The 57,671-nt window shown below is 38.4% G+C and carries 49 protein-coding genes and 1 riboswitch; of the genes, 41 read left to right on the top strand and 8 right to left on the bottom strand.

The window, feature by feature from the left end; all coding sequences use genetic code 11:
- The first annotated feature begins 75 nt into the window (after positions 1-75).
- The gene (locus tag J416_RS02245; protein WP_003463860.1) at positions 76-2,127 is read left to right on the top strand and encodes a heavy metal translocating P-type ATPase; all 2,052 of its coding nucleotides are present in this window, start codon (positions 76-78) and stop codon (positions 2,125-2,127) included.
- A 171-nt stretch (positions 2,128-2,298) separates the two neighbouring features.
- On the opposite strand, the gene J416_RS02240 is transcribed toward J416_RS02245, so the two are convergent.
- Positions 2,299-2,667, bottom strand: coding sequence for an STAS/SEC14 domain-containing protein (locus tag J416_RS02240; RefSeq protein WP_003463858.1), 369 nt, complete (start codon positions 2,665-2,667; stop codon positions 2,299-2,301).
- 110 nt (positions 2,668-2,777) lie between these two features.
- Positions 2,778-2,863, bottom strand: a riboswitch (cyclic di-GMP riboswitch).
- Positions 2,864-3,126: 263 nt separating this feature from the next.
- On the opposite strand from J416_RS02240, the gene J416_RS02235 reads away from it, so the two are divergent.
- The 7 genes from J416_RS02235 (at position 3,127) to J416_RS02205 (ending at position 8,938) form a co-directional block, all read left to right on the top strand.
- A complete protein-coding gene (locus J416_RS02235) occupies positions 3,127-4,017 on the top strand; it encodes an ABC transporter ATP-binding protein (RefSeq protein ID WP_240407238.1) in 891 nt (296 codons plus the stop codon).
- Positions 4,018-4,033: 16 nt separating this feature from the next.
- Complete coding sequence (locus J416_RS02230; RefSeq protein WP_003463854.1) at positions 4,034-4,780, top strand: ABC transporter permease; 747 nt, start codon at positions 4,034-4,036, stop codon at positions 4,778-4,780.
- Between the two features lie 18 nt (positions 4,781-4,798).
- The gene (locus J416_RS02225; RefSeq protein ID WP_003463852.1) at positions 4,799-5,260 is read left to right on the top strand and encodes a LytTR family DNA-binding domain-containing protein; all 462 of its coding nucleotides are present in this window, start codon (positions 4,799-4,801) and stop codon (positions 5,258-5,260) included.
- The gene (locus tag J416_RS02220; protein ID WP_003463849.1) at positions 5,250-5,660 is read left to right on the top strand and encodes a DUF3021 domain-containing protein; all 411 of its coding nucleotides are present in this window, start codon (positions 5,250-5,252) and stop codon (positions 5,658-5,660) included. Before J416_RS02225 ends, J416_RS02220 begins: the two co-directional genes overlap by 11 nt.
- A gap of 108 nt (positions 5,661-5,768) precedes the next feature.
- Positions 5,769-6,401 (top strand): spore coat protein, encoded by a 633-nt coding sequence (locus J416_RS02215; protein ID WP_003463846.1) that lies wholly within the window; start codon positions 5,769-5,771, stop codon positions 6,399-6,401.
- A 195-nt stretch (positions 6,402-6,596) separates the two neighbouring features.
- Complete coding sequence (locus J416_RS02210; protein WP_003463835.1) at positions 6,597-7,370, top strand: DUF2935 domain-containing protein; 774 nt, start codon at positions 6,597-6,599, stop codon at positions 7,368-7,370.
- A 125-nt stretch (positions 7,371-7,495) separates the two neighbouring features.
- Entirely contained in the window at positions 7,496-8,938 is a 1,443-nt protein-coding gene (locus J416_RS02205) for a pyridoxal phosphate-dependent decarboxylase family protein (protein WP_003463832.1), read from the top strand.
- A gap of 179 nt (positions 8,939-9,117) precedes the next feature.
- On the opposite strand, the gene J416_RS02200 is transcribed toward J416_RS02205, so the two are convergent.
- Both J416_RS02200 and J416_RS02195 read right to left on the bottom strand, forming a co-directional pair.
- Positions 9,118-9,534: a VOC family protein gene (locus J416_RS02200; RefSeq protein WP_003463830.1), complete on the bottom strand. Its 417-nt coding sequence runs from the start codon at positions 9,532-9,534 to the stop codon at positions 9,118-9,120.
- Between the two features lie 37 nt (positions 9,535-9,571).
- Positions 9,572-10,522 carry a sodium:calcium antiporter gene (locus J416_RS02195; protein ID WP_003463828.1) on the bottom strand — a complete coding sequence of 317 codons (951 nt, stop codon included), beginning with the start codon at positions 10,520-10,522 and terminating at the stop codon, positions 9,572-9,574.
- A gap of 168 nt (positions 10,523-10,690) precedes the next feature.
- On the opposite strand from J416_RS02195, the gene J416_RS02190 reads away from it, so the two are divergent.
- The 6 genes from J416_RS02190 (at position 10,691) to J416_RS02165 (ending at position 20,107) form a co-directional block, all read left to right on the top strand.
- Positions 10,691-12,712, top strand: a complete 2,022-nt coding sequence (locus tag J416_RS02190; protein ID WP_003463826.1) for a methyl-accepting chemotaxis protein — start codon at positions 10,691-10,693, stop codon at positions 12,710-12,712.
- 94 nt (positions 12,713-12,806) lie between these two features.
- Entirely contained in the window at positions 12,807-13,808 is a 1,002-nt protein-coding gene (locus J416_RS02185) for a sugar-binding protein (RefSeq protein ID WP_003463824.1), read from the top strand.
- Positions 13,805-15,253 (top strand): sensor histidine kinase, encoded by a 1,449-nt coding sequence (locus tag J416_RS02180; RefSeq protein WP_156809479.1) that lies wholly within the window; start codon positions 13,805-13,807, stop codon positions 15,251-15,253. Before J416_RS02185 ends, J416_RS02180 begins: the two co-directional genes overlap by 4 nt.
- Positions 15,228-16,784, top strand: coding sequence for a response regulator (locus J416_RS02175; protein WP_003463801.1), 1,557 nt, complete (start codon positions 15,228-15,230; stop codon positions 16,782-16,784). The genes J416_RS02180 and J416_RS02175 overlap by 26 nt, the downstream gene beginning before the upstream one ends.
- A 235-nt stretch (positions 16,785-17,019) precedes the next feature.
- Positions 17,020-18,420, top strand: coding sequence for a sugar porter family MFS transporter (locus J416_RS02170; RefSeq protein WP_003463798.1), 1,401 nt, complete (start codon positions 17,020-17,022; stop codon positions 18,418-18,420).
- A gap of 169 nt (positions 18,421-18,589) precedes the next feature.
- Positions 18,590-20,107, top strand: a complete 1,518-nt coding sequence (locus J416_RS02165; RefSeq protein WP_003463796.1) for an AbgT family transporter — start codon at positions 18,590-18,592, stop codon at positions 20,105-20,107.
- Positions 20,108-20,181: 74 nt separating this feature from the next.
- Here J416_RS02165 and J416_RS02160 read toward each other — a convergent pair whose 3' ends face one another.
- Together J416_RS02160 and J416_RS02155 are read right to left on the bottom strand one after the other, a co-directional pair.
- On the bottom strand, positions 20,182-21,129 hold the full coding sequence (locus tag J416_RS02160; protein ID WP_003463792.1) for a hypothetical protein: 948 nt from the start codon (positions 21,127-21,129) through the stop codon (positions 20,182-20,184).
- 102 nt (positions 21,130-21,231) lie between these two features.
- Complete coding sequence (locus tag J416_RS02155; protein ID WP_003463789.1) at positions 21,232-21,756, bottom strand: hypothetical protein; 525 nt, start codon at positions 21,754-21,756, stop codon at positions 21,232-21,234.
- A gap of 208 nt (positions 21,757-21,964) precedes the next feature.
- Between J416_RS02155 and J416_RS02150 the strand changes: the two genes are divergently transcribed.
- Both J416_RS02150 and J416_RS16380 read left to right on the top strand, forming a co-directional pair.
- Positions 21,965-23,137, top strand: coding sequence for a TraB/GumN family protein (locus J416_RS02150; RefSeq protein ID WP_003463786.1), 1,173 nt, complete (start codon positions 21,965-21,967; stop codon positions 23,135-23,137).
- Positions 23,138-23,349: 212 nt separating this feature from the next.
- Positions 23,350-23,484: a hypothetical protein gene (locus J416_RS16380; RefSeq protein ID WP_276116399.1), complete on the top strand. Its 135-nt coding sequence runs from the start codon at positions 23,350-23,352 to the stop codon at positions 23,482-23,484.
- A gap of 90 nt (positions 23,485-23,574) precedes the next feature.
- Here J416_RS16380 and J416_RS02145 read toward each other — a convergent pair whose 3' ends face one another.
- Positions 23,575-24,462 carry a TIGR01777 family oxidoreductase gene (locus J416_RS02145; protein WP_040512639.1) on the bottom strand — a complete coding sequence of 296 codons (888 nt, stop codon included), beginning with the start codon at positions 24,460-24,462 and terminating at the stop codon, positions 23,575-23,577.
- 177 nt (positions 24,463-24,639) lie between these two features.
- On the opposite strand from J416_RS02145, the gene J416_RS02140 reads away from it, so the two are divergent.
- The 23 genes from J416_RS02140 (at position 24,640) to J416_RS02030 (ending at position 50,780) form a co-directional block, all read left to right on the top strand.
- The gene (locus tag J416_RS02140) at positions 24,640-26,100 is read left to right on the top strand and encodes a nicotinate phosphoribosyltransferase (RefSeq protein ID WP_040512663.1); all 1,461 of its coding nucleotides are present in this window, start codon (positions 24,640-24,642) and stop codon (positions 26,098-26,100) included.
- 22 nt (positions 26,101-26,122) lie between these two features.
- Positions 26,123-26,953, top strand: coding sequence for an ammonia-dependent NAD(+) synthetase (gene nadE, locus J416_RS02135; protein ID WP_003463779.1), 831 nt, complete (start codon positions 26,123-26,125; stop codon positions 26,951-26,953).
- Positions 26,954-27,050: 97 nt separating this feature from the next.
- Positions 27,051-28,034: a ring-cleaving dioxygenase gene (locus J416_RS02130; protein ID WP_003463778.1), complete on the top strand. Its 984-nt coding sequence runs from the start codon at positions 27,051-27,053 to the stop codon at positions 28,032-28,034.
- 729 nt (positions 28,035-28,763) lie between these two features.
- Positions 28,764-29,858, top strand: a complete 1,095-nt coding sequence (locus tag J416_RS02125) for a phosphate/phosphite/phosphonate ABC transporter substrate-binding protein (protein ID WP_003463776.1) — start codon at positions 28,764-28,766, stop codon at positions 29,856-29,858.
- 158 nt (positions 29,859-30,016) lie between these two features.
- The gene (gene phnC / locus J416_RS02120; protein WP_003463774.1) at positions 30,017-30,802 is read left to right on the top strand and encodes a phosphonate ABC transporter ATP-binding protein; all 786 of its coding nucleotides are present in this window, start codon (positions 30,017-30,019) and stop codon (positions 30,800-30,802) included.
- Positions 30,792-31,607: a phosphonate ABC transporter, permease protein PhnE gene (gene phnE / locus J416_RS02115; protein WP_003463773.1), complete on the top strand. Its 816-nt coding sequence runs from the start codon at positions 30,792-30,794 to the stop codon at positions 31,605-31,607. The genes phnC and phnE (J416_RS02115) overlap by 11 nt, the downstream gene beginning before the upstream one ends.
- A 15-nt stretch (positions 31,608-31,622) precedes the next feature.
- Positions 31,623-32,429, top strand: a complete 807-nt coding sequence (gene phnE / locus J416_RS02110) for a phosphonate ABC transporter, permease protein PhnE (RefSeq protein ID WP_003463772.1) — start codon at positions 31,623-31,625, stop codon at positions 32,427-32,429.
- A 199-nt stretch (positions 32,430-32,628) separates the two neighbouring features.
- Positions 32,629-32,937: a PTS sugar transporter subunit IIB gene (locus J416_RS02105; RefSeq protein WP_003463771.1), complete on the top strand. Its 309-nt coding sequence runs from the start codon at positions 32,629-32,631 to the stop codon at positions 32,935-32,937.
- A 21-nt stretch (positions 32,938-32,958) separates the two neighbouring features.
- Positions 32,959-34,236, top strand: coding sequence for a PTS cellobiose transporter subunit IIC (gene celB, locus J416_RS02100; RefSeq protein WP_003463770.1), 1,278 nt, complete (start codon positions 32,959-32,961; stop codon positions 34,234-34,236).
- 58 nt (positions 34,237-34,294) lie between these two features.
- A complete protein-coding gene (locus J416_RS02095; RefSeq protein WP_040512633.1) occupies positions 34,295-34,600 on the top strand; it encodes a PTS sugar transporter subunit IIA in 306 nt (101 codons plus the stop codon).
- Positions 34,601-34,612: 12 nt separating this feature from the next.
- Positions 34,613-36,001: a glycoside hydrolase family 1 protein gene (locus J416_RS02090; protein WP_003463765.1), complete on the top strand. Its 1,389-nt coding sequence runs from the start codon at positions 34,613-34,615 to the stop codon at positions 35,999-36,001.
- A 45-nt stretch (positions 36,002-36,046) separates the two neighbouring features.
- The gene (locus tag J416_RS02085; RefSeq protein WP_003463763.1) at positions 36,047-37,969 is read left to right on the top strand and encodes a BglG family transcription antiterminator; all 1,923 of its coding nucleotides are present in this window, start codon (positions 36,047-36,049) and stop codon (positions 37,967-37,969) included.
- Positions 37,970-38,053: 84 nt separating this feature from the next.
- On the top strand, positions 38,054-38,902 hold the full coding sequence (locus J416_RS02080) for a putative RNA methyltransferase (protein ID WP_003463760.1): 849 nt from the start codon (positions 38,054-38,056) through the stop codon (positions 38,900-38,902).
- 183 nt (positions 38,903-39,085) lie between these two features.
- Entirely contained in the window at positions 39,086-40,081 is a 996-nt protein-coding gene (locus tag J416_RS02075; protein ID WP_003463758.1) for a substrate-binding domain-containing protein, read from the top strand.
- 25 nt (positions 40,082-40,106) lie between these two features.
- The gene (locus J416_RS02070) at positions 40,107-41,933 is read left to right on the top strand and encodes a cache domain-containing sensor histidine kinase (protein WP_003463755.1); all 1,827 of its coding nucleotides are present in this window, start codon (positions 40,107-40,109) and stop codon (positions 41,931-41,933) included.
- Positions 41,908-43,110: a response regulator transcription factor gene (locus J416_RS02065; protein WP_003463752.1), complete on the top strand. Its 1,203-nt coding sequence runs from the start codon at positions 41,908-41,910 to the stop codon at positions 43,108-43,110. Before J416_RS02070 ends, J416_RS02065 begins: the two co-directional genes overlap by 26 nt.
- Before the next feature lie 150 nt (positions 43,111-43,260).
- Complete coding sequence (gene chvE, locus J416_RS02060) at positions 43,261-44,364, top strand: multiple monosaccharide ABC transporter substrate-binding protein (protein ID WP_003463749.1); 1,104 nt, start codon at positions 43,261-43,263, stop codon at positions 44,362-44,364.
- Between the two features lie 84 nt (positions 44,365-44,448).
- Positions 44,449-45,981 carry a multiple monosaccharide ABC transporter ATP-binding protein gene (gene mmsA, locus J416_RS02055; protein ID WP_003463746.1) on the top strand — a complete coding sequence of 511 codons (1,533 nt, stop codon included), beginning with the start codon at positions 44,449-44,451 and terminating at the stop codon, positions 45,979-45,981.
- Between the two features lies 1 nt (position 45,982).
- Positions 45,983-47,143 (top strand): multiple monosaccharide ABC transporter permease, encoded by a 1,161-nt coding sequence (gene mmsB / locus J416_RS02050; protein WP_003463745.1) that lies wholly within the window; start codon positions 45,983-45,985, stop codon positions 47,141-47,143.
- 482 nt (positions 47,144-47,625) lie between these two features.
- A complete protein-coding gene (locus tag J416_RS02045) occupies positions 47,626-48,621 on the top strand; it encodes an acrylyl-CoA reductase family protein (protein ID WP_003463742.1) in 996 nt (331 codons plus the stop codon).
- A gap of 151 nt (positions 48,622-48,772) precedes the next feature.
- The gene (locus J416_RS02040; protein ID WP_003463740.1) at positions 48,773-49,255 is read left to right on the top strand and encodes a DUF2798 domain-containing protein; all 483 of its coding nucleotides are present in this window, start codon (positions 48,773-48,775) and stop codon (positions 49,253-49,255) included.
- 191 nt (positions 49,256-49,446) lie between these two features.
- Positions 49,447-50,022, top strand: a complete 576-nt coding sequence (locus J416_RS02035) for an RNA polymerase sigma factor (RefSeq protein WP_003463739.1) — start codon at positions 49,447-49,449, stop codon at positions 50,020-50,022.
- Positions 50,019-50,780 carry a DUF4367 domain-containing protein gene (locus J416_RS02030; RefSeq protein ID WP_003463738.1) on the top strand — a complete coding sequence of 254 codons (762 nt, stop codon included), beginning with the start codon at positions 50,019-50,021 and terminating at the stop codon, positions 50,778-50,780. Before J416_RS02035 ends, J416_RS02030 begins: the two co-directional genes overlap by 4 nt.
- A 149-nt stretch (positions 50,781-50,929) precedes the next feature.
- Here the strand turns inward: J416_RS02030 and J416_RS02025 are convergent, their stop codons facing one another.
- Positions 50,930-51,391, bottom strand: coding sequence for a hypothetical protein (locus tag J416_RS02025; RefSeq protein ID WP_003463735.1), 462 nt, complete (start codon positions 51,389-51,391; stop codon positions 50,930-50,932).
- Between the two features lie 189 nt (positions 51,392-51,580).
- Here J416_RS02025 and J416_RS02020 point away from each other — a divergent pair, with 189 nt between their 5' ends.
- Positions 51,581-52,411 (top strand): helix-turn-helix domain-containing protein, encoded by an 831-nt coding sequence (locus J416_RS02020; protein ID WP_003463734.1) that lies wholly within the window; start codon positions 51,581-51,583, stop codon positions 52,409-52,411.
- 135 nt (positions 52,412-52,546) lie between these two features.
- Positions 52,547-56,239 carry a pectate lyase gene (gene pelA / locus J416_RS15255; RefSeq protein ID WP_003463733.1) on the top strand — a complete coding sequence of 1,231 codons (3,693 nt, stop codon included), beginning with the start codon at positions 52,547-52,549 and terminating at the stop codon, positions 56,237-56,239.
- Positions 56,240-56,418: 179 nt separating this feature from the next.
- Here the strand turns inward: pelA and J416_RS02005 are convergent, their stop codons facing one another.
- Positions 56,419-57,543, bottom strand: a complete 1,125-nt coding sequence (locus J416_RS02005; RefSeq protein ID WP_003463732.1) for an MBL fold metallo-hydrolase — start codon at positions 57,541-57,543, stop codon at positions 56,419-56,421.
- Between the last annotated feature and the right edge of the window lie 128 nt (positions 57,544-57,671).

Raw genomic sequence — 57,671 nt, 5'->3', positions numbered from 1 at the left:
TATGAAATTTTTTTCGAGGGAACGATATCAATATAACTAACAAATCAAAAGGTATAATACGTAAGGAGTGATATCGTGACAAAACATCATCATAAACATGAAAGTCATGAAGAGCATAACAACAACCATCACAGTCATGGAGACAATCATCATAATGATCATGAAACGCACGATCATCACGATCATCATGATCACGGGAGTATGGTCGATGATTTTAAGAAACGGTTTTATATTTCTTTAATTGTTACGATTCCGATTTTAATTTTATCACCGATGATTCAAGATTTTATCGGTGTGAATTGGGAGTTTGCTTATGATCAATATATTTTATTTGGACTGGCTACGTTTATCTTCTTCTATGGTGGCTGGCCATTCATTACAGGTGGATTAAGTGAATTAAAAAGTAAAAATCCTGGTATGATGACACTCATCGGACTGGCGATTTTTGTAGCGTATGGATACAGCTCAGTAACCGTATTCGGTGTGGAAGGAAAAGGTTTTTTCTGGGAACTAGCTACCTTGATTGATATTATGCTGTTAGGTCATTGGATTGAAATGCGTTCGGTGATGGGGGCGTCCAATGCGCTCGAAGAACTTGTAAAACTGATGCCACGTGAAGCACATAAACTAGATGAACAAGATGAAGTCGTGGATGTCGCGATAGCTGATTTACAGCATCATGATCAAGTCATTGTTAAACCAGGTGAGAAAATCCCTGTCGATGGCACCATTTTAGATGGTGAATCAACGATCGATGAATCGATGCTCACTGGAGAATCTGTACCAGTTAAAAAGAAAAAAGGTGAGGAAGTCATCGGAGGATCGATTAATAATGAAGGGTCATTAACTATCCAGGTTGAGAAAACGGGTGACGATTCATACTTGTCGCAAGTCATCACACTCGTGCGAGAAGCTCAAGAATCGAAATCGAAAACACAAGATATAACCAATAAAGCAGCCAAATGGTTGTTTTATCTAGCGCTAGCCTCAGGGTTGGTGACTTTATTGATTTGGCTTATGGTAGGTTCCTCTTTTGAGGTAGCGTTAGAACGAATGGTGACGGTCATGGTTATCACTTGTCCTCATGCGTTAGGATTAGCTGCGCCACTTGTTATCGCCGTATCTACATCGATATCTGCAAAACAAGGATTACTGATTCGAAATCGGGCTAACTTCGAAGGGGCAAGAAATTTACATGCGGTTGTTTTTGATAAAACAGGTACCTTAACAAAAGGGGAATTTGGTGTCACTAATATTATCCCAAGTAATGGATATGATGAGGAAGATGTGTTAAGTTGGGCTGCTAGTCTCGAACAGAATTCAGAGCATCCCCTTGCAATCGGTATTTTACAATTAGCTTCAGAAAAAGGACTAGAGCTCAAAAAAATATCGGATTTTGAATCCATTACAGGTAAAGGCATCGAAGGAAAAATTGAAGGGAAAAAGGTCAATGTTGTAAGTCCAGGATATGTCGATGCGAATCATTATGAATACGATCAGCAACAGTTTCGTCAGTTATCAGAGGAAGGAAAAACGGTCGTATTTGTATTACTGGATGATGACCTTATTGGCATGGTAGCGTTAGCCGATATGGTACGAGAAACCGCAAAAGAGGCGATCTCTTCCCTCAAAGAAAAGGGGATTCATTCCGTAATGTTAACAGGTGATAATAAACAGGTGGCAGATTGGGTCGCTAAACAATTAGGAATTGACGAAGTATATGCTGAAGTTTTACCTGATCAAAAGGCAGATCAAGTGAAAGAGATTAAAGAGAAGAAATGGAAAGTCGCGATGACAGGTGATGGAATTAATGATGCACCTGCCTTAGCTACTGCTGATTTAGGTATTGCAATTGGCGCTGGAACCGACGTCGCGGTGGAATCCGCAGATGTGGTCTTAGTGAAAAGCAACCCAAAAGATGCTGTTTCTTTAATTGAATTATCTAAAAAAACGTATCGTAAAATGATCCAAAATCTATGGTGGGCAGCTGGATATAACATTGTCGCGATACCATTAGCGGCAGGTGTGTTAGCGCCAATAGGCATTGTATTAAGTCCAGCAATAGGAGCAGTCTTAATGAGTTTAAGTACGATTATAGTTGCCATTAATGCGAAATTGTTAAAATGATGAAAAGGTATATCCTGAATTTTTTAATTGTAATTCCTTTTATACCCCCCTATCGTAAAAACAAAAGGGGGGGGATTCAATAACCCTTAAATTACTGGAAACTCTCAAGAAAGCTAATCAAGTGAACTCTGTCAGCAAAATGTGCAATAATTGCCTTTGAAGCTAATTAAGTTAATTGTTTTGTAGAAAGGCAAGTGCTTCATCGTAGTTATCAAAATGATGCTCATTTTGATGATTTGAAGTTTTAGCAGTTCTTTTAAGTTGCATTTTAGTCGTTGCTTTATCAGCAATAACGGCTGCTTGATTCATCCCCTTCTCCAAAATCCATTTCTGCTGTTCGACGATTTCCGCTTGTGTTTCTTTTGAAAATGCCATTAAATTTTCTAATTCTACTAAGAGGTTAAAAGATGAGGTATTTAATTGATGAATAAGCTGTTCCAATTTTTCATTTGCTTGATGAACTTCTTCCTTTTTGACATTTCCGGACCACTTTAGTCCCACAATCTTTTTCTTCTTATCAATGATTGTTGCTTCCCACATATTGTATTCTCCTTTTCATCTATGGTGTTAATATTCAAAATATACCTCTTGTCATAAAAAAAAGTAGTCTCGCCGAAAAATGACAGACTACTCCCTTGTGGTCACACTTCTTCGGCGGCTCGGCGATCATAGTAAACGTACCCTTAGACCCGTAGCTTTGCGTCCTTACTTTTCAGCAAGTTTGCCCTTTCGGTTTAAGCTTTTTCAATTGTTTAAATATATAGTACTATATCTTATGTTAATTGTGAAGTATAAATAGGAAAAAGGTCATTATTTTTGTTAATGAATGCTGAGTTGAGAATCATTCCCAAACAATGGTAAGCAGGGGGAATGGTTCTAACCAATCATGCTCATATACAATAAATATATCATCTCATACGTAATTATTTACTTGTTGTACATCACCCAATACTAAGCAAATCTAATGTATGTCATAATCAAGATAGAAAAGAAGGGTAGGTGGTTAGATTGTTTAGAGTAAAAAATATTAAGAAATACTACGGCAATCAACAAGTACTAGGTGATGTATCTTTTCATGTCTCTGAAGGTATTTGTTATGGGTTAGTTGGTCCGAATGGGGCTGGTAAATCGACATTGATGAAAATAATTGCTTCGATCATTCATGAATATCATGGTGAGATTCAGTTTTCACCGAGTCATATGACTATTGGATATGTTCCGCAAGAAATTGCACTAGAAGAAACAGTTACAGCGCGCGATAATTTATTATTTTTTGGCAAGCTCTATGGACTTCGTGGTCAAGCGTTAAGGAATCGAATGAATGAAGTATTATCTGAAATCGGGCTCACCGATCGTGGAAAAGAAAAAGTAAAAACTTTCTCGGGTGGGATGAAACGTCGGCTCAATATTGGGTGTGCCATTATGCATCAGCCAGATCTCATCATTATGGATGAACCCACTGTAGGTATTGATCCGCAGTCACGACACTACATTTTTCAAATGATTGAGAGATTCAAACAAGAGAATCATACGATTATTTATGCGAGTCATTACATGGAAGAAATTGAGCAATTATGTGATGAAACAGCTTTTATGGATCGAGGAAAGGTTGTTGAAAATGATCGAATTGATCACTTATTGGAAAAACATGCTGTGCCATCTATTTTTGTGAAAGGGCGAAATTGTTTACCGGAACACATGGCTCAAGATCATGCCATCAGTGAAACAGATGGTGGGTATCTGATCACTACAAATCAACCGCTCGATATGATGAAAAAAGTGATTGAAGCTGGGAATGAAAATGACCGTGAAATTGAACGATTAGAACTTGTGAAACCGAGGTTAGCAGATATTTTCTTCTCATTAACGGGTAGTAAATTAAGAGATTAAAAAAGGAGGTTCGCTAATGAATGCAGTGATTCATATGGAGGTAAAGAAGAATCTTCAAGATCGGGGATTGTTATTTTGGGCACTACTATTGCCGATCATTTTTACTGTTTTATTTATATCGATATTTACCGCTGGAACAGGAGGGGAAGAGAAACGACAAGTGATTTTGTCGATTGTACCAGGTTATACTGTGATGTTTCTATTTTTTATTATGATATCGATGACAGAATCCTTTATTAAAGATCGAAATACAGGGATCGTCAGTAGGATAGCGAGCACACCATTATCACCGTATGCTTATTTATTAGGAAAATGGGTGCCCTATATGTATATTGTGTTTATTCAAATTGTTGTGTTGTTATCGTTTGGAAAACTGATCTATGATGTCCCATTAAAACAACCATTATGGTTATTGTTAATCAGTCTGTTTTTGACATTTACCGTGACTGGACTCGGTTTAGCTCTAAGTGTGATTGTAAAAACAAATAATATGGGGATTGCTTTCACACAAGTGATTGCATTAGGTGGTGCGATGTTAGGCGGACTTTGGGTACCGGTTGATGTGATGCCAGAGACGCTACAAACAATCAGCCATTTGTTGCCACAGTATTGGGCTCATCAAGCCTTACAAGAAGCGATGGGAGGAACAATGGAAGCAATGGGGCTTTTACAACCGTTATTGATTCTGTTTTGTTTTGGCTTAGGAGGCTTTATAATAGCACTTATAAGCTATCCGCGCTTCTTACAACGTGCAAAAGGTTAGTCACTAGGGGGATTCATGATGAAGTTGACGATTGATATTGATGATAAGTATTCAGAACCGTCTATCACGATTCAGTCGAATGAATGGTCTGAGGAATTAGAAGAAATTGCCGCGATGATTAAAGGAAAAAAGAAAAAGCGGTTGTTCGGTGTTGAAAAGGAGCAAACTGTACTTTTGGAACCACATGAGATTGATTATATTTACGCCGAACAACGCAAAGTGTATGCGTGTATCGGAAACCGTGATATTGAAATTCGGCGTAAGCTTTATGAGGTTGAAGAGATGTTAGCGTCATATGGCTTTATGCGTTTTTCGAAGTCGGTCATCGGTAATTTGAACCATATTGCGCGTTTTGAATTGTCATTTAACGGCAATCTCTGCGCCTATTTTCATTCAGGGAATAAGGAATATATTACACGAAAATTTGTCGTACCGATCAAAGACCAATTGCAGATGGGAGGAGATTCCGATGATCGTTGAAGCTATCAAACGATGTATGTTAGGTATCGCATATAGTGGACTCATTACATTTAGTATTATTACCATTCTACATTTTACGGAAACGGAGACCTCTGTGTCACAAATTTGGTCGCATATGTTGTATTCCCTTCTTCTTGGTATCTATTTTGGATTGGCGTCCTTTATTTTTGGTGATAATGACTGGAGTATTTTGAAGCAGACGGTCACACATTTTGTCCTGTCGATTAGCTTTTACTACATGATTGCATTATCAGCTGGTTGGGTATCCTTAACGTTTTCTTCCGTGTTTTGGACCAGTATCATGTTTGTTCTGATTTATGTGGTCTTTTGGTTCGGACACTATTTGTATTATAAACGATTGGAGAAAATTATGAACGCACATCTTTCAGAAAAAGATTAACTGTTTAAGTGCCGACTTTTATTAGGAAGTCGGTACTTTTTTATACATAAATCGAGCCAGAAAGGAAAATATATACGTGAATGTTAATAATGACAGGAGGTTATCATTGTGCAAAACCAAAATCAAAATCAAATGCAAGGTGGTACACAAATGCCGCAAAACATGGCTAATCAGTCAACCAGTTATAATCATGGTGCGCATGAAATGCTCGATGCACATGAATTAATTGGTGATTTAATTGGTGCGTTGGAGCAGTATCAACTTTACGATCAGCATATTCAAGATCAAGAATTGAAAGATATTCTTCAACGACAGTCATCATTTATGACACAAATGTATAATACTCTTATTGACGCGTTTCAAACAGGGCAAGATCCAAAAGTTCCGACACAACAGTATAAAATGCAACAAAGCAACGAAGTAACCTATGGCATGCAACCGGGGCAACCGAAAAAGCCAAAACAATCTGTAAATGAGTTATCTGACGAATGTTTTTCTTCATTTATGTTAGGACAGATGAAAGCACTTGCCTCAACGCTAACAATGGCCGGAACGGAAGTGAATAATCCAGTATTACGTCGAATTATTGGAGACAGTGTGCCAAACGTTATCGAGATGGGGTATGAGTTGTTCCTATATCAAAATAAACATGGCTATTACCAAGTACCACAGCTGAACCAACAGGATATGAACACAATGTTGCAAGGTTATGCGAAAGCCCCTCAACAACGCATGCATTAAGTCAACCAATTGTACACATATAGCCTCACTCCCCCAAGCGTTGATACGAAATCACGTTTTGGGGGTTTTTGTTTGATCGAATCGCTGATAGTTGAAACCTCATCATGGGTGATGCTTGTGAATCTTACGATAATATTCCTGTGTCCCACTGAATACAATAAACCGAAGAATTGTATAAAGGGGGATGCTACGATTTTGCAAGCGAATTATGTAGATAGTGCTGTTTTTGAACATCAATTTTGGCTGCAGATACTTGGTGATCACGCACGTTTCATTCATGATTCTCTTTATCCATCAGCTAAGAATGATATCGAGACGGCAAAACACTTTATTTCACAGTATGATCAGTTTTTGAATCAAGTTAAAGATATGACCGAATCCCATGCGATTTCTTTTTCGAAAAAGATAGAAAAGGTCACACAACAATTTCGACAGTTTAAATTATCATTAATTAAACGTCATATTACGGGGCAGATGCCGATTCATTTGAGTCCGACATTCGTAAATCATATGGTCAATGAGTTAGAAGAATACTTACGAATTATTGACTATTTGAAAGAAGGAGAAATTCCACCTATTTTTCATGAATTACATCATCATCTTGTATGGCTGGTAGATGCCTCTGGTCATGCTGGTGCGATTAACGATCGGTTAGATGGTGTGGAGAAACGACTAAAAAAGAAAAGCCGTGAATTCACGAAACACTTTGACCAGTTTTATTTAAAAGCCATCGAATTGACGGGTTATTTACGAACCAATGTGACATCGTTCCCGGCATTGAACAAATTTAATAACGATATAGAGATTGAATTGGGTTTATTTAAGACCTTTTTAAATGAATTAGAGGAAATGGAGTTAACGGCCGAAGTATTAGGGACATTTTCGGCATCGATGGCAGATCATATGGCGCGAGAAGAACAATATTATTTGATGAAATTGGCTGAATCCAAACGTGCTGCAGAAACGTAATTTTGTAAGGATGGGGATGTCCCTATCCTTTTCATATTCTCATACATTTGTGAAGAAGGAATTTTATACATAGAAGTAGAAATAGTCACTAAAGCAATTCAATTATAACTATGGAGTGTAGAGAAATGGATGATTTACGTTGGCCTAAGGAAGCATTCATACATCCAGAAGGTGAAAATAAAGAAGAAGTCCGACAATTAGCTGAATCTATTATGGATAAAGTTCTTGATTATGCTAGCTCTGTCACGGAATATCCTCCATTGCCTAAGGAAAGTGATTTTGAAATACCATCAATTTCGGGAGAAGGTGTATCAAATCGAGAACTGATTCATCAGATTCAAGAGTTGATAGATTGTTCAATGAATCCGAATCATCCTCGATATATTGGACATATGGATTCCATTCCGACTTTTGTTTCCTGCCTTGGGGAATTGGTTAGTACATTTCTGAATAACAATATGCTGAGTCTCGAAATGTCGCCGTTCTTGTCGCGTTTGGAAGTGCATGTTCTTGAAGTGATTGGGCAAATGTTTGGATATAACGAACAGGCAGGTGGCGTGATGGTAAGCGGTGGCACCTTGGCAAATTTAGAGGCACTGGCTGTTGCTCGTAATCAAGCATTTTCAGTAATGGAAAATGGTCTAACCGAGATTAAAGGAAAACCGGTTATTTTTGCATCTGACGTTTGTCATGCGTCGATTCAAAAAGCTTGTATGCTTTTAGGACTGGGTACATCAGCGGTCATCTCTGTTAAAACCAATGACCACTCAAAATTAGACGTTCATGATTTAGAGCTTCAAATTGAGCGAGCATATGATCAAGGAAAACGTCCATTTGCAATTGTAGCAACAGCAGGAACGACAGTGACAGGTAATATTGATCCGATTTTCGATATTTCTCAATTGGCGGATAAGTATCAATTGTGGCTTCATGTAGATGCAGCGTATGGAGGTGCGCTTGTTTTTTCTGATCTCGAAAGACATCGCTTGAAAGGTATTGCACAGGCTGATTCAATTACATTTAATCCTCAAAAATGGATGTATATCGCGAAAACGTGCGCAATGGTTTTGTTTAAAGATCGACAAGTATTGGAAGGTGACTTTCGTATATCAGCTCCTTATATGAATGAGGTGGCATTTACAAACCTTGGTGAAATTAATGTGCAAGGAACGCGGCATGCTGATATCGTGAAGTTATGGTTATCATTACAATATATTGGGTTAAATGGTTATCAACAACTCATTGATCAAGGTTATCGGTTCACAAAGATATTTACCGAAGAAGTACGCAAACGTTCTTTTTTGGTGCTTCAGGCTGAGCCAGAAACGAATATTTGTTGTTTTCGAGGAGAACCAGCTTATTTGCCCAAGGAAAAATGGGATGATTGGAATCGAGAATTGCAACAACAACTGTTAGATGCCTCGCATACCTTTGTATCACTTCCGTTGTATCGTGGAGAGAGATGGTTAAGGGCAGTGTTACTTAACCCTTTTACGTCTAGAAGCCAAATACAAGACATATTTAAACAGGTAGATATATTTTATGATCACTATTTAGAAAGTAAATAAAATAGTGTGTTTTCGTGTTTTTTAAGTATATTTAGTCTCGTTTGGATATATTTGGATTGAAGTCTGTAATTCTAGCCTGAAGAAAAGATATCTGGCCTGAGTGGTATAATTCTCGCTTGATTCAAATGATTCTGGCGTGAGTGTAAGAATTCTGGCTTGAGGGCCAGAATTCTTATCGTTTACAGTGATGGATAATCACAATATTCAATGATGGTACCTTCGGTGTCAGCAGGATTTAAATAAATGAGTCGTCTACCGTGCTTATTGGTTCGTAAGGTATCTTTCATGACACGAATGCCTTCTGCTTGTAACTCCTTTAATGCTTGATCCAAATCGTCTACGTGATAAGCAATATGGTGGACGCCTTTTCCTTTTTGTTTGATAAATCGGGCAATGGGAGATGTTGTATTATTAGTTGGCAACAAGAGTTCTGTTCGCGTGCCATTAATATCAATGATTGCAATTTCACTTTCGACACCCGTTGCTTCACTTCGATACCGGTCAATCAACGTTCCACCTAATATATTTGTATAAAAATCGATGCTACCGTCTAAATCACGTACGGCTACACCAATGTGGTCGAGTTCCTTATTCATAAATATTCCCTCCGTAAGATCCATTTTCAGTCTTTACTTAAAACATGACGTAAGATGCGATAAAATACAAGATAATTGTGGCCGCAGACGGCAGAGCATACGTAATCATCCGTTTGACTGATGGACGTAATAATATATAAATGGTTAGAGCCATCATAGCCAGTCCTAGTAATGCGGTTGTTAGGTTCGACGTACTAGAAGCATTGAGAATCGATGCTTCGCGGTAGAATATATCAGTGACGACGAGAAGTTGTAGGTTGAAAATATTGCTACCTAAAATCGAACCGATCGCTAAAGAATACTTCATCATTTGAAAAGCAGCAAGAACAGTTACTAACTCTGGTAAAGAGGTCGATGCAGCGATTAAAAAGCTACCGACAAAGCTTGCGTTCATTCCTGTTTGTTGTGCAATCATATCACCCGTAATCGTTAGCACGCTACCTGCTATAAAAACGGTGAGAGCTGCTAAAGTAAAACGAAAGATTCCTTGTTTTAACGATAGTGAAGATGTCTGTTCGACTTCCTCCTCTTCGCCATCTAGCTTTTTCATGACTATTAAATAAATGAAAATCAGCAAATACATCTCGCCACCAACTGATAGAAAGCTGGGTGAGTGATCCCATAATATCGCAACAACGAGTAAGCCAGTCATTGCAAATCCCGTATTGGCAATCGGTAAATGGGAGCTTACCTCAATTTGATTGAAGACTTTTCTTTGCCGATAAATAAAGTCAAACGCCATTAAAATTAAAATGTTGAATACATTACTTCCGAGCATATTACCAACAGCGATGTCTGGGTTATCAATATAGACCGCTGTTAGACTAGTCGTTAACTCGGGTAGGCTTGTTGCGCCACCGATCAGAAATGTTCCCACCATTGCTCCATTCCAAGTTGATTTTTGGTTAATCACATCACCGTATTTATTTAATTGGATCGCAGCAAAAATGACGATAATGGCCGCGGTCAGAAAAATAGCAAATACCATTATGGTTTGTCCCCCTATGATCACAACTATATCTAGTTTACTAGAATTATATATTTTTGGCACCTAGAAAGCGTGAAACTTTTGTAAATGATTAAAGATTCGGAAAATTATGTCGATACATAGGTGTGTAGTTATAGTATAAAAGAATCATCAAGAGGGTGTGATCAAGTGAAATTTCAATGGAATCCGAAAAAATGGTGGCAGGTCATTAAACAACAGAAAGGGCTATTACGAACAAAATTAATGGTTGCTTTTTTAGCCATATTAATTATTCCAAGTACCATAATAGGTTATTTTTCCTATGTAACCGCTAAAGATGAAGTCCATAATCAAATTTCAAATGGGGCGAAATCGAGTCTTACTCTTGTTGAAAGTAATACAGAACAATTTATTAATATGGCTACAAAGAATTTAAATGTATTAACAGATAGTCTTAGCATGTATTCAATACCAGATGATGAAGTGGATATCACATCATTAATGGATTATTATGTGACGAGTAATGAGGACATTTTATCAACAACCGTTGCATTGCAAGATGGTACATATGTAGGAACACCGACAAACGATGAAGAAACATTTGATCCTACTGAGGCTAATTGGTATACAAATGCGACTGAAACTGATGGGGACGTAGCTATCTCTAATGTAGTTCAGAGTCATTCGACAAACAAGTGGGCAGTTCGTTTATCTAAGCCATTACCGAACCAACAAGGTGTTGTACAATTGACGGTTAATTTAGCACCGCTAGCACAAGCTGTACAAACCACTCAATTAGGTGATACAGGTACTATGGCGATATTAGATAATAATGGAAACATCGTAACGGGTACGGGTTTTATATTTGATAGTGGAGAGATTCAGCAAGGGGATAACTTTGCGATAGCGAGTGGTGAACCAACTGAAGATGGAGAGGTTAGGGTAAGTGAAGTTCAAATCACCATGCCAACAGAACTTTATGAAACGACAGAGTCAACGACTGGGTGGACGATCACCGGTTTAATCGCACTAGATGACTATAACGTAGCAGCTGCACCAATATTAAAAATCGTATTAATTGTACTTGCAATCTCAGCAGTACTCGGTGTTCTATTACTTATTGCCACGTTACGGACGGTCTTAGTGCCAATAAGAGAACTAGGTGAAAGTGTTCGAAATGTTCGTGATGGTCATTTGAATGAACAAGTCGAAGTGAAACGTCATGATGAAGTAGGGCAATTAGCAGAAGACTTTAATGAAATGACCGGTTCATTACGCACAGTTGTAAAAGAAGTAAAAGAGAGTTCGTCGGTATTAACGAGCACATCAAAATCGATTAAAGAAAGCACGGATGAGACGACAAAATCGGTTGAGGAAGTCGTCAATACGATCCAAGAAACTGCTGAAACCGCCTCAAGCGGAGCAGAAGCAACAGAGAAAACATCTGAAGCAGTAAATGAAATGGCAACAGGTATGCAGTCGATTACGGATTCGGTTCAAGTGATTGCAGATACAGTGAACCAGGCCGAACAAAATGTGGGTCATGGCAGTCAGACAGTGACCAATGTAAGAGAACAGATGAATCAAATTCAAGGTGCCGTACAAGAGTCTTCAGACATGATTCAACAGTTATCTGACCTTTCAAATGAAGCAATCAAAATGAATAGCGCGATTGGCGATATTGCAGAACAAACCAATTTGTTAAGCTTAAATGCATCCATTGAAGCAGCGCGTTCCGGTGAATACGGCAAAGGTTTCGCAGTTGTCGCAAATGAGATTCTCAAGCTATCTGACCAGTCAAAAGAAGTAGCAGACGGGATTAATGAGACGATCAAGAAGATGATTCATATTGTGGACAAGACAACCGAAACGATGCAAGGTAATGTGCATCACCAGTTAAGTCAAGGTATGAAAATTAGTGAAGAGGCTGACGAGGCTTTTGAAAGTATTGAGAACTCAACAACACAAATTGTTGAGCAAGTTCAGGAAATCTCCAGTATTAGTGAACAGATTTCAGCAGGTACAAAACAAGTCACTGATAACGTAAACGAATTAGAGAAAGTGACGAAATTAGCTGCAGATAGTGCACATACAACATCTGCTTCTGCTGAAGAACAGATGGCAGCAATGGAGGAAATAAATTCTGTTACACAACAATTATCTGATATGGCGAATAATTTAGAAGATCTTGTTAAGAAATTTTCGTTATAAAGTTATATAGAACATCTATGAGCGGCGATCCTTACTAAGTTAAGGGTCGTCGTTTTTTATGGAATATGCTATGATTTAGGCAAAGGAGGTACTTATGCGTACGAGTCGTTTAATATATATCGGATTAATTATTGGTTTATTGGTAGCCGTAGGTTTTTCGGTTTACTTTTATCAACAAGTACAACATTATGATGCACAAATCGAAACAGCGAATGCCTCCTCGGATGAGCTTCCGAAATATCACTTTGCTTTGATTGGTGAGGAAATGGATCATGATTATTGGCGCTTAGTGGGACAGGGAGCGAAAGCAATGGAGGATCATCATAACGTGTTTATTGAATATGAAGGACCGAGGCGTTCGAATCCAGACGAACAGTTAAAGTTACTTGATATGGCGATTCAATCACAAGTAGATGGTATTATTGTGCAAGCTTTAAATGATCAATTTGAGCCGCTAATTAATCAGGCGGTCAATAACGGGATTCCTGTCATTACGATTGATACAGATGCGCCAGATAGTCTTCGTTCAACATATATAGGAACAGATAATTATAAAGCCGGACAACTAGCAGGACAAGCATTACTAGAGGACACAAGTGGTGAAGTGAACGTAGGCATTGTGACAGGCAGTTTTAGTAATACGCATCATCAATTGCGCGTGGAAGGTTTTCGAAGTGTGGTTGATCAAGCAGATAACGTTGAAGTCGTTACGATTGAGGAATCCAATATTACTCGGGTTGTTGCTGAAGAGAAAGCACATAAAATGTTACAGGAATATCCTGATATCAATGCCTTGTACGGCACTAGTGCACTGGACGGGATCGGAATGGTCCGAGCGGCAGAGTCGTTGAATCAATTACAAGACTTATACATGGCTACGTTCGATACATTACCTGAAAATATCGCGTTATTAGAACAAGGAAAAGTCGATGTGCTTATCGGACAAAAACCGTATGAAATGGGAGAGCGAAGTGTGGAATTGATGTTAGAACTAATGAAGGGTCATATGATTCAAGATGTTTATCATACGGAGGCATCCGTTGTTCGGCAAAATAATGTCAATGCCATCAAGGATCAATTGGGTGACTTGCCATGATGAAAATACGTACGAAATTGCTATTGTATTTTGCGGCGGTTATTGTGTTAGTTGTACTTATGTTTTTTGTTAGGGAACAAAGTGTTCAACGATTAATGGATTTACGTGATGAAAGTACCGACTATAATTTTTTATTAAATGAAATTACTGATGTAACAGATCAAACGTATCAGTCATTACAGATTTATGTTCATGAGCCGATCGAAGAAAATGTCACCTACTATAGAGAGGATAAACAAGAACTAAAGGAACTACAACAACGGTTTGAAGAACGTACACAAATGACAATCGACAGAAAGAATTATATCCATTTACTATCAAGTTTTCTCGAATTAGCCGATCAAACAGTCGAAGGGGTGAAACAGGATCACATTGAACAATATTCACGTCATTTAAGTGAAGCAAACGATACAGCAACGTATATTCATGAAAAGACGTTAGAGTTAATCAATCAAGACTTAACCGCTTATCAAAAACTGATTTCACTCGAAGATCAGAAAGTCAAGCATACGAAAAATATGAGTACAACCATTTTTATTTCAATTATGCTAGCAAGTATTTTATTTGCTTTATGGTTCTCAAATAGTATCACAAGACCGATTGATCGATTGACTCACGCGGCGAAAGAGTTGTCAGCAGGTAACTATTCGGGAGAAGATGTTGAGACTTCGCAACGAAATGAGTTGTGGATATTAACCCATACATTTAATGAAATGAAGCACAGCATTAGACAGTCGGTGAAGGAAGTGAAGGAAAAAGCGCGACTATCACAATTAGTAAAAGAAATGGAATTAAGAAGCTTACAAAACCAGATTAATCCCCACTTCCTTTTTAATACATTGAATACAATCTCAAAAACGGCTTATATTGAGGATGCTGAACGAACAAGTCATTTGATTTCATCCGTATCAAGGCTCTTACGCTATAATATTGGCAGTCTTGATCGAGAAACCTATATCAAAGATGAAGTAGATATTGTGAATGAATACTTTTTTATCCAGCAAACACGTTTTGGCGATCGTGTGACATTTCATCAGCAAGTGGACGAGGATTGTTTATATACCCCGATTCCTTGTCTCACGTTACAACCGATTGTAGAAAATGCCTTCATGCACGGGATCGAGGAAATGTCTGAGGGCGCTGAAATCACCCTTAACATTACACAAGATCAAAGAAATGTATGGATTGAAATCAGAGATAATGGCGTAGGAATGGAGCAAGACACGTTGAACCGACTAATGAATGAGCGTAGTGATGGGACGTCGGAAGCAACCGAACGAAAAGGTCATTCAACGGGTATTGGTATTCGAAATGTCATCGATCGACTGGAGTTATTCGATAAACAAAGCAATGTCACCATTCAATCAACGGTCGGCCAAGGAACGACTGTGCTGATTCGTCTTAGAAAGGAGCGGGATCATGGTGAAAGTGATGTTGGTAGATGATGAAGCCATTGAACGTGAAGGGCTTCGGATGATCCTTCGTAAGAATCGTTCGGACTTTGAAGTCGTAGCAGAAGCGAAGAATGGGAAAGAAGCGGTGGACTATGCACTTTCTGAGCATCCTGATCTCGTTTTTATGGATATTAAAATGCCAGAATTTGATGGGCTCGTAGCGATTGAAAAGATCATCGAACAACAACCTAATACGAAGTTTGTCATGGTCTCTGCTTTTGATATGTTTGGGTATGCAAAGCGTGCCATGAAATTTGGTGTGAAAGAATATTTATTGAAACCAAGTAAAGTATCAGAAGTATTGGAAGCCTATGATCGCTTGGTAAAGGAAATTGAAGAAGAACGTCAAGAAGCAAACGATCGCATGCAACTTCATCAACGTATAGAACGAGCCAGTTCCATTATTGAAGCTGAGTTCATCGTGTCATTGATGATGGATCATGTTTTAGAGATTGGTGCAGATGATTGGAATGAATGGTTAGAAATTGATAAGACAGAAGGGTTTGCGGCTGTATTCTCATTTGTCACCGATCAACGAAATCCGAGTCGTGAAGAAAAGAGTAAGTGGTACCAAATCGTTAAGCAACAGTTGAAGGCGCAATCTGCTTCATGCTTTATTGGACCATTAACAGGATTTCAAGTACCGGTCTTTGTAGCCAGTTCATCTGATAAGTCACAGCGGGATGCTTTTGCAAGAAACGTAATTCCTGTCATTCAGAAGTCTCTTGATCAGTGTCAGATCAAAGTTGGTATGGGGGGATTAGTCTTGGACATTGATGAGTTCTCTCGTTCTTATGAAGAAGCGATTGATGCGTTAGAACTCGTTCGATACAAAACGAACGCCTCGTACCTTTCTTATACAGAAGAATTAAAAGAGAAGCGTAATGAATTGCTCCCTTTTGAAACAGAAAAAGTTCTCATCGATGCCATTAAGCAAGGTGATAGACAACGAGGGTTACAAGCGTTTGAGGATTATTTTCACTGGATTTCTCAACGTGCGAATTACCAAATACATTGGATTCAACAGGCAATGGAAGATTTTTTTATCGTACTCACAAGAGTTATGAAACAATTGGGATTCGAAGAAGACCTCCAGTTTCGTTTGGATCATTTTGAAACGACAACGCAAATGAAAGAAGCGGCGAAGTCACATGTCTTATATGTGATTGATCAAATCAACGAGTGGCGCGTAAGTGGTATAGAAGGTATGCTGATACAGGCAAAAGATTTCATTGATCAATATTATCATACACAAATTACACTAGAGGAAGTTGCGACAGACGTAGGGATTAGCACATATTATTTTAGTAAGTTGTTTAAAGAATATTTTCACGTAAGTTTTGTTGAATATTTAACCAATAAGCGACTCGAACAAGCGAAGGATTTATTATTAGATCAACGTTTACCATTAAAAGAAATTGCGCTGACCGTTGGCTATAAAGACCCCAACTATTTCAGTCGAGTGTTTAAAAAAGAAATGGGACTTTCCCCTAGTCAATACCGATATAAACACCAGACATAAAAAACCAACGATCGTGTGCGGTCGTTGGTTTTTTTGATAGGAACAAAAATGTCCAGTGTTTTGCAAAAAAATGAAGACGATTACAATTTGATAACGTGCGATACATGTTACATTAAAATCACTTCGCATAACCGATCACTTTCTTTACTTGAAATTATGAAAGCGGATAAAGAAAGCGGTTGTATGATTGTCACGATCTACAAACAAAAAAGGTTGAATATAGGGAGGACTTATCATGAAAAAAAAGCATTCTTTTTGGTATGTGATTTTAATTGCAGCATCAGCTGGTATGGCTGGTTTATTGTACGGTTTTGACACAGCTGTTATCTCTGGTGCAATCGGTTACTTACAAGAAGTATATAACTTAAGCCCAGCTATGGAAGGATGGGTGATCTCTTGTGTGATGATTGGCGGTGTCACAGGCGTAGCTCTATCAGGATTTCTTAGCGATAGATATGGTCGTAAAAAATTATTAATGGTTTCCGCTATTTTCTTTATTATTTCTGCGTTAGCATCAGCACTTGCAATAAACGTAACGATGCTAGTGTTCGCTCGTATCTTAGGCGGTTTAGGTATCGGTTTTGCATCCGCTTTATCAGTTACCTACATTAGTGAGTGTGCACCACCAGAAATTCGTGGACGTTTAGGTTCACTTTATCAACTATTCACTATCTTCGGTATTTGTGCAACTTTTTATATCAACTATGGTGTGGCTAATAGTGGGACGCATGAATGGGGACTAGAATTGGGTTGGCGTTGGATGCTCGGTTACGGAACAATACCAGGAATCATTTTTATGGTGTTACTATTCTTTATTCCAGAGAGCCCACGATTTTTAATTCAAAAAGGAAGAGACAAAGAAGCCTATCAAACATTAAAGCGTATTAATGGTGAAGAAATAGCTAAAAAAGAAGAGCAAGAGATTAAAGCATCGATTGAAGTTGAAAAAAGTACGTCCGCAAAAGAACTAATCAAACCAGGGTTGCGTATGGCAATGGGTGTAGGTATTTTTCTAGCACTATTCAACCAAGTGATTGGTATGAATGCGGTGACATATTACGGACCAGACATTTTCCGAAGCGTTGGTTTTGAAAATAATACTGAATTCTTGGCAACGAGTATTATCGGAAGCGTACAAGTTTTGTTCACGATTTTAGCGATTATGTTAATTGATAAATTGGGTCGTAAGAAATTGATGGCGATTGGATCAAGTTTGATGGCTGTATTTATGCTGCTTATTGGAAGCGTGTTCTATTTTGACCCAGCTAATGCAGGTGTGTTATTAATTATTTTAATTGCCGGTTTTACCGCTTCATTCTGTGTATCGATGGGGCCGATTCCGTGGATTATGATTCCAGAGATTTTCCCAAATCATATTCGCGCAAAAGCAGTCGGTATTGCCACCATCTTCCTGTGGGGAGCCAACTGGGCGATAGGACAATTCACACCGATGTTGATTAACAATATGGGTAGTGCCTTTACATTCTGGATGTTCGCTGCCATCAATGTCATTTGCTTTATCTTTGTGATGACCATTGTACCAGAAACAAAAAATAAAACATTAGAAGAAATCGGTGAACTGTGGAAATCAAAGAAAACGAAGAAGAAAAAAGTCAAAGAAGAAATGGTATCTTAAGTTCATGAAGGTATGGCTGTCTCAAGATGGGACAGCCTCTTTTTTTTATGAAATATTCGTGATGTGATATCACATAGCCTAGCGGGTTGGATGCACATTGCTTTACTGACTCTCTATTTTTTGATAGATTCTAAATCTGATTAAAATGATAGGAATAGGAGGGTGTAAAGTGGCAGCAACAAATAAAAGGAATCGGTCGCAAAAGTTTTTGTTCCGTATATTAGACGGTATTGAGTGGTTGGGGAATAAGTTGCCATCGCCTTTATTGTTATTTGCTATATTAGCGATTATTGTCATAGGATTATCAGGCATATTTTCCGGTGTTTCGGTAACGAATCCAACTTCTGATGAAACTGTCGAAGTAACGAATCTATTTAGTGCCGAAGGGATTCAATATATTTTTGAAAATGCAGTCGGTAATTTTATTGGTTTTGCTCCATTGGGCGCAGTTTTGGTGACGATGTTAGGTATTGGTCTCGCTGAACAAACGGGACTTGTACATGCCTTTCTAAAAGCAACTGTTTTTGCCTTTCCGAAACGGTTGATTACAGCAGCATTAGTATTTGCAGGGGTAATGTCGAGTCTGGCTATAAACGCGGGCTATGTCGTATTACCGCCATTAGGCGCCGTATTATTCTTGGGGTTAGGCCGGCATCCAATTGCAGGATTAGCGGCAGCGTTTGCTGGTGTATCCGGTGGCTTTGGTGCAAACTTATTTCTTACATCGACCGACGCGATTTTAAAAGAGCTAACGGCAGAAGCAGCTCAAACCATTGATCCTGCCTATGCAGACTCTATTGCAGTGTCGATGAATTGGTATTTTGCCGCAGTTTCTGTTGTTCTGATTACATTCATTGGTACTTGGGTAACGCATAAAATTATCGAACCGAGATTAGGGAAGTATGAAGGGGAAGCAACAGCAGACGGAGTCGAACAGTTAACGCATCATGAGAAAAAAGGAATGCAAAAAGCTGGTATCGGTTTTCTTATCACACTGGCTGTTATGGCTTATTTATCTTTTGGTCCTTTGCGTGGAGATGGCGCGTATCTTGAATCGCCATTTTTCAATTCATTGGTATTTGTAATTTTCGTGCTGTTCTTTGTTCCTGGTCTTGTGTACGGTATTTCGACGAAAGCGATCACCAATGACAAGGATTTAACGAAATTACTCGGTAATACCATGGCAAGCATGAGCGGGTATATTGCGCTAGCATTTACAGCTGGCCAGTTTATTGCCTATTTCCGTGAAACAAATATGGGCACAATTATCGCGTTCAAGGGTGCTGAATTTCTACAAAACACAGGTTTCGACGGCTTTGGCCTGATTCTTGTTTTTATTGCTTTAACGATGTTGATTAATTTCTTCATCGGTAGTTCATCAGCGAAATGGACCATATTGGCGCCTGTGTTAGTGCCGATTATGATGAATTTAGAATATTCTCCAGAATTTACAACCCTTGTGTATCGGATTTCTGATTCGGTGACAAATATGGTCACACCCTTGCTGTTGTATTTTCCAGTCATCGTTGCTTTTGCGCAACGGTATGAGAAAAAACTGGGAATTGGAACATTGATATCGATCATGATTCCTTATTCTGCAGCTTTTACGATTGGCTGGATCATTTTGCTTTTCTTATGGATGGTATTTGGTTTACCAGTAGGCCCAGGTGCCGGTATTCATTACTAATAATATATACATCTAAAAGAGACAGGTTTTCTTCGCTTCCGAAGTCACCTGTCTTCTTTATATATGGATCGCTTTCAGTTTTCTTCAGTGTTCTCACTGTCTGAATCGGATGGCGGTGTTTGCTCTCCCTCGCCTTGATCTTCAGGATGAGATTCCGGGTTGGCTGGTTGTTCTTGACTTGGAGGTTCCTTATGTTGCGATTGGTTTGCTTTCAATGTGTTCATTTCTTGTTTCATTCCTTGTATTTGTTGTTCGATGTCATTCATTTTCTTTTCCATCTCTGCTGTCATTTCTTGTTTAAGTTTTGCTATTCCTTGATTAACAGCTTGTGTGATCATTGCTTTCATTTCACTTTGAATTTTTGGATCTTTCATAAGTAATAGCATCGCATCAGCCATTTTTGAGCGCATGTCAGGGGACTGTGCAATGGCTTGAAATAATTCAATATTTTGTTCCATTAACTTTACTTTAAGATCGGAATCCTTTGCTATTGCTTGATTCATTTTCAATGTAAGTTGTTTCACTTGTTGACTCGTATCGGGATGATTTAGTGCCAATTCTTGTTCGGTTACATTTTGTTGCAGCAATTTCGACTGAATCGTTTTGTCCTCTTCTAACGCTTTTTTTCGAGCTTTTAGATTGGTTTCAACCATTGTTTTGTTCCGTTTACTGTCTTTTTGAATTTGTTTCGAAATGTCAACGGTCTGTTGTTTTAAAGATTCCCGTCCCTGTTTATCTTTCGCTAATAGCTGATTGGCTTCTATATTTATACGTAGCATATCCTTTCGCAAATTCGGGTCTGAAAGGATGGCTTCTTGTTCGATTAGATTATTTTTTAAAATTTGGTCTCGTGCTTCTGGGTCATTTAGTATCGTTTCCTTTCTACCTTCTGAGAACATGGACTGAATATTGTCGCTCATCGCCATATTCTGAATCGTTTCATCACCGATCTCGTTTTCTCCTGGTGTGCATCCAGTTATTATCAAGATAATCGCCATCATGAATGCTATTTTTGCTCGCATATTTGTTCGCCTCCTTTCGTGATCATTTTTTGTAAAAAGGAGCGAAATTATCATGTTTTGTTGTAGAGAATTTGTACCAAAGGAGAAGAAGAATGCTTGTTTTTACGGCTTGTACCATTTACTTGCGGCATCGTATCGGTAGATCACTTCTTTTTCATGATTAAGTGCAACTGGCTGAAGTGATGCAATGTTTGCAGAACCGGAAAAAAAGAATGGAATCATATCACGGTTTTGTGTACTTTTTATTTGTTGCTCGCCTTTTTTACCTGCTTGAATATAACCGATGTTATTATCGAATGATTGAACAACAAAAAAGGTGAAAGGTTGATCATAATGTGTATATGTGCTGATCATTTGTAGATCTTTTTTGTGAGCGGATATCTTACTGACGGTTCGACTACGATAAAGCAAGTTTGTCTTTTCTGAGGTCACTGTGACATAACTTTTCGTCTTTTCGTTTTTAAATACATAGAGGAACGTATCGTCGATTTTAAAGTGGTTCATGAATTGTACATGTTCTGTTTCTATTTGTAAGGAAGCTGCTTGTTCTGGGGTGAAGCGGTGACCAGTCAACAACAGTAAGCATACAATGAGTACTAAAATAAGGGATACTTGTTTTTTGTACATAACCGTTCTTCCTTTATCATAAGTAAGTTACTACACATACTTACTGCTGTATCAAAAGAAATATGCGATATATGGTAAGAAACTGCCCAAAAAGTAATCGAATCCTTTTGGACATGATGATCAGAAGGTATTTCATAGTTTCAACTATTCATTTGGCATCAAATCCTTTATACTAAACGGTAGAGAGTTGTAAAGGAAGGAATGGCTTATGACAGTAGAAAATGAAACCATAACGAGAATCGAACAAGATGGAAAAGAATATATTTTGATTGGAACGGCACATGTTTCTAAGCACAGTGCTGAACAAGTACAAGAAGTCATTGAAGCTGAACAACCAGATGCTGTATGTGTGGAATTGGATCAACAACGGTATGAATCTGTTGTCAAAGGTAATCAATGGAAGGATATGGACATTTTCCAAGTAATTAAGCAGAAGAAAGCGTCCCTTTTGTTGATGAATTTAGCCATATCATCCTTTCAGAAGCGAATGGCAAAACAGTTTGGTATTCAATCAGGCCAAGAAATGATTCAAGGAATCGAATCTGCTGAGAACGTCGGTGCTGAGCTAGTATTAGCCGATCGAAATATTCAAGTGACTTTTTCGAGAATTTGGCGCGGCATTGGTTTGAAAGGAAAACTGCTACTGCTTACTCAAGTCTTCGGTGGCGTATTTTCAAGAGAAACGATATCTGAAGAAGATTTAGAAAAAATGAAAAGTCAGGATGCCATTGATAGTGTGCTGAATGAATTTACAGAAGCATTTCCAAAGTTAAAGAAACCACTCATTGATGAGCGAGATCAATACTTGGCGCAAAAAATTAAACAGGCACCGGGTAAACGAATTGTAGCTGTGCTCGGTGCTGCTCATGTACCAGGCATTCAAAAAGAAATGAAGAATGACCAAGATTTGAATAAACTCAATCAGTTACCACCTAAGTCAAAGGCGCCAAAAGTGATTGCGTGGTCCATTCCTATTATCATTTTGGCCATCATTATTTCAACATTTTTGATGAACCCTGAAGCGGGCAAGCAACAAATTATTAGCTGGCTTGTATGGAATGGTGGTTTTTCAGCGTTAGGGACGGCGATAGCTTTTGGGCATCCGTTGGCTATTTTAACAGCGCTTGTTGCAGCCCCAATTACATCATTGAATCCGTTAATTGCTGCTGGTTGGTTTGCAGGTTTTGTCCAAGCGCTTGTCAAACGCCCGTATGTGTCAGATTTTGATAACTTATCGGAGGATGTTTTTACGGTCAAAGGGTTCTGGCGCAATAAAGTGACACGTATTTTGTTAATTGTCGTGCTTGCGAATTTAGGTAGTACGCTTGGTACCTTTATCGGAGGCATCGATGTCATCCGTCTATTCTTTAATAACTTTTAACGAATGGCCTTGTCATAGAAATGGCAGGGCTTTTTCTATACGTAAATACTTGATTGTATATGAAGCTAGAAAAATTTTAGTGAAGCCAGGAAAATAGGAGATCAATTCTGTTTCTGTTATGTATAAAGCACTAATTTTTACAAAATACTAGAACAAGTGTTCGTATTTGTGTTATACTTGGGACGACCCTCTCAAGAAAGGGGGTGGTAGATGTGGAAGTGGTGCTGGCGTTTCTGGCAGTCAGTTTAAGTATACTGGTTGCGGTGTTAAACCTAATCACAGCAGTCATCAACCTCAAACGCCTAAACAAAAAAGATCATCGCTCTGCCAAGCGACGATCTCCATAAGACCACATGAGTGTGGGTATCATGCTCACACTCATTCCATATTCTACTTTTATTATACATCAAATATGCATGATTTGTAAATTATATTGATTACGTTTCAATGGCATCTTGGATTGTTTGTTCAATCGTTGGGAATCGAAATGAGAAACCAGCATCAGTCAGTCTTTGCGGGACCACCCAACGGCTTTTGAGCATTAATTCTGTTTCTGTACGAATAAGTAATGCGCCTAACTCAAGCAGTGGTTTCGGTGCAGGTAGTCCAAACTGACGATTCATCGACTGTCGAATAGTTTGCATGAATTCTTTGTTGTTGACTGGATGAGGTGCGGAACAATTAAATATACCATGTAACTCCTTTTTATCTTGTAAGAATAAAACAATCTGAAATAAATCCTCCACATGAATGAAACTAAACATTTGCTTGCCAGAACCTTGTTTTCCACCGAGCCCAAACTTCACTAATTGTTTATAAGGTGTAAGAACCCCACCGTTTGGCCCCAAGACAATTGCAATGCGTAAAGCGACTTGTCTTGTTTCAGATAGTGAAAACTGGAAAAATGCTTGTTCCCATTTTTCTGCGACATCAACTGAAAAACCAGTGCCTAATTCACCGTTTTCTTCTGTCATCGGTCGATCTTCAGCGTGTCGGTAGATAGTAGCCGTACTTGCGTTCACCCATAATGGTGGAGGATGTTCACATTGTTGAATGGCTTCACCGAGGATATGAGTCGTGCCCGTTCTTGACTGATAGATTTCTTTTCGATTTTTACGATGATATCGGCAATTCACCGATTTCCCCGCTAAATTGATTAACAAATCAGCGTGCTCTAATGTGTCGCGGATGGTGTCTTTTTGATTCCATGTTATATTTGCGTTTCTAGAAATAATATAAACGGTGTAGCCTAACTTTTGAAAATGACTTTTAAAATATTTTCCAATAAATCCAGTCCCGCCAGCAATGACAACTTTTTTTCCCAAATGATTCGCCTCCATCCCTATAATTTTCCTTGTTATCTATCATCATATCAAATCATTTCTCGATACCAAAATGACAGAAAAACTTCGTAAGATTTGCTATAATAGACGGAAAAGATGTAACGAATGGTGATTCAACATACATTAGGAGCATCAGTGAAGGAATTTGGAGGAAAAAACATGACATACACAGATGATAGCTTAATGTTACATACGGATTTATATCAAATTAATATGGCAGAAACATACTGGCGTGATGGCATTGACCAACGCCAAGCTGTGTTTGATTTATATTTTCGCAACTTGCCGTTTGATAATGGATATGCGATTTTTGCTGGGTTGGAAAGGGTTTTAGCGTTTATCCGTAACTTTGGCTTTAGTGAAAGTGACATTACGTATTTAAAGGAAGTCGGCGAATATGATGATGATTTTTTAGACTATCTGCGACATATGCGATTTACTGGGTCGATTTATTCGATGAAAGAAGGTGAATTAGCTTTTCATAATGTCCCGATGATGCGGGTGGAGGCTCCGCTAGCTGAAGCGCAGTTAATTGAGACGCCATTGTTAAATATGGTCAATTATCAGACGTTAATTGCCACCAAAGCGTCGCGAATTAAACATGTCGTCGGTGAACAGACAGTTATGGAATTCGGTTCTAGACGTGCTCATGAAACAGATGCAGCGGTTTGGGGAACGCGTGCTGCTTATATTGGTGGCTTTTCTTCAACGAGTAATGTCAGAGCTGGGAAAATATTTGGCATTCCTGTATCTGGCACGCATGCACATTCTATGATTCAAGCGTATAGAGATGAATATCAAGCATTTAAAAAGTACGCTGAAACGCATGAAGATTGTGTCTTCTTAGTCGATACGTATGATACGATTCGCTCAGGTGTTCCCAATGCGATTAAAGTAGCTAAGGAACTAGGGGATCGCATCAATTTTATTGGTATTCGGTTAGATAGCGGTGACCTTGCTTATTTATCGAAAAAAGCAAGAAAATTGTTAGATGAAGCTGGTTTTACTGAAGCAAAGATCATCGCCTCCAATGATTTAGATGAATATACTATTATGAATTTGCAGGCACAAGGGGCAAAAATTGATATATACGGAATTGGAACGAAGCTGATTACCGCATACGATCAAGCTTCTCTCGGCGGTGTTTATAAACTGGTTGCGATTGAGAATGAGCAAGGTGAGTTAGTCGATACGATCAAAATTTCTGCCAATCCGGAAAAAATGACAACCCCGGCTCGAAAGCGAGTATTCCGAATTATTAATAATCACAACGGTCACTCAGAAGGTGATTATATTGCGCTTGCTGATGAGAATCCACAAGCAGAGGATCGATTGAAGATGTTTCATCCCGTGCACACTTACATCAGTAAGTTTATCACTGACTTTACTGCGTGGGAGTTACATGAATCGGTCGTCGTTAACGGGGACATCCAATATGAAAGTCCAAGTGTGCAAGATATGCAGGATTTTGCTCAAAAGAATCTCGGTGTGCTTTGGGAAGAGTATAAACGAACGATGAATCCTGAAGAATATCCAGTTGATTTAAGCGAAGAATGTTGGAATAATAAGATGAATCGAATCAAAGAAATTAAACGAAAAGTAAAAGAAATGGTAAAATAGATGGAGAAGGAGGCGTTTTTAGATGCACCCGTTACAAGAAGAGATTATTTCTACATTAAAAGTTAAGCCAGTAATTGACCCACAGGAAGAATTTCGCCGTAGTGTAGAGTTTATCAAGAATTATGCGAAACACCATTCTTTCCTAAAGACTTTTGTGCTTGGATTGTCAGGAGGTCAAGATTCTACGTTAACCGGATATATATGCCAAACAGCGGTCAATGAATTAAATGAAGAAAATGAATCGAATGAATATCAGTTTATTGGTGTACGCCTGCCCTTTGGTGAACAAGCGGATGAAGAAGATTGTAAAGATGCGATTCAATTTATTCAACCGAGCCAAACGGTACGTGTAAATATTGAGAAAGCTGTCAAAGCTAGTGTTCAATCCGTTGAATCTCAAATTGGCGCGATTAGTGATTTTGTCAAAGGAAATACGAAAGCACGTGAACGAATGAAAATACAATATGATATTGCCGCAGCAACAAGCGGTGTCGTTGTGGGAACAGATCATGCAGCCGAAGCAGTGACGGGATTTTTTACAAAGTATGGAGATGGTGCCGCTGATATTTTGCCGCTTTATCGTTTAAATAAACGACAAGGGCAATCAATTTTGAAGATGCTCGGTTGCCCAGAGCATTTGTATCAAAAGAAACCGACAGCAGATTTAGAAAGTGATCGCCCGCAGCTTCCAGATGAAGAAGCGTTAGGGGTGAGTTATGAAGCGATTGACAACTATCTAGAAGGAAAGCAAGTAGATGCAGAAGATGCAAAAACAATCGAGAATTGGTATAAAAAAACCATGCATAAACGTGAAGAAGCAGTGACTGTTTTTGACGATTGGTGGAAATCATAAAGGGAGGAAGAGCGTAGCCTCCCTTTTCTTGAAACGAGAATGGTTGTATGATACGTTTATCTCGAATTCGAAATATCATGGTTAGGAGATGAAATCGATGAATAGAATCAAAGGGATGCACCATGTAACGGCAATTACAAGCAGTGCAGAAAAGATATATGAATTTTTTACGTACATTCTTGGTGTGCGCCTCGTGAAAAAAACAGTGAATCAAGATGATATTCAAACGTATCACTTGTTTTTCGCAGATGATAAAGGCAATCCCGGTACAGATATGACATTTTTTGATTTTCCAGGTATACCGAAAGGAACCCATGGGACAAATGAAATTTATAAAACATCATTTCGTGTGCCAAGTGATGCGGCGCTTGATTATTGGGTGAAACGATTTGAACGATTAGAGATCAAGCATGAAGGCATTCAAGAACAATTCGGCAAAAAAGTTTTATCGTTTGTTGACTTTGACGATCAACAGTATCAATTGATCTCGGATGAAAACAATCAAGGAACAGAAGCAGGTGTACCATGGCAAGACGGACCAATTCCTTTAGAATATGCAATTACAGGCTTAGGCCCATTATTTGTTCGAATTCAGGATTTTAAATATTTCAAACAAGTCATGGAAAAAGTATTATTATTTGAAGAAATCGACAAAGAAGGATCCTTTCACTTGTTCGAAGTTGGAGAAGGTGGTAATGGAGCGCAAGTGATTGTCGAAGAAAATGTTGTATTACCCGTCGCCCGTCAAGGCTATGGGACTGTACATCATGCTGCATTCCGTATTGACGATGAGGAAACATTATATGCGTGGGACGAGCATTATCGTAAGTTCGGTCTTCAAACATCAGGTTATGTCGATCGCTTCTTTTTCCGGTCGTTATACACGAGAGTTGCCCCGCAAATTTTATTTGAATTGGCAACAGATGGACCCGGTTTTATGGGTGATGAACCATACGAAACCTTAGGTGAGAAATTGTCACTTCCACCATTTTTAGAAGACCGACGCGATCAGATTGAAAATATGGTTCGACATATTGATACTGTTCGTAGCACAAAAGATATAGCTAAGGAATATGAATAACAATAAAGGTCAAACCTAGCGTTTGGCCTTTATTTTTTTGGTGAAATATTCGTTGAAGGGATTGGGAAATACATATTATTCTCTTGCGAATTGCTTTTTACAGTTTATCCGTCAAACGTGATCAATGGAAGTAGCTGTTTGCATCGAAAATGAATATATGCGTCAAACAGGAAATTGATTCGTAGCTGTTTGCATCGAAAATCGATTTATTCATCAAACAGGTGATTTAGTTGAAGCTGTTTGCATTATAAAAAATGAATGTGCGTTTTACCGGGAAATCCAGTCAGTTAAACGTACCGATTTCCCAGTAATTTGGATTTTACCAGGAAAACGAAGCATAATAAGCTTTGGATTTCCCAGTAATTCGCCTTTTACAGGGAAATCTCCATATCATCCATTAAAGATTTCCTGGTAAGTTTCTAGATTACAGGGAAAACTCCCCATATCTATAAAACATTTCCCAGTAGTTCTTTTTCAAACGTCTAAATCGTAAAAACCTAATCTACCAGCTCATTGAATGGGTATGGCATATATAAAAATGATTTTATGTAGCTTCTTCTTACAGGTAGTGAGGAGAAGGCTATTTTTTATCAAATAGGCTATTTGAATATTTTCTATATGTCTTAAACCATAAATTTACATAGATTTAACAATAACTACATATTTCCTTAAAAACTACTTGTTAGGATAAATAATAGAGTCATGACACATTATTTAGGGGGAAATATGATGAAAAAATTGTGGTATTTTGTACTTATTGCTTTGTTAGCAGTACTAGTTGCATGTGGTGACACAGAGGAAGAAGCGTCTGGAAGTGAGGGAGAAGAAGCAGATACAGAACAAAATGCATCTGACAATGGGGAGGAAGAAGAAGAAGCTTCAAATGAAACCATTGATACACTCTCGATTGGATTCGTTCCGTCTCGCGAACCAGAAGAAATTAAAACAGCAACTGAGCCATTAAAGAATTTGTTAAAAGAAGAGATGAGCACACTCGGATATGATATTAATGAAGTAGATATTTCGGTAGGTACGAGTTATGAGGCAGTCGGTGAGTCGCTTTCTGCTGGTTCTTTAGATGTAGGATTGATTCCAGGTGGTACATATGTATTGTACGATGACGGTGCAGAAGTTATTTTGACAGCTACACGTGCTGGTTTAAACAATGACTCTGATAATCCGAAAGACTGGAATGAAAATAAGCCAACGGAAGCAAGTGATGAGCAGGTAACATATTATCGTTCATTATTGATTGCTGGTCCCTCTGAAACAGGTCAAGCGTTAGCTGAAAAAGTGAATAATGATGAAGAATTGACATTCGAAGATTTGAATAATGCATCATGGGCTGTTATGTCCACGTCGTCACCAGCAGGATATATTTATCCCGAAATCTGGTTGCGTGATCATTACGACAAGTCAATTACGGATTTAGAAAATGTAGTAAAGACAGATTCTTATGGTAATGCGTTTGCTCGATTGGCACAAGAACAAATCGATGTCATGGTCACTTATGCAGATGCAAGAAGAGATAATGCAGATACATGGGAAGGTGATTTTCAACGTGAAGCTTCCATCTGGGATGAAACCAATGTCATTGGTGTAACTCCAGGTATTTATAACGATACGATAAGTGTCAGTAAAAATTCTGACAAAATGGATGAAGATTTAAAAACGGCATTACAAGAAGCGTTTATGAACATTGCTGAAACAGAAGAAGGCAAAGAAGTGATTTCCATTTATAATCATGAAGGTTATCAAAAAGCAACTTCATCTGATTACGATAAAGAAAGAGAAGCGCAAGAAATCGTACAAGATATGGAGTAGAATACACTTTTTAAAACAATAAAACGAAAAGGAGAGAACGCCTTGCGTTAGGGGTTCTCTTTTTCTAACAGTTTCAGTAGTGGAAGGTTTATAAAGCAACGAAGGCTTTCACCATAAGCTTGGTGAGAAGCCAAGTTTTCTTGATAAGGTGGTTCGTCATGATAGAATTTAACGATGTTGAAAAAATATACCCAGGTAATGTAAAGGCCTTACAACATATTCATTTAACAATAGATAAAGGCGAATTTGTTGCGGTTATTGGACTATCAGGTGCGGGTAAATCGACACTGATTCGCTGTATCAATCGAATGCATGATATCACGAGTGGGCAATTATTCGTCGATGATGTCGAAGTAAGTCATTTAAGAGGTAAAGAGATTCGTAAATTCAGACAAAAAATAGGTATGATCTTTCAATCATACAACTTGGTTACACGTACAACTGCGCTAAAAAATGTGCTCGTTTCCTTTGTGCCACAACTATCATTTTGGCGAAAAATGCTTGGTTTGTTCAGTAAAGAGCATAAAATAAAAGCACTGACTGCTTTGGATCAAGTAGGGATTGTTGATAAAGCCTATGTTCGAGTCGATCAATTATCTGGCGGGCAACAACAAAGGGTAGCACTTGCTCGAACATTAGCACAATATCCCGACATTTTGTTGGCAGATGAGCCGATTGCTTCGTTGGATCCTGTTACATCAGCACAAGTAATGGACGATTTTCAACGGATTAATCGAGATATGAATATTTCTGTCATTATGAATATACATCATGTGGAAATGGCGCTTGACTATGCCGATCGTATTATTGGCGTGCGGGATGGGGAAATTGTCTATGATGGAAAAAGCGAGGACGTCACCCAAGAGGTATTGGATCATATATATAAAGGAAATGTTGAAGAATTAAGGGAAACATATGAAGGAGAACAAGCTCATGTACAATAAAATCATTCCTTCAAAAAAGTGGACGCTGCCAAATGGTAAAGTTGTTGAAGAAAAAAGGTCCAAAACACCATTCATTTTTTTTGTATTAATCGTTGCAACTTGGTTCTCGGTTCAATTGACAAATTTTGATATGCAAACAATCATCAGTGAAGCGAGACAATTTTGGATTATTTTCGCTGATATGATTCCGCCGACATGGTCTTATCTGCCTGAAGTTTGGCAGCCTTTAATGGATACAATTAAGATGTCGCTCTTAGGTTCGATTATCGGCTCGATTGTGGCCATACCGGTAGCGTATCTTGCTTCATCTAATATTGTATTATTCAAACCCATTGTTGTGCTGACGAAAGTTTTTTTGAGTATTTTACGAACGTTACCAACATTAGTATCAGCATTGATTGCTACATTAATCTTTGGATTAGGAACGTTTGCAGGAACAGTGGCGATCTTTTTATTCACAGTTTCTTATGTAGGAAAGCTATTGTATGAACAAATTGAAGATGCTGATATGAAGCCTTTTGAAGCGATGGAATCAATAGGTATGACTCGAAGACAGGCCTTTCGTTATGCGATTTTCCCACAAGTACTGCCAAACTTTTTATCCACATCTCTGTTTTGTTTTGAAGGGAATGTGAGGTATGCTGCGATTTTAGGATATGTCGGAGCAGGTGGGATTGGCTTACTATTAGATGAAAATATAGGTTGGCGTGATTATACAAATGTAGGTATGATATTATTCATGCTTATACTGACCGTGTATATCATTGAAACCATTAGTGAACATTTTCGAAAAAAGCTCATATAGAAGGAGTTATCCGATATGGATCTCGTACAGAAACAACTTTATTCATCACCTAGAAACTATCGATATATCATTGTTGTCATTGCGATTACGATGATTTTGTTTATTTGGTCACTGTCGACTGTTCATCTTGATGAAATGGTGGAAAATGGATGGTCAGTTGCGGTGAATATACTATCTGGATTGGTGCATCCTGATCTTGATTTATTATTTGATCTGACTAGACAAGGTGTGTTGTATTTACTCGTCGAAACGCTAGCGATTGGCTTTCTAGGTACGATTATTGGTGCTTGTTTAGCCGTACCATTAGCTTTTTTATCAGCATCAAATGTCGTACCGAAACCCATTTCGTTTGTGACACGGTTATTACTGATTATGATACGAACAATCCCAGCCATTGTTTATGGTTTAATGTTTGTTCGTGTAACAGGGCCAGGCCCATTTGCAGGTGTGCTAACCATTGGCTTCTTATCGATTGGGATGCTTGCTAAACTTTTTGTTGATGCGATTGAAGATTTGGATACAAGCATTTTTGAATCGATGAACTCATTAGGGTGCACCACTTTTGAAAAAATTCGTTATGGTATCGTCCCGCAGTTATTATCTAGCTTCTTGTCGATTGCCATATATCGCTTTGATATGAATTTGCGTGAAGCATCTGTGCTCGGTTTGGTGGGTGCAGGAGGAATTGGAGCTCCATTGATTTTCGGCATGAACGCCTACAGATGGAATGAAGTTGGGTCGATCTTAATTGGTTTAGTCGTATTAATTTTAATCGTTGAACTGTTTTCAAATCATATTCGATCTAGATTAGTAAGAGGTTAACTGGTGCCATCAGAAAAGCACCAGTTTTTCTATGTTTAAAATGAAAAGTGTATGACTGCTGTATAAGTATCCCCTACTCCCCTCCTTATATCAACGTTTTCAAAGACTTCCTACCTATGAAGGAAAAAGAATATGTTCATCTTCTATCCTTTTCTTCTTAAAATAAAAGTAGAACGAATAAATGTAGGAGGACAAGTGAATGAAAAATATTTTGTTAGCGTGTTCATCTGGAATGTCTACCAGTCTCTTAGTAACAAAAATGGAGGAAGCTGCAAAATCCAAGGGCGAAGAAGTGAACATTTGGGCAGTTGGTCAAGATAAAGCGTTCTCTGAATTAGCTAAGGCAGATGTATTATTAATTGGTCCGCAGATGCGCTTTATGAAGAAGAAATTTGAAAGGGCTGCCAAAGAAGAAAAAGTGTTTGTTGATGTGATTGATCCAGTTGCTTACGGAAGGGTTGATGGTGAGTCGGTTTTAAAGAAAGCATTAGCGTTTTTCAACGAATAATTCATAAGGGGGAGAACGAATATGGAGAAAGTGATGGGGATATTGGAAAGAATCCTATTACCGGTAGCAGATAAGTTGAATAATAATCGTTATTTAACTGCTTTGCGTGATGGATTTATGGTGGCATTGCCATTGATTATTTTTGGTTCGATATTTGTTGTTATTGCAAACTTTCCTTTCTTGGATCAGCTTTTGACAGAAGAGGCATTTACCACCTATCAAAATGCTTTAAATCCCGCTTCAGCAGCTACGCTTAGTATTATGGGGTTATTTGTCATTGTCGGGATCGGTTATAAATTGGTCGAACAATATCAATTGGACGCGGTGTATGGAGGTGTTGTTGCACTCGCAGCATTTCTCATTTTGACCCCTCAAGTAGTGGAAGACGTATCAGGTGTGATTCCTACTGCGAGTATCGGTGCAGAAGGCATGTTTTTAGGTATTCTTACGGCTTTTATATCAGCGGAGTTATATCGCTTTTTTGTCCAAAAAAACTGGACGATTAAAATGCCCGATGGTGTCCCTGGTGCTGTGTCGCGCTCCTTTAGCGCATTGATTCCAATTACATTAACATTATTTGTTTTTCTCGTGATCCGAATCATTTTTAGTTATACACCGTTTGATACTGTACAAAATTTTATTTATAGCGTTATTCAACAACCATTAACAGCACTTGGCAGTGGGTTGCCGGCAACCATTATCGCCGTTTTACTGATTCAAATTTTTTGGTTTTTCGGTTTACATGGACAGATTATTATTAATTCCGTATTTGATCCGATTTGGTATGCGTTAAATGATGAGAATTTACAAGCGTTCCAATCTGGATCGGAACTACCGAACATTGTGACGAAGCAATTTATCGATACATTTTTAGTCGGTATGGGTGGATCGGGTATGACGCTATCTGTCATTATTTTAATTTTTGTCATTGGAAAAAGTAGACAATTAAAAGAATTAGGTAAATTAGGAGCGCCAGCCGGTATTTTTAACGTGAATGAGCCCATTATTTTTGGGCTGCCCATTATTATGAATCCACTAATCATCATTCCATGGTTAGTCGCACCAGTCGTTATTACGATAATCACCTACTTTGCAATGGCAACCGGTATTGTACCCAAACCAGCGGGTATTATTGTTCCGTGGACAACACCACCAATACTCGGTGGATTCTTAGCAACTGGTAACGCATGGCAAGGTGCCGTTTTACAGGCGTTTAACTTAATGGTGGTTTGTTTGATCTGGTGGCCATTTTTGAAAATATTAGACAAAAATTATTACGAAAATGAAGAACCATCTTAGGTGTATATCATCGATAAAATAGATATTAAGATTTGTAAAAACGAGTAGAGGTGAAAAAATGGGGACAATGACTGAAATTGCATTCCAAATTATTTTATATGCTGGAAATGGGAGATCCTGTGCTATGGAGGCGATTCAAAAGGCAAAAGAGAAGCAATTTACCGATGCGGATCGCTTGATTCAAGAAGCGACTGAAGAATTAGGAAAAGCACATCACTATCAAACGACCATTTTACAAGAAGAGGCAAGTGGTGAAGAGACTTCAGTGAATGTGATGTTCGTCCATTCTCAGGATCATTTAATGACAGCAATTACTGTAAAAGATTTAGCGATTGAGATTATTGAGCTTTACCGAAATAAATAAGGAGGAATCAACGTGTCGTTACAATATCAATTTCCAGAAGATTTTTGGTGGGGGAGTGCTACGTCTGCAACACAAATTGAAGGTGCAGCAAATGAAGGAGGAAAAGGAAAAAATATATGGGATCATTGGTTTGAGATAGAGCCGAATCGTTTTTTTGACCATGTTGGTCCACAAGAAACATCGGACTTTTATCATCGATATCAAGAGGATATCCAGCTCATGAAGAAAATCGGTCATAACACCCATCGTTTATCCATTTCATGGTCACGTCTGATTCCGAGTGGTCGAGGGGAAGTGAACCCAGAAGCCGTCGAATTCTATCAACATGTGATTGATGATATGTTAGCCAATGATATTGACCCGTTTGTCAATTTATATCATTTTGATATGCCAATTGCTTTACAAAATGAAGGCGGTTGGGAGAGTCGAGACGTTGTCGATGCTTATGTTGCCTATGCGAAAGAAGCTTTTCGATTGTTTGGTAATCGTGTGCGTAAATGGTTCACGTTCAATGAACCAATTGTGCCTGTGGAAAATGGATACTTGTACGACGCTCATTATCCTAACGTTGTTGATGCCAAACGAGCGGTACAGGTGGCTTATCATACCGCGATTGCTAGCGCAAAAGCCATTGCCGCATTTCGTGAAATGAATATCGATCAAGGGAAAATTGGGATTATCTTAAATCTAACGCCTTCTTACCCAAGAAGTAGTGATCCATCTGATTTACGAGCATCACGCATTGCGGATTTATTCTTTAATCGAAGCTTTCTTGATCCATCGGTATTAGGTGCGTATCCGCAAGAATTAATCAACATTATACGAGAAAATGAACTTTTGCCTCAGGTGCAAGAAGGTGACGGAGAACTGTTGCGCTCGAATACAGTTGATATACTAGGGGTGAACTATTATCAACCACGCAGGGTAAAGGCAAAAGAATATGTACCAAATCCATATAGTCCATTTATGCCAGAATGGTATTTTGATCACTATCAGATGCCTGGTCGGAAAATGAATATTTATCGTGGATGGGAGATTTACGAAAAAGGCATTTACGATATTTTAATGAATTTAAAAGAAAACTATGGAAATATCGAATCGTTTATATCTGAAAATGGCATGGGTGTTCAAGGCGAACATCGATTTCAAGAAAAAGGTGAAATTCAAGATGATTATCGCATCGATTTTATCCGTGAGCATTTAAAATGGGTCCATCAAGCAATTCAGGAAGGAAGTCATGTGAAAGGGTATCACATGTGGTCGTTTATGGACAATTGGTCTTGGTCGAATGCTTATAAAAATCGCTACGGGTTTGTATCAGTAGATGTAGAAACCCAAGAACGTACATTGAAAAAAAGCGCACACTGGTTTCAAAAAGTATCAGAACAAAATGGTTTTTGATAGAGGGATTTTCTATATCTAGGAAAAGAGGGGGGGTGATTCCATTTGAATACTCGGTTGAGACATATACTACGAGAGTTATTAGCTGAAACAGGGCCTGTATCTAGTAGGTATTTAGCTAAAGTGAACCAAGTGACGTCTCGAACAACGAGAAGTGACATGAAACAACTGAATGATTTTTTAAGCGAAAATGGTGGTGCGATTCAAACGGTCATGGGTAAAGGATACCAACTCGAAATTACAAACGATCATCATTTTCGCTCCATGCTAAGTACGATTTTCCATCAAGATAAATTAAGTACAAATCACTTACCTCGTCACCCTGAAGAACGAATTGTCTATATCATGAAACGGCTATTATTACAAGATGACTATGTAAAACTCGAATCCATAGCTGATGAAATCTATATTAGTAAATCAACCATTCAGAATGATATGAAAGAAGTAAGAAAAAGGTTACAAACCTATCAACTTTCTCTAGAAGCACGTCCAAATCATGGGTTGAAAGTTACGGGTGATGAATTAAATATACGTTTTTGTATGGCCGAATATATTTTTGATCGCAAGGAACCTATCATCGAAGTAGATTCAGAAGTGATTTCATCAGAAGATATGAATGCGATATCAAAAATTGTACTGGATCAAATTCATAAACATCGTATGACATTATCCGATATTGCTGTCAATAATTTGGCAATTCATATGTTAATTGCTTACTATCGCGTAAAAAGCGGAAAACATGTTAATTTCTATCAAAAGGATTTACTTGAATTGACAGATCAAACCGAATACACTGTCGCGAAAGAAATGGTTCATGAAGTTGAATCCACTTATCAAATAACATTTCCAACGTCAGAAACAGCATATGTTGCGATGCATTTATTAGGAACGAGAATGATCACACAATCCAGTGATCAAGTAGAACACATGATGGACCCAGCTATTGTAGAGGTGATACGCCACGCATTACAAAAAGTAGAAGAAAAACTAAATTTACATATCGCAGAAGATCAGGAATTATTTATGGCATTATATTTGCATATAAAACCAGCTATCCACCGTTTCAAATATGGTATGAACATTAGAAATCCAATGTTAGAAGATATCAAGCAAAGTTATCCGTTAGCGTACGAAGCAGCTATTGTTGCAAGTTTAGCCATAGAGAAGCAAACGTCAATAACCATTGATGAAAATGAAATGGGTTATGTAGCCATTCATATCGGTTCAGCGCTGGAACGAAGGAAGCTAGTGACAAGATCAAAAAAGTGTTTAATCGTTTGTGCGTCTGGGTTGGGAACCTCTCAATTAATTTATTATAAATTACAGTCACAATTTGGCCAGAGCTTAGATATCGTTGGTGCTACTGAATACTATCTACTTCATCAGTTCGATTTAGGGGAAATTGATTTTATTATTAGTTCGATTCCAATTGAAGAGAAACAAGTACCTCCAGTCATTGAAGTCAATGCGATACTAACCCATCAGGATTTTCGCAAAATCGAAAGTCATCTATTGCAGGAAAATCAAGAGATTGAACAATATTTTGATAAAGAATTGACTTTTTTAAGGCAACAACTTACGTCAATGGACGATGTATTACACTTTCTTAACGAAAAACTTGAAGAGAAGAAACTAGTAGATCCTGGCTTTTTAGAAGCCATTCATGAACGAGAAGAAGTCGCACCTACTGCGTATGGAAATTTAGTTGCGATTCCACATCCGATTACACCCAAAACGAGAACGACCTTTTTAACCATTTGTACATTGAAGCAACCGATTATGTGGATGGGTAAACCTGTGCAACTTGTTTGCTTACTATGTGTAGCGAAGAACAGTCGCGAAGACCTACAAAATATGTATAACATGTTAGGAAAGGTCATCGAAAGCCGATCAATCGTACAACAAATGGTGAAAGCAACAGATTACGCTGACATACGTAAAATATTACAGCAACAAACATGGTCATAATAATCAAGGTATGCCCTATATTCAGATAAATAGCAATCTATGTTAAGATAAATGAACAATCGTAAAATGTTAGGGCGTGAAATAATGAAAAAGGTGGAACGTGCGGCACAATTAATGGCATCCAATGACACAATCTTTGCTTGTCCAGTTTGTCAATCGATGATGACTGTAAAAGGAACCACAATAACCTGTTATCAAGGTCACCACTTTGATTTAGCGAAAAAAGGATATGCCAATCTTTATACGCAATCATCTCCAGCAGACTATGATAAAACACTTTTTGAATCTAGATACCAAGTAATACAAGCTGGATTATATGATGAACTTCATCGTCTGATCCAGATGTTGATACAGGAGAATAGTAGTAAGGACGACTTCACTGTGTTAGATGCAGGATGTGGTGAGGGATCCCATGTATCACATATACTCCAACCATTTGAACAGGTAACAGGTATTGGTTTAGATATTGCGAAGGACGGTATCATGACAGCAGCCAAATATCATTCCGATTGCATTTGGTGTGTTGGTGATCTAGCGAATAGCCCATTTCAATCCAATCAATTCGATGTCATCCTAAATTTATTATCACCAGCAAATTATCAAGACTTCCATCGTATTTTGCAACCTGAAGGCATGGTGATTAAAGTTGTTCCACAACAAAATTATTTGAAGGAGATTCGTTCGCTCGTGTTCGACGATAGTCAGCAATCGCATAATAATCGAGCAACAATAGATCAGTTTAAACAACAATATCGTCAAGTCGTTACTCATCGGTTGCAATATACGCGATATATTGATCCAGATATTCGACCAGATTTATTAACCATGACGCCATTAACGTGGCACCATCGCAACAGTAATCAGCTTGAGAAATGGTCCGAACAATTTGATGATGTTACGATTGATTTGGACATACTAATTGGCATACCATAACGAATGTACCAATCAAAAAGGGTTGGTGCATTTTTTTATTGTAGCAAGAATGCCCGCATATTAACATATGTATTGTAGTGGTGGCAGTTGAAAGTAACTGGAAATATGCCGATATAAAATAGTATGTTGTTGATTCAAGCGGTGATTACCTTTACACTTCACAAAATGAAAGGGGTTACAAATTTGCGTAAGCTATTATTTGTTTATCTTATATTGATCGCAGTCTTCGTTGTTTATGTATATCAATACCAAACGCGAGATGTGTCAAGTAATCAGTGGTCAGAAAATCAGTTGAAAGGCAGTATGGACGAAACCTATGTAATGGTCACTTTTTTATCGGGAATTGACTATTGGAAACGCCCGTTAAAAGGTTTCGAAGACGCAGCTGAAGCATTAAATGTGTCCGTAGAATATCGAGGAGCCACGCAATATGATGTAAACGAAGAAATCATGGTCCTTGAACAGGTGATAGCACAAAAACCAGCAGGAATAGCTATATCAGCGATGGATCCTGAAGCATTAAATCCTGCCATTAATAAAGCAGTGAAACAAGGAATTCCTATCGTTACTTTTGATGCTGATGCGCCGAAGAGTCAGGCATATGCTTTCTTAGGTACGAATAATCTGTATGCAGGGGAGAAAGCTGCTCATCATATGGCTGAATTGATAGGTGAGAAAGGAAAAGTCGGTATTGTCACACACCCTAATCAGTTAAACCATCAGGAAAGAACACGTGGGTTTCAGACAACAATATCTACACATTATCCAGAAATGGAGATTGTCTCAGTGAAAGATGGACGGGGAGATCAAATGATTTCGAAAGAAGTGACGGAAGATATGATCGCAACATATCCAAATATTGATGGTATTTTTGCAACGGAAGCAAACGGAGGCGTTGGAGTGGGACAAGCGATCAAGGAAGTGGGTAAAACGGAAACCACGGAGATTATTAGTTTTGATACAGATAAGGGAACACTTGATTTAGTAGAAGAAGGCGTGATTTCGGCAACTTTGGCGCAAGGAACATGGGAGATGGGATATTGGTCTTTACAATTTCTATTTCATTTGCAACATGGTTTGGCTGCTAAAGAAAAAGATGTACAGTTACCGCGTTATATGGATACAGGGATTCATGTTGTGACGAAAGATGATGTAAGCGATTACTACCCGCGAGATTAATGACTAGGAATGGGACTGATTCAAAATGAAGCGTTGGACACAAATTAATAATTTACCCATTCGGTATAAACTGATTTCGCATTTTTTAATGATTAGTATTCTTCCTATTATCTGCTTAGGATTTTTGTTTCATTGGACAACAGAACGAGTATTAGAACAGCAAGCCAATGATCATACGATGCAGTTAATTAGCAAAGTAAATGAAACATTTTCATTTTATATGAACAATTTGCAAAGTATTACGTATCTAGTAGCTGGGGATGAAAAAGTCGATCAATTTTTCGCAGCGGAAACAAAGGAAGATCAAACATTTGAGATTCAGCGTTATTTACGCCATTTTACTACGTTGTCTCCAGAAGTTGCTGGAATCATGGTGGTTAATCATAAAGGAGAGTATATTAGCAATGAATTGTATGCTCCGTCAGTGATGGACCTAACAGAAGCATCGTGGTATGAAAAAGCGATAGAAAGTCGAGGTATCTTTCAAATTATCGGCCGCCCAGAAGGAAGACGGCTCACATCAATTGTCAATTACCAGAATGATGAGGTCGTGTCTGTCGTTCGTGCTGTGACAGATCCATTTACAAATGAAGTGAAGGGTGTCATCCTTATTGATCTAAAACTTCGAGTCATTGCCGAAGCCGTACAAGATGTTCGGTTAGGAAAAACTGGTTATTTAATGGTAATCGATGAAAAGGGACAAAATATTTATCAACCGAGTGACCCAATTGTCGAGCATATACCAATGGAGTGGGTGAATGAACAGCCTTCTGGGGAATTTTCCAAAACAATGAACGGAAAACGCATTCAGTATATTTACCAACAATCTTCATTCGCCAATTGGACGACAATCGGTGTTTTCCCACAAGAAGAAACCTTGTTAGAAATGAGTGAAATTCGTTTTTATTTGATCATCTTTATATTTATTATCATGTTATTTGGTTTTTCAGCTTCTTATTTTTTATCTCATTCGATTTCAAAACCAATTACACAATTAATGAACTTAATGCAACGAGCAGAAGCTGGTGATTTCAAGGTACGCTATCAAGAGAGACGTGATGATGAAGTAGGGTTGTTAGGGCGTAGTTTTAATAAAATGATTCAGCAATTGAATGGGCTGATGCGCTTAACGAAAAAACAAGAACGACAAAAGAGAGACGCTGAATTCCGAAGTTTACAAGCGAATATTAACCCACATTTTCTTTATAATACATTAGATACGATTCAGTGGATGGCACGAAAACGAGATGCAACGGATGTAGCAGAAATTGTTGGTTCATTGGCCAAGCTGTTTCGTATTGGATTAAGCAAAGGCAAAGATATGATTACAGTTGAACAGGAGATCGAACATATTTCAAGTTATTTACGTATTCAACAAACAAGATATCGTCATAAACTCGATTATCAAATGAATGTCGAAGAAGAGGTTCAATCGAGTAAGATGTTGAAATTTATCTTGCAACCGATTGTTGAAAATTCGATTTATCATGGTATTAAAGAACGAAGAGGCCTTGGCATGATTGAAATTCAAGCAGAGAGAAAACAAGGCATGCTTCATTTTATCATTCGTGATGATGGGGTGGGGATGAATCAAGATCAGTTAAAGGAAATGCAACTAGCATTAAAAGAGGCGGTTAATCGAACAGAAAATCCTGAAAACACACGAGATAAAAAAGGATACGGACTTTTAAATGTTCAAGCCAGGATTGAATTAACGTTTGGTGATTCGTATGGGATGAACGTTAATAGTGAGGAAGGAAAAGGTACGACGGTTGAATTATGGCTACCTTTGTTACCAAATGATACAGATAAGGGGGATGAAAGTGATGGAGTGGAACGTCTTGATCGCTGACGATGAATGGATGATTCGTGAGGGTATTCGCTCTTCGATTGACTGGGCGGCGCTGCAAATGAAAGTCGTCGGAGAAGCAGAAGATGGTGAAGAAGCAGTAGAACTAGCAATCGAGTATCAAGCAGATATTATTTTTATAGACCTGAACATGCCAATTATGGACGGGATCACAGCTATGAAGCAGATCAAACGCACACTTCCACATTGCAAAATGATCGTTATCTCTGGATATGATGATTTTCGTTATGCGCAAGAAGCGATTCGATTACAAGTAGAAGATTACATCTTAAAACCGATCGACCCAGACAAACTCTTTGATATTTTAACCGATGTTCAACATCAATTAGAAACAGAAAAGAAACAGGAAAAGTTTTATGATCAAGTTGAGCAACAGGTAGAACGAAATCGTGACCGTTTAAAACAGCGATTGATCCAAGATTGGTTGGATGGCAAACTAACAAATCAAGACATTCAAGATCAACTGCAATTTCTCCATTTGCCAATAGAGTCACCCAGTTATTTGCTATTGATCAAATTTACGGATGATCGCCTCGATCCAGCTTTTGTTAATGAGAATGACCGACAAATCTATTTTTCGGCGATCGAAAATATGCTACCGGAAATCATTCATACACCTGCTACGTTAGTTACTCATATTGATCAAGACATGATGTCTGTAATGATTTGGAATTTGTCTCTTGTTGATCAGCATCAGCACATAAAACATGCCATATGGAATTATTTAGGGAGGAAAGTGGTGTTGAAAACAGTAGAATTAGCAGCGGATTATCAATCTGTACCTAACTGTTATCAAACGGCTAAACAAGAAGTCGATCAGTTTTTTCAGATGTCTCCTATTGTCAAAAAAGCGCAAGAGTATATAGCAGAACATTACAATGATTCGAATCTAACATTAGAAGTATTGGCCAGCGTATTGCATGTATCATCGGTTTACTTAAGCCGAATGATCAAACGAGAACTTGGTATTTCTTATGTCCATTTGTTAACGAATCTTCGCATACAAAGAGCGAAAGAACTTCTTCGAAAGACTGACCTTAGCATTCGAGAAATTGCAGAATATGTCGGTTATGACTCGCAACATTATTTTAGTAACACATTTAAAAAAATAACAGGCACATCACCGAAGCAATATAAACATACGTTAGGTTCTGCCTAATGCTATGTTTCTATTGCTTCATTTTCTGTGAGATGAACAAAGCTAAAATGTTATAAAAATAGATCAAGATAATGTAAAGCCTTTCATGATATCACGATGCTAAAGTAAAACATGAAGAAAATAAAACTTAAATTTGAAAGGGGTTACATTATGAAACGCTTTGGATTACTAATGTTATTATTCAGTTTTGTCCTTATGTTAGCGGCTTGTGGAAGCGATGAAGGAACATCTGGAGATGGTGGAGAAGGAGCGAGCGAAAATGCCGATCAACTTATTGGTGTAGCAATGCCGACAAAGTCGTCACAACGCTGGGTAGATGATGGAAATAATATGGTCAAGCAGTTAGAAGAACAGGGGTACGAAACAGATCTTCAGTATGCCGAAGATGATGTGGATAAACAGATAGAACAAATCGAAAACATGATTGTAAAGGGAGCGGACGCACTGGTTATTGCATCCATTGACGGTACTGCATTAACCAATGTTTTAGAAAAAGCAAATGAGCAAGATATTGAAGTTGTTGCATATGACCGTTTAATCATGGAGTCACCTCATGTTAGTTATTATGCGACTTTTGATAACTTCCAAGTGGGGGTGTTACAAGCTTCATATATCGAGGAAGCGTTAAATCTGAAAGAGGAAGAAGGGCCTTTTAATATTGAATTGTTTAGCGGTTCTCCTGATGATAATAACTCTTACTTTTTCTGGGATGGCGCGATGTCTGTATTACAACCGTATATTGACGATGGAACGTTAGTTGTTCAAAGTGGGCAAACAGATGTGGAGCAAACAGCAACGATGCGCTGGTCAGGTGACAAAGCAAAATCGCGTATGGAGAACATTCTTAGCAGTTCTTATGCTTCAGGCGAAACGGTAGATGCCGTGCTTTCTCCATATGATGGTATTAGTCGTGGTGTCATTCAAGCATTAAAAGGGGTAGGCTATGGTACCGATGATCAACCGCTACCTGTCATCACTGGGCAAGATGCTGAAGTTGCATCCATTAAATCAATTATTGCTGGCGAACAGACGCAAACCGTATTTAAAGATACGCGTGATCTTGCTGCCGTTGCGATCGATATGACGGAAGCGATTTTAAATGGTGAAGAGGCAGAAGTAAATGATACGGAAACATACGATAACGGTGAAAAAGTCGTACCTTCTTATCTAGTGGAGCCTGTGTCTGTTGATATTGATAACTATCAGGAAATTGTTATTGATAGCGGTTACTATTCAGAAGAAGAACTTGAGTAACGTTTAAAAGCTCAGTCTGTAGTGGTGATTACAATACCACTACAGACGTTCTACAAATGCTGAGTATGAAAAGGTGGTGAGCTTGTGTCGGATTATATTTTGGAAATGGAATCCATCACCAAAACATTTCCTGGTGTAAAAGCGCTAGATGACGTAAACCTTAAAGTGCAACATGGTGAAATTCATGCACTCGTCGGTGAGAATGGCGCTGGGAAATCGACACTAATGAAAGTATTAAGTGGTGTGCATCCATATGGATCGTATGAGGGTTCCATTGTATTTAAAGGTGAAAAAAGTCAGTTTAGAAATATTAAACAAAGTGAAAACGAAGGCATTGTGATTATACACCAAGAATTAGCGTTAAGCCCTTATTTGTCGATTGCTGAAAATATCTTTCTAGGTAATGAGCGACAATCGAACAAAATTATGAAATGGCAAGATACTTTTTCACAATCGCAACAATTACTTGATCAAGTTGGTTTACGAGAATCACCGGAAACCTCTGTAATGAATATTGGGGTTGGGAAACAACAATTAGTAGAAATTGCAAAGGCTCTTTCAAAAAATGTAAAACTATTAATCTTAGATGAGCCGACAGCAGCATTAAACGAAACAGATAGTGAGAATTTACTAAACTTATTACTTGATTTAAAGGAACAAGGAATTACTTCCATTCTTATTTCTCATAAATTGAATGAAGTGTCGTCAATTGCGGATTCGATTACAATTCTCCGCGATGGTAAGACGATTGAGACTTTGGATACGAGAACGGAAGATATCTCGGAAGAACGGATTATAAAGGGTATGGTGGGTCGAGAATTAACGAGCCGTTTTCCTGAACGAACGCCAAATATTGGCGAAACCGTTTTTGAAGTGAAAAATTGGCATGTATATCACCCACAACGATCACATGAATTATTGATTAAAGATGTCAATATGAAGATTCGCAAAGGAGAGATTGTTGGATTAGCTGGTTTAATGGGTGCTGGAAGAACGGAACTTGTCATGAGTATGTTTGGCAAATCATATGGCAGGAAAATTAGCGGTGAATTATATAAAGATGGAAAGCAAATTCAAGCTCATACAGTAAGTGATGCGATTTCTCATGGAATGGCGTATGTGTCAGAAGATCGCAAAACATATGGTTTGAATTTAATTGACGATATAAAAGGAAACATTACGTTGGCGAACCTTCAGCGTATCGCACGACGTAAAGTAGTTGATGCCAATCAAGAAATTAGAGATGCGCAACATTTAACGGAAACATTAAATATTAAGACTCCATCGATTAATCAAGTAGCAGGTAATTTAAGTGGGGGCAATCAACAAAAAGTGGTTTTAAGTAAATGGATTTTTACGGAACCAGATATACTTATTCTCGATGAACCAACACGAGGCATCGATGTAGGTGCTAAATTTGAGATTTATTCATTGATTCATGACCTGGCGCAACAAGGGAAATGCATCTTCGTCATTTCATCAGAATTGCCAGAAGTTCTTGGATTATCTGATCGTATCTACGTCATGAATGAAGGCGAGATCACGGGTGAATTCAACCGTGGTGAAGCGGATCAAGAGAATATGATGCACTATATGACAGGAGCAGGGGGGAAATAGCATGCAGACGATCATTCATTTATTTCGCAATAATTTAAGAGAATATGGTATGATCATTGCTTTAGTCTTAATTACAGGTTTATTCTGGATTTTAACCGATGGTGTTACATTTACGCCTTTAAATTTAACCAATCTGATTTTACAAAATGGATTTATACTCGTGTTAGCAGTCGGTATGGTGTTAGTCATTATCACCGGAAATATTGATTTATCAGTCGGTTCTGTAGTAGCCTTTATCGGGGCGATTGCAGGTGTGTTAATGATTAATCATGATGTCCCCGTTTGGCTAGCGGTTGTTTTGTCAATTTTAGCAGGGGCTGTTATTGGGGTTTGGCAAGGTTTTTGGATTGCCTATATTGGGATTCCATCATTTATTGTAACATTGGCTGGCATGTTGATATTTAGAGGGTTAACGCTCTATTTATTAAATGGTCAATCACTAGCCCCTTTCCCAGAGTCTTTTCAAAACATTAGCGGTGGATTCCTACCTGATTTGTTCGGTGGTAGTGATATACACATTTTAACCCTCGTATTTTCCGCCGTTATCTCGCTAGTGTTGATTTATTTGGAGTTTAATAGACGTAAGACACAACTTCAATATAAATTTGAGGTCGTTCCCGTTTGGATAACGTTAGCAAAGCTGGCGATTTTAGTTTTTGTCATTAATTGGTTCGCCTACCAGTTGGCTTTAAATGAAGGTATGCCAATGGTGTTAGTCATCGTTTTATTTTTAATCGTTATTTATACGTTTATTATGAAAAATACAGTCATGGGTCGTCATATTTATGCTACAGGTGGTAATAAAAAGGCGGCAGATCTTTCCGGTATTAAAACCAAGCGTGTCGTGTTTGGTGTGTTTGTCAATAACGGTATATTAGCTGCTTTAGCGGGCTTGATGTTTGCAGCTCGTTTAAATTCAGCAACACCTGCTGCTGGAGAAATGCTTGAGCTAGATGCGATTGCTGCCGTATTTATTGGTGGTGCATCTATGGCTGGTGGTGTCGGTACGGTGATCGGTGCCATTGTCGGTGGCTTAGTCATGGGTGTCATGAACAATGGGATGTCTTTAATTGGTATCGGTATCGACTGGCAACAGTTTATTAAAGGTATGGTCCTATTAATCGCTGTCGGTTTTGATGTATATAACAAAAATAAAGGTTAAACGATGAAGATGAGTGCAGGGTGAGCACTCATCTTTTTTATGTAAATCTTTTTGTATAATATGTGATATGCGTCAAAAAGAGGAGGCGGAAATCGCTGTTTGCGTCGAATATGATTATATGCGTCAAATAATGAGCTAACAGGCTTCTATTTGCATCGAAAATGCATTTATCCTTCAAACAGCTGTTGTAGTGAATTCTGTTTGCACGGAAAATACATGTATGCTTCAAATAGCTGTTGTGGTAAATCATGTTTGCATTGAAAAATAGGCTAACGGATGTTTCATTAGGAAATGTAGCTAGCATCGATTGCTAATTTCCGAGTAATACTCATTTTACTGGGAAAACTTCACATGATAACGAGGCTTTTTTCTGGACTTGACTAGGGGATGGATGTCGTGCTTTTATGTTTGATTATGATTTATAATCATCATAAGAAGTGAAATAAGATCAAGTTTTTACATATGGGAAGGATGGATGAAGAATGGATCAGTCATTTTCAGCACTTGTCGTCAATGAAACAGAGCAACAATTCTCAGTAGATATTCAAACACTTACACTAGATGATTTGCCTAAGGGCGAAGTGTTAATACGTGTTTTTTATTCTAGCATAAATTATAAAGACAGTTTGGCTACAACTCAAAATGGAGGCGTGGTTTCACATTATCCGATGGTTCCAGGAATTGATTTAGCAGGTGAAGTTGTGGCGTCAACGGATCAACGTTTTCAAAAAGGGGATCAAGTGATCGCTACGAGTTATGAGATCGGTGTGTCCCACTTTGGTGGCTTTAGCGAATATGCACATATTCCAGCCGATTGGATCGTACCACTTCCGCATGGTCTCTCCCTCAAGGAATCTATGGTTATAGGAACAGCAGGGTTTACTGCTGCTTTATCAGTGCAACAACTTCGAGAGTCGAACCTAACACCTGATGTAGGCAAAGTGCTCGTAACGGGTGCGACTGGTGGTGTCGGCAGCTTTGCGGTTTCGATATTATCCCAATTAGGTTATCACGTTGAAGCAAGCACAGGGAAAGATAAAGAAACGGATTATCTGTTGCAACTCGGTGCTTCTTCGGTGATCTCACGTGAAGATGTTGATGGAGGAAAAGTTAAGCCGTTAGCCAGACAAACGTGGGCCGGTGCGGTTGATTCAGTGGGTGGAGATCCGCTGGCCGCCGTGTTAAGCAAAATTCAATACGGTGGATCGGTAGCTGTCAGTGGGCTAACAGCAGGAACCAAGGTGCCAACAACAGTGTTTCCGTTCATTTTAAGAGGCGTTCGTTTATTAGGAATTGATTCTGTTTATTGTCCGATGACTGTGCGTAAAGACATCTGGCATCAATTAGCCACTCAATGGAAACCGAATCGCCTCGAAGATTTCATTGATCAAGAAATCACGCTACAACAACTTCCAGATATGTTGCCAAAATTATTAAAAGGTGACATTCGTGGGAGAATACTTGTTAATATGAAATAACGATATAGTTGCGTTCTTGAGAAATTTATCCCCCTTGTATGTACGAAAGTAATTATATATTGATAATGTTCACAAAATGTTCACTTATATAACAAGGAAATGATTGCTATACTAAGCAACTAGAAAAGTGATTGAGGGGGAGATGTTTGTTATGCCAACAAATAAGAAGGAAAGTTTTATTTTTGGTTTAATGATGTGCTCAGGTATGGTTGCGGTGATGGCTTCGTACAACCTTTTTGTCATCGGTACCGTAGAGGAATTAACCTTTCATACTGTTTTAATAGAAGTGATGTGTGGATTTGTTTTAGCGTTATTGTTAGATTTGTTTGTTGTGGGTCCGCTAGCGAAGAAAATCACCTTTGCCCTTCCATTTGATAAGTCGAAGAAGCTTTTGGTTGTGTTAAATATATCAGCTTTCATGATCTTAGGCATGGTCTTTTTTATGTCCTTATTTGGGCTTGTTATGACATATGTCGGTCAAGGATTAAGTGAATATAGTATGTTAGGAATGTATGGAACGATATTTATTAAAAATTTCATCCTTGCATTACCGCTTCAATTATTAGTTATGGGGCCACTTGTGAGATTTGTGTTCACGAATGTTATACAAAAGAATAAAGCAGTTGTTCATTAATTAAGTTTTTGAAATTTTTACTGATACTTTAATGTAAACAAAGGGTATGCGTTAGCTACGCATGCTCTTTTTTCGCATTCAAACCTATTATGATAAAAAATATAAAAAATTTACAAAAACCCACTTCATAATATGGGATAAATGTTATAATTTTCTATATTGATTGAATAGAGGTAAGGATGCGATGGGATATGTGGCGAAAATTTTTTAAAAAAACGGAACCTACTGAAGAAGAATTCCGTCTACTCTATGATATGTTTTACTCGAGGGTGTATCGTGATGTTTATTTTATTACGAGAGACACTTATTTAGCGCAAGATGCTTTGCAAGAAACCTTTGTAAAAGCATATAAACATATGGATAGAATCGAGGATAAAGAGCGAATTGGTGCTTGGTTATCGACGATAGCAACTCGCACAGCGATTGATATTTTACGTAAGCGAAAAAGTAAAACAGAAGTTAAAATCGATCAATCGAACGAAAACTTAATTGACTATAATCCAGAAGAAGTAGCTCAACTGGAAACGATTGTGGAACAGCGACTGATAAAAGAAGATTTGTTAGAGATTATTAACGAATTAAAGCCTGAGTATCGGGAAATTATTTTGTTAAAGTACATTCATGAATGGTCGGTTCACGAGATCGCTAATTTTCTAGATGTAAAAATGGGAACAGTCAAAACAAGGTTATACCGGGCTAGAAAGGTATTGAAAGATATGATCGAGCGTGATAAGAAACGAAGTTGGATTGGTGGTGACAATCGATGAATGATCATGGCCACGATTCGAAACTACAGCAATGGTTGACAGAGGAGTATTATCAAGTAGAAGATGAATATGATCAAAAGGAAAAAAATTGGGAACAAATCGTTGGGCGGTTGAAACGTGAAAGACCGAAAAGAAAATATCGATCGCTATTCACGGCGGTTTCCATATTCTTCATTTGTTTGATAGGGACCGTATTTTTATATGCCAGCGATATGCAAGCCTTTGGTTGGATTACGAAATATTTTATTCAAGAGCAAGGTGAAGTGACTCAGATTACAAATTCAAGTCATGATCCATCGATGGAACCGAATCAAGTGGATAAGGAATTTAGCAACATTAATGTATCTAAAAATAAGATAGAAAATAGACAAATGAGTTGGAGCAAAGCACAACAAATAACAGACTTTGACCTTCATCAACCGAGCAAATTACTAGACAACTTCTCACTCGATCAAGTGGTTGTTTATTATCATCAGGAAAATCACATACAACGAGTACAGCAGAATTATATGAGTGATGATGAACAGTATTTGATGGTTGAGCAATCTGCTCCTGGTGAAAGTTTGTCAAATTCTCAAATTATTGACAATCAGGATACGTCGGTTGAGAAAATTGAGATCAATCATTATCAAGCTACACTGACCTTGTATAAAGAAGAATTTTACCAAGTGGAATGGCAAGACCATACGTTTCACTGGCGGATGGAAGGAAATATTAGTCGTGACAAAATTCTTTCAATTGCTCGCTCGATCCATTAAGGGAGGCTGGGACAAAACTAAATAGCGAGAGCAAGAATCCGAACAATTTTATGTTAAGCGAAGGATTTTGCCTAAGTGGTGTGTGAACTTAAACTTTAATGTTCAGATTTCTCCTTTCTAATTACTCTTTTGTCCCAGTGGATCATTTTCTAATCAATCAAAACATATGAAGTTGTACTTGTAAAAGATTCATAGATGCCAAGATGTCTAACAACGTGGGATGTTTGAATTCGATAATAGTACCCATTTGGGAGGTTTGAAAATTCAGGATAGCCTCTAACATCATCGGAAGAATAACTTACATATTCTTGACTCGCACCGGTATTACGCCATTCACTAGATGATGAGTTCCAGTATTGCAAGAAGATATGACAGGAGATACGGTTAACGTCGACTTTTGCTCGGGTACGACAGCTAGTAGTAAGCCAATCATCACCAGCTTCCCGTAAGCTTGATTCACCAGCAAGAATGTAGTCAGTCGCTTGGATGGAAATGAGGTTGTCTTTTTGATCAGAGGTCGGTTTCTCATGAGCAACGAGAGTGGAAGTAAACAGAACACCCCCTACGCATATGACCATCGTTACAATGCACAATTGAACCATTGCCTTCATATTCATTCTCCTTTCAAAATTTGGAATTATCATACATATAATAGACGCAATGTTTACGATATAGGTCACACCACTTTATAACAAAATATGATAGTTATAATGACCCGTTTTTCATTCATTTAGCAGGAATTTTTTGTTCTGTCACGTAAATATCTAGTATATAGCGTAAAATAGAAGGGCGGGATATCGGTGGAAAAGGTGAACACATCGATCCGGAATCAATCGATTTATGTCCATGTAGCCGATCAACAAAATACAAAGCAAATGAAGGTGCCGCATTTACATCATGATTATGAAATCTATTATTTAGTACAAGGAGAACGTTTTTATCGTATCCAAGGTCAGGAATTTAAAGTACATGAAAACCAAATGGTATTCATTGATCGAAATACTTTGCATCAAACATTTGAAAAACAGGGAGTCGCGCATCAACGAATTGTACTCAATTTTCATGGAAGTTTTCTTACGTCGTCGTATGAAGGAATCATACAAGAATTATTTGCGGAAGGGCCACATGTATTGACGATTCCGGATCAAGACATTGCACTCTTCAATCAGTTATTTTATAAAATGACTGAAGAATACCAGGCGCATGATCCATATGCTCAACTCTATTTGCAAAATCTACTATCACAATTGTTAATTGAAAGTAGACGGATTCTCACAACCCATGAAGAGAATATCTTTGTTGATAAGCGGTATCAGCACCATGTATCTGAACTATTGGGGTTTATTCATTCTTACTATTATTTAGACCTCTCACTTCGTTTTCTTTCAGAGCGCTTCCATCTTAACGAGCATTATATAAGTCGCATGTTTAAACAAGTTACTGGTTATAGTTTCACTAGTTATGTCAATCGAATACGAGTGGCCGAAGCTGAACGTCTATTAAAGGAAACGAATCTTCAAGTTAATCAAATAGCATCTCAAGTCGGTTACACCACAAATGTTCATTTTTACAGGATGTTTCGAGAAATCGTCGGTATTGCTCCAAGTGCGTTTCGTCGAAAAAAGGAATAAATATAGTCAACTATATGGGCATATCATACCAACAAAAAATGTAATCTAACTGACCAAAAGTCTGCAAAAAATGTTTTCCCTTTATTGCTATACTAAATTATGAAAGCGCTATCTATTAATAGAAAGGTGGATGCTATGAAATTGAATCAGTGTTGGAAGGTTGCTTTGGTCGTAGTCGGTATCATTTTTTGTTGGGCATTTGCAGGTCATAGTATGAAAGCAGAAGAAACGATTCAATACCCAGGGCAATTATATGAAGCGGAAAATGCCGAGGGCGATGGATTTATTGTTGATAATAAACATACGGGTTTTACAGGTGATGGTTTTATTGATTTTGATCCCAATGAACCAGGAGGATTTGTTGAATGGACCATTGATGTAGAAAAAGAAGCAGACTATGTGTTGGCGATACGTTATGCACATGGTAAACCTGATAATCGTCATGCAACATTGAAAGTAGATGACGAGATGGTAAATGAGAAAAAAGATTTCCCACAAACAGGTGATTTTGACGATTATATGTATACGACCGAAACGGTAGCTTTATCTGAAGGTACTCATACGGTTCGTTTGACAGCTACTGCTTCTGAAGGTGGTGCAAATATTGACCATTTATATGTTTATCGTTCCGTCGATATGATAGAAGAGGCGGAAGATGCTGAAGGAGAAGGAATTATTACAGATAATAAACATCAAGGTTTTACGGGGACAGGTTTTGTTGATTATAATCCAAATGCTCCAGGTGGTTTTATTGAATGGGATGTCAATGTTCCGGTAGCAGGTACGTATCGTGTGGACTTTCGCTATGCTCATGCCGGTGGTAGCAATCGCCCAGCTGAAATTAGTGTGAATGGGGAAGTGAAACAAGAATTACCATTTCCACCAACTGGTGATTGGGCCGAGTGGAAGGTAGCATCAACAGAGATTGATCTTCCAGCAGGTGACCAAACGATTCGATTAACGGCAACTGGTGCAGAGGGTGGCGGAAATATTGATCATCTCAATATTCATAATCGGATCACTACGGATAATGAGTTTGCGCCGGTAGAGACAGAAGAAGTCCCATTAGAAGAGCTTGTTGATGGTTTGACGCTAAAGAAATTACGACAATTAGGCGTTGTGGGAGACATAAGCAATAAACAGAATGAGAAGATTACAGGCATTGAGTTATTAGCACTTATCAATCGAGCATTCGGTTTTAGTGATCAAGAAAAATTTCAAAATATGGATCCACGTACGTCGATTGGTCACGTGGAGAAAGACGATTGGGGAATTTATGCTGCAGAGATTGCCAAAGCCAATCATTACGTTCCAGCATTTTTATGGGAAGACTTGCCGATCAATTCATCATTAAGCAAGAGAGAAGTTGCTTTAATTATTGGTGATTTGATGGACATGGTACCAGAAGAGGAAGAAAAATCCGGTATGATAGGACAGTTAGCAAGGCAAGGGATTATGAATCCGAATTCTCCAAATAATTACGGCATTAAGAGTGACATGACTTGGGCGGAAGCGAAAGAAATGGTTGATCGTTTAACAGATCAATCTGATAAAACGAATGATCATCTTCGTGTGGCAAGAGTCGATGCGTTGGATGAGCAACTTATCGCTGTGACGATGAATGGGTCGCTAGGAGAAGTAGACATAAATGATATCGAGTTATCTGTTCCAACGGGAAGCTGGGATAGTTTGTCGCCACTCTTAAACCGAACATTGCGCGCACCATATGCTACAGTGACAACAGATCGTTTCGGAAATACGGTGATTCTTTATGAAACGATGGAAACGTTAGATGGTAGCCACTTTTATCTAGAAGAAGAGGAACCTTCTTTTAGTGGAGATGTGGAGTCGGCCAAAGAGCGAGCGGACCATATGATTAGTTGGCAGATGGATCATGGTGGCTGGTCTAAAGGTATTGATTATAGTACTTCGTGGGATGGTGAAGCCCCTCGTTCCGAATGGAGCAACAGTGATGGAGTAGAACTGGGCATGATCGATAATGATGCGACGATTAAGGAAATGGCTTTTTTAGCTGAAGTATATGCTGCGACTGGGGAGGAAAAGTATAGAGAAAGTTTTCAGAAAGGTCTCAGCTTTTTATATGACCTTCAATATGAAAGTGGTGGTTTTGCTCAAGTCTATCCACGACGCGGGAATTATTCTGATATGGTGACGTTTAATGATGAAGCTATGATTCGTGTATTGAACATGTACGATGATATCGTCAATCAAAGCTACCCATATCATACCGATATTATTTCGGATAGCGATCGCAAGGAAATAGAACGAAGAATTGATCAAGCAGTTGATTATATTTTACAAGCGCAAATTGAAGTGGATGGGGTGAAGACAGCGTGGGGGCAACAACATGACCCTGAAACGTATGAACCCGTCGGCGCTCGCAGTTACGAGCATCCTTCGATTTCTGGTAGCGAATCGGTTGGTATTACACGCTTTTTGATGGAACGAATGGATGAGTCTTCTGAAATTCGTGAATCGGTAAAGGCGGCCTTGCAGTGGTATGATGAAGTGAAATTAGAAGGAGTTCGCTATGTGAGTGGCGGCAATGAAAACGGTGAGTATTTTGTTGAAGATGAAGATGCAGTCACTTGGTATCGATTTTATGAAATTGGTACGAATAAACCAATCTTTTCTGGACGCGATGGTGTGATTAAACATGATATTCATGAGATCGAGGCCGAAAGAAGAAACGGATACCAATGGGGTGGTAGCTACGGCCAGTTATTATTGGAAACAGCAGAAACCACAGGATATTTCGTTCATAATGTGTATGCTCAAGTCGTGGGAGAAAGTAGTACAGATTCAAAAGGACGTTCTCTTGTTGAAGGCCAAGTAGAAAAATTGGAGGATTTTACTGAGAATATGAAGGCGATAGAAAATAAACTCGTTGTGGCAAAAGATGATTCTGGTGATTATGAATCGGTGCAAGCTGCAGTAGACGCTGTGCCAGAAGGAAATGATATGCCGGTGGAGATCTTAATTAAAAAGGGTGTTTATGAAGAAGTGATCGATATACCTACAGATAAACCGCATGTCACATTGATTGGGGAAGATGAAGAGAATACAGTTATTCGTTATGACAATTATGCAGGTAAAGAGAACGGTGTCGGTGGAACGATCGGAACAAGTGGAAGTGCAACGGCGTTTTTACGAGCAGATGATATGACGATCAAAAATTTGACGATTGAAAACAGCTTTGATGAATCTTTAGATGTAGAAGGTAAGCAAGCTGTTGCGGTGAATGCATCAGGAGAACGCATGGTTTTTCAAAATGTACGATTATTAGGGAATCAAGACACGTTGCTCGCTCACTCAGGTTCACAATATTATTATGAAAGTTATATAGAAGGAGATGTCGATTTTATCTTTGGTGCAGCGCGTGCGGTATTTGAAAACTGTACGATCCATTCGTTAGATAGAGGATCTGATAGCAATAATGGTTATATCACCGCAGCTAGCACTCAAGTGGACCAACCATTTGGTTTTTTGTTTTTGAATAGTACACTGACCAGTGATGCACCAGAAAATACGGTGTATCTCGGCAGGCCTTGGCAGCCGAGTAGTAATCCAAGCGCAATCGCGAATGTGGTCTATATGAACAGTCATTTAGGTGAGCATATTAAAGATGAAGGCTGGACGGAAATGGGCGGCTTTCAACCTGAAGATGCTCGATTATATGAATACAATAATGAGGGGCCAGGCGCTGTCGTAAATGATAGTAGAAGACAACTAAGTAACGAAGAAGCTCAAGAATATACGGTGAAAAATGTACTCGATGGCTGGACACCAGACATAAGCGTTGAATAATAGCCATTTAGAAATATAAAGAAGTCGTGAATGGATCTAAGTAACTGGAAAATATACGAGACGCTAGGGGAACCCGAGAGTGCCAAGTTCCCGCAGCGAGCGTATTTTTCCAGTTACGTTATGTTTATAAACTATGATAGAAAAGAAAATGTTTAATAAAAGTCAGCTATATCTGAAAATTATATGGCACAACGGTTGGGACCTGTTTCCATTTCCTGTTTTTCCTCTGAAGCAGGATTGATTTTTCCCATATTTGTCTCACGGATTTGCTGATAACTATTTGGCTGAGGAGGTAAGTTTTCAGTGACCATTTTTCGGAACGATGTTTCATCCTCAACATTTAATCCGTGGTTATTGGCAAATAAATCGCCTAATGTTTTTGCGACTGAACCATCTTGATTCATTTCATGATTCGTAGCAAAGTGGGCAGGTAAAACGATCAATGATGAACTAAGTTTCCTATAGCGATTGTAAAGCGTTTCACGCAAATCCCCTACCCAGTCTTCTGCCTTTCCTGCTAAATCCGGACGTCCAATCGAATCAATAAACAGAATATCCCCCGTGAATAAAAATTGTTGGTTCACAATGAGTGAAGTTGACCCGATCGTATGCCCCGGTGAATATAAAGCTTCTACCTCTATGGTAGCCTCACCAACAGTTATCGTATTTCCACCTTCTAGTGGCTCGTATTCATATGTTACTTCTGTGGCGTCTTTTGGCGGTAAATAATAACGAGCTTGAGTTTGTTCTGCTAATGCTTGTCCGCCAGATATGTGGTCAGCATGTAGATGGGTATCGATGGCGTAACGAATGGTCGCGCCTTTTTCTTTTGCAAAATGAACAAATACATCAGTCATCCGTGTTGGATCAATAACGGCAGCCTCATCACCTGATATCACCATGTAGGATAAACAACCTTTACCGAGACGGATCAATTGATAAATCGCGCCACCTTCAATATCAGCAATTTTTACGGGTTCTAAGTGCTCGCTCCAAGCACGCATCCCACCTTCTAGCGGATAGACATTCTCCATTCCAGCTTCTTTTAGTTTTTCAGCTGTTTTACCTGCTGAGATCCCTTTGGCACAAGTGATGATAATATCACGGTCTTTTGGTAATTCTTCTACAAGGGCGTCAACATCCTCTTTCACTTCTGAAAAAGGGACATTTTTATAAGTAAATGATTCACTTTCAATTTTCCAATCATTAAAGTCGCTCGTTTTGCGAACATCGAGCAAATACATTGGTTTTTGCTGAAGAATTTTTTTTGCTACGTGGTCCGTTGATACTGTTTGATTTGTCATTTGTACATTCCTCCGTTTCATCATAAGATGTCTTGCTACATATTATACCCAATTAGGTATTCGTGAAACAAATCGTTCTACGAATGCAGTCTGTTCTTTGTTACAATAGTATAAGATGTTCGATAGAA

The sequence above is a fragment of the Gracilibacillus halophilus YIM-C55.5 genome (genome assembly GCF_000359605.1).
Classification (GTDB): Bacteria; Bacillota; Bacilli; order Bacillales; family Amphibacillaceae; genus Gracilibacillus; species Gracilibacillus halophilus.
Note: the sequence above shows the minus strand (reverse complement) of the source record. Positions and strands in the feature narration are given on the sequence as shown.

Bases quoted from the DNA above. Each gene is read 5' to 3' on its own strand.
- J416_RS02240 (WP_003463858.1), bottom strand. From the start codon at position 2,667: ATGTGGGAAGCAACAATCATTGATAAGAAGAAAAAGATTGTGGGACTA.
- J416_RS02230 (WP_003463854.1), top strand. From the start codon at position 4,034: ATGAATGCAGTGATTCATATGGAGGTAAAGAAGAATCTTCAAGATCGG.
- J416_RS02225 (WP_003463852.1), top strand. From the start codon at position 4,799: ATGAAGTTGACGATTGATATTGATGATAAGTATTCAGAACCGTCTATC.
- J416_RS02220 (WP_003463849.1), top strand. From the start codon at position 5,250: ATGATCGTTGAAGCTATCAAACGATGTATGTTAGGTATCGCATATAGT.
- J416_RS02205 (WP_003463832.1), top strand. From the start codon at position 7,496: ATGGATGATTTACGTTGGCCTAAGGAAGCATTCATACATCCAGAAGGT.
- J416_RS02200 (WP_003463830.1), bottom strand. From the start codon at position 9,534: ATGAATAAGGAACTCGACCACATTGGTGTAGCCGTACGTGATTTAGAC.
- J416_RS02195 (WP_003463828.1), bottom strand. From the start codon at position 10,522: ATGGTATTTGCTATTTTTCTGACCGCGGCCATTATCGTCATTTTTGCT.
- J416_RS02185 (WP_003463824.1), top strand. From the start codon at position 12,807: ATGCGTACGAGTCGTTTAATATATATCGGATTAATTATTGGTTTATTG.
- J416_RS02180 (WP_156809479.1), top strand. From the start codon at position 13,805: ATGATGAAAATACGTACGAAATTGCTATTGTATTTTGCGGCGGTTATT.
- J416_RS02175 (WP_003463801.1), top strand. From the start codon at position 15,228: ATGGTGAAAGTGATGTTGGTAGATGATGAAGCCATTGAACGTGAAGGG.
- J416_RS02170 (WP_003463798.1), top strand. From the start codon at position 17,020: ATGAAAAAAAAGCATTCTTTTTGGTATGTGATTTTAATTGCAGCATCA.
- J416_RS02160 (WP_003463792.1), bottom strand. From the start codon at position 21,129: ATGCGAGCAAAAATAGCATTCATGATGGCGATTATCTTGATAATAACT.
- J416_RS02155 (WP_003463789.1), bottom strand. From the start codon at position 21,756: ATGTACAAAAAACAAGTATCCCTTATTTTAGTACTCATTGTATGCTTA.
- J416_RS02150 (WP_003463786.1), top strand. From the start codon at position 21,965: ATGACAGTAGAAAATGAAACCATAACGAGAATCGAACAAGATGGAAAA.
- J416_RS02140 (WP_040512663.1), top strand. From the start codon at position 24,640: ATGACATACACAGATGATAGCTTAATGTTACATACGGATTTATATCAA.
- nadE (WP_003463779.1), top strand. From the start codon at position 26,123: ATGCACCCGTTACAAGAAGAGATTATTTCTACATTAAAAGTTAAGCCA.
- J416_RS02130 (WP_003463778.1), top strand. From the start codon at position 27,051: ATGAATAGAATCAAAGGGATGCACCATGTAACGGCAATTACAAGCAGT.
- J416_RS02125 (WP_003463776.1), top strand. From the start codon at position 28,764: ATGAAAAAATTGTGGTATTTTGTACTTATTGCTTTGTTAGCAGTACTA.
- phnC (WP_003463774.1), top strand. From the start codon at position 30,017: ATGATAGAATTTAACGATGTTGAAAAAATATACCCAGGTAATGTAAAG.
- phnE (WP_003463773.1), top strand. From the start codon at position 30,792: ATGTACAATAAAATCATTCCTTCAAAAAAGTGGACGCTGCCAAATGGT.
- phnE (WP_003463772.1), top strand. From the start codon at position 31,623: ATGGATCTCGTACAGAAACAACTTTATTCATCACCTAGAAACTATCGA.
- J416_RS02105 (WP_003463771.1), top strand. From the start codon at position 32,629: ATGAAAAATATTTTGTTAGCGTGTTCATCTGGAATGTCTACCAGTCTC.
- celB (WP_003463770.1), top strand. From the start codon at position 32,959: ATGGAGAAAGTGATGGGGATATTGGAAAGAATCCTATTACCGGTAGCA.
- J416_RS02095 (WP_040512633.1), top strand. From the start codon at position 34,295: ATGGGGACAATGACTGAAATTGCATTCCAAATTATTTTATATGCTGGA.
- J416_RS02080 (WP_003463760.1), top strand. From the start codon at position 38,054: ATGAAAAAGGTGGAACGTGCGGCACAATTAATGGCATCCAATGACACA.
- J416_RS02070 (WP_003463755.1), top strand. From the start codon at position 40,107: ATGAAGCGTTGGACACAAATTAATAATTTACCCATTCGGTATAAACTG.
- J416_RS02065 (WP_003463752.1), top strand. From the start codon at position 41,908: ATGGAGTGGAACGTCTTGATCGCTGACGATGAATGGATGATTCGTGAG.
- chvE (WP_003463749.1), top strand. From the start codon at position 43,261: ATGAAACGCTTTGGATTACTAATGTTATTATTCAGTTTTGTCCTTATG.
- mmsB (WP_003463745.1), top strand. From the start codon at position 45,983: ATGCAGACGATCATTCATTTATTTCGCAATAATTTAAGAGAATATGGT.
- J416_RS02045 (WP_003463742.1), top strand. From the start codon at position 47,626: ATGGATCAGTCATTTTCAGCACTTGTCGTCAATGAAACAGAGCAACAA.
- J416_RS02040 (WP_003463740.1), top strand. From the start codon at position 48,773: ATGCCAACAAATAAGAAGGAAAGTTTTATTTTTGGTTTAATGATGTGC.
- J416_RS02035 (WP_003463739.1), top strand. From the start codon at position 49,447: ATGTGGCGAAAATTTTTTAAAAAAACGGAACCTACTGAAGAAGAATTC.
- J416_RS02030 (WP_003463738.1), top strand. From the start codon at position 50,019: ATGAATGATCATGGCCACGATTCGAAACTACAGCAATGGTTGACAGAG.
- J416_RS02025 (WP_003463735.1), bottom strand. From the start codon at position 51,391: ATGAAGGCAATGGTTCAATTGTGCATTGTAACGATGGTCATATGCGTA.
- pelA (WP_003463733.1), top strand. From the start codon at position 52,547: ATGAAATTGAATCAGTGTTGGAAGGTTGCTTTGGTCGTAGTCGGTATC.
- J416_RS02005 (WP_003463732.1), bottom strand. From the start codon at position 57,543: ATGACAAATCAAACAGTATCAACGGACCACGTAGCAAAAAAAATTCTT.